Below are 57,241 nucleotides of genomic sequence, written 5' to 3'. Positions count from 1 at the left end.
CCTGCGCGAGCAGAACACACGGCATCAGTTTCATCCGATGACCCATCCGATCATGAGCGCAGAGCATCCGCCGCAGATCATCACCCATGGCGATGGCTGCTATGTCACGGATATCGACGGCACACGTCTGGTCGATGGTCTGGGCGGGTTGTGGAACGTGAATGTCGGCCATAACCGGGCGGAGGTGAAAGCCGCCATCACCGAACAGATGGACAAGATCAGCTATTATTCTTCCTTTGCAGGGACCGCCACGCCGCCCTCGATCGAGCTGTCGGCCAAGGTCTGCGAGATGGCGACGGCGGAAGATGTCTCCAAGGTGATGTTTTCCGCCAACGGGTCGGATGCGGTGGAGACCGCGCTGAAACTGGCCCGCCAGTACTGGCAGCTTGAGGGGCAACCTCAGCGGACCAAGTTCTTGTCCCTGAAACAGGGGTATCACGGTGTGCATTTCGGCGGGATGTCGGTGAACGGCAATTCCTATTACCGCAGTGCCTATGAGCCGCTGCTGGCGGGCTGCTTTCACATCGACAGCCCCTGGACCTATCGCAATCCCTATTCCGAAGATCCCGAAACGCTCTGCGCAGCAATCATCACGCAGATTGAGCGCACGATCATGTTCCAGGGCGCGCATACCATTGCTGCCTTTATCGCGGAACCGGTGCAGGGGGCAGGGGGCGTCATCGTACCGCCCGCGTCATTCTGGCCGGCGCTGCGTGCGCTTTGCGACAAATACGAAATCCTGCTGATTTCCGACGAGGTGGTCACCGGCTTTGGCCGTTCCGGTTCGATGTTCGGGGCGCGGGGCTGGGGCGTGAAGCCCGATATCATGTGTCTGGCCAAGGGGATCTCATCGGGCTACGTGCCTTTGGGTGCCACGACCCTAAACAAGCGGGTGGCGGATGCCTGGTACAAGGAATTCAGCCCGGAAGGCATGATCATGCACGGGTTCACCTCTTCCGGTCATCCGGTTGCCTGTGCCGCCGCGCTGGCCTGTCTGGACATTGTCGAGAAAGAGGATCTGCCGGGCAATGCGGCCCGCATGGGCAAGCGGCTGATCGAGGGTTTGCGGCCCCTGGCAGAGACATCTTCAATCGTTGGTGAAGTGCGCGGCAAGGGCCTGATGGTGGGGCTTGATTTCGTATCCGACAAGGAGGCGCGCACGCCGATGGACCCCGGCACCGGGGTGGTCGAACGCATCGCGACATTCGCGCGCGAAGAGGGCGCGATGGTCCGCCCTGCGGGCAATGTCATCATCCTGTCGCCGCCGCTGGTCATCGAAGAGGCGGAGATCGACATCATCACAGAGGCGCTGACCAAGGCCTGCGCCCGCTTTGAGGCAGAGAAATGACTGCGATGGCCCGGCCATCCTGACAATCCTTCTCCCCGATCCCGGCCCGTGTTCCTATCGGGTCGGGAACGGGGGTGAGGCAAGAAACCGAAGTCGAAGACCAGGAAGAAAAACTCCCAGGATCGGGAGAAACAAACAACAGGGAAACCAGAACATGAACAAATTTGTACAAATCAGCCTTGCCGCTCTTGTATCGGCGCTGCCCATTGCCGCTGCGGCGGAATACCCCGAAAAGCCGGTGGAATTCATCGTGCCCTGGCCGCCCGGTGATCTTGAAGACATCCTGACCCGGATGATCGCGGATGGGTTGCAGAAGAAATACGATGTGCCTGCGGCCGTGGTGAACAAGCCCGGTGGTGGCGGTGGCCCGTTTCCCGGCGCGGTCGAAGTGGCGCTGGCCCCGGCGGATGGTTACACCATCGGGTCTTTCGTGATCGACGTTCCGATGGTGGGGCCCTATATCGGCATCCCGCCGCTGGAGGGCAACCCGTTTGAACCGGTGGGCATTTTCCTCAGCTATCCCTTTGTCCTGGCGGCATCTGGTGATGCGCCCTATTCCACGATGGAAGAACTGGCCGCCTACGCCCGTGAAAACGATGTGACGCTGGGCCATTTCGGCGATGTCACCAGCCCGGCACGCCATACTCTGGCAATGGCCAAGGCGCTGGATTTTTCCTATTCGGCGGACACCGCTTTCGATGCGCTGGATTGCAACACGCTGGCCTCCGGCGATGTGGATGTGATCAACACCACGCTGCAGCTGATCCGGCCCTGCCTGGATGAGCTGAAGATCCTGATGAGCGTCACGAATGCGCGCATCCCGCTGTTGCCCGAGGTGCCGACCGCTGCCGAAATCTATCCCGAACTGGGGTTCTCGACCTGGAACGGCCTGTTCGTGCACGAGGATACCCCGCAGGAGGTGCGTGATGTCATCGCCGGGGTGGCGCAGGAAGTGCTGGCGTCGGATGCTGCCAAGAAGGTGGCGGAAGACACCGGGGCCGAAATCTATTGGCTTGGGTTCGATGCCTCCAATGAGCAGATGGAAAAAGACGCGGCCACGATGCAGCGGATCGCGGATTTCCTCGGAGAGTAAGGCAAGCGGGGCCGGCACTGAGGTGTCGGCCCGATCATATTGCGGAGACATGCAATGCAGCGGGTTCTGAATTTCCTCGCCCTGTTTCGTCGCGAGCGCAAGCCGGGTGACCTGATCTTTGCGGCCGGCTTTCTTGTTCTTGCGCTGGCCTGTCTGGTGGCGGTGCCCTGGCAGGCGCAGTTTCTGGGCAAGAAATCTCTGGTGGAGGAACCGGGGTTCTGGCCGACGGTTGGTGTTGTCATGATGGTGGTTTTCGGGGCCATCCACTTTGTCTGCACCTGGAATGCGCCCCGGCTGCCGGGGCGGTTGAAAGAGGTCATCGTCTGGGCGCGATCCCTCGAATTCGTGGTCTGGTTCATTGTCTATGTCACCGCCGTGCCGGTGATCGGTTACCTGCCTGCGACGCTGCTGTTCGCGCTGCTTTTGACATTTCGGGCCGGATACCGGTCCCTGCAGATGCTGGGCGCGGCGGCGGGGCTGGCGCTGGTGACGGTGCTTGTCTTCAAGACCGGGCTGGGCGTGAAGCTGCCTGCCGGTGCGGTCTATCAGTATCTGCCGGACGGCATCCGGTCTTTCGTCATGGTCAACTTCTAGGAGCGCGTCATGGAGACGATTATTCAAGCCGTTGAGCTGATGTTCAGCTGGCCGGTTCTTGTGGCACTTCTGATCGGGTCGATCGGCGGCGTTGTGATCGGCGCCATTCCCGGTGTCGGGCCGGCGGTGGCGATTGCCATCCTGTTGCCCGCGACATTCTCGATGGAACCGCTTGTCGGCCTGACGTTGCTGCTGGGGATCTATGGCTCGTCCATGTATGGCGGTTCGCTGCCCGCGATCCTGATCAACACGCCGGGCACGGCGGTGAATGCGCTGACCACCTATGACGGCTACCCGATGACCAAGCGGGGCGAGGCGCTGCGCGCGCTTGGGCTGGCATATGGCGCGTCCTTTTTCGGGGCGGTCCTGTCGATCCTCATTCTGATCCTGCTGTCGCCGGTGCTGGCCAAGGTCGCGCCGATGTTCGGCTCGCGCGAGATTTTCCTGGCGGCGCTCCTGGGCATCATTCTGGTGATCATCGCGCACAAGGGGCAGATGGCGGCGGCCGGGATGCTCGCCGGTCTTGGCATCCTGTTGCAATCGGTCGGGATGGAGCCGGTCAATTATACCATGCGCTATACCTTCGGCCTGGACTGGCTGACCTCGGGGCTGGATCTGATTGTTGTCGTGCTTGGGCTCTTTGCCCTCAGCCAGGCCTTTCAACTGATTGTCGAACCTGACAGCGCGCCGGATGCGCAGCCTGTGTCTGGGTCCATGTTCAGGGCCATGTGCGAGATCTGGAAATACCGGCGCACGGCGGCGACGGGTGGCGGGTTTGGCGTTCTGATGGGGATCATTCCGGGGGTGGGCGAATTTACCGCGCAATTCCTCAGCTACACCGCCGCGCGCAAACGGTCCAAGACGCCGGAAATGTTCGGGCGCGGCAGCCCGGAGGGGCTGGTTGCCTCTGAATCCGCGAACAACGCGGTGCCTGCTGCCGCGATGATCCCGCTGCTGGCCCTCGGCATTCCGGGCGAGGCGCTGACGGCGATGATGCTGTCGGTCTTCTATGTGCACAATGTCGTGCCGGGGCCGGGGCTGTTCCAGAACCAGCTCGACTTTGTCTACGCCCTCTATCTGTCGCTGCTGCTGCTCAATGTGATCGTGATCCTCTGGATGGTGGTGTCGTCCAATCTGCTGATCCGGATCATCCGCATCCCCACGCGCTTTCTGGGGATGGCGATCCTGGTGCTCAGCTTTGTCGGCGTCTATTCGCTGCGCAATTCCGCGATGGACTGCATGATTGCGGCGGGGTTCGGGGTGTTCGGCCTGATCCTGAAACGTCTGAACCTGCCCACGGTGCCGATCATCCTCGGCATGGTTCTGGGCGGGATCATGGAGGTCAAACTGCGCGCCTCGATGGGTCGCATCGACTCTCTGCTTGATTTCGTCAACCGCCCGATTGCGGCCCTGCTGGTGCTCGCCATCATTGTCATCGTTGGCCAAAGCATCCGGACCTCGATCCGTGATCTGCGCGCGCGGCACGAAGAATCCAACAAACCCCACCAGAACAAGGCCTGAAACAGGCCCATCACGAGGAGATATTTCATGCGTATCGGAATTCCGGATCAGGCCCCCAGTGGCATCAGCTCCGATGTGACAGCCTTTCTCAAGGCCCCGAAGATGCTGATCAACGGGCAAAGCGTTGGCGGTGAGGCGCCCGGCTTTGATGTCTTCAACCCGGCGGACGGATCGGTTCTGGCACAGGTTCCGACGGCATCGGAAGCCGATGTGGACCGCGCCGTGCTGGCCGCCAGGGCGGCGATGGCAGGCGCCTGGGGCGGGATGCCGGGTTCGGAGCGGACAAGGCTGATGCTGAGGCTTGCCGATCTGATCGAGGAGAACGGCGAGGAACTGGCACAGCTTGAAACGCTGGAAAACGGCAAGTCGATCATGCTGTCGCGTCTGGTCGAAGTGGCGTCCTCGGCTGAATATCTGCGGTACATGGCCGGTTGGGCCACCAAGATCCGGGGCGAGACCTTTGACGTCTCAATCGCCGTGCCGCCGGGGACGCGTTACACCGCCTATACCCGCAAGGAGCCGGTTGGCGTTGTCGCGGCGATCACCCCGTGGAACTTCCCGCTGAACATGTGTGTGTGGAAAGTGGCCCCGGCGCTGGCGGCAGGCTGTACCGTGGTGCTGAAACCGGCGGAGGAGACGCCGCTGACCTCGCTGCGCTTTGCGGAACTGGCGCGGGAGGCGGGCTTTCCCGATGGGGTGGTCAACGTCATCACCGGGGATGGGGCCACGGGCGCCGCGCTGGTGCAGCATCCCGGTGTGGACAAGATCACCTTTACCGGGTCGACCGAGGTCGGCAAGAAGATCGGCACCAAGGCGATGGAGACCGTCAAGCCGGTGACGCTGGAACTGGGCGGCAAGGCCCCGATGGTGTTCTTTGACGATATGGACCTGAACCTGCTGGGGCCCGCGACAGGCATCGGCATGTTCTTCAACTCGGGCCAGACCTGCTGTGCCGGGGCGCGCATCTATGTGCAGAAGGGCATCTATGAGGAAGCTGTGGCGACGCTCAAGGCGATTACATCGTCGCTGCCAATCGGGGATGGGATGAACCCGGCCAACCAGATCAACCCGGTGGTGTCGGCCAAACATTTTGATCATGTGAAGGGGATGATTGCCCGGGGTATCGCTGACGGGGCAACGCCCCTGCTGGACATCGCCGCACCGGGGCAGGGGTACTACGTGGCACCACAGCTTTTTGCGGATGCGCGTTCAGATACCGCGATCATGCAGGACGAGGTCTTTGGCCCGGTGGCGACAATCACCCCCTTCGAGACCGAAGAAGAGGCCATCGCGATGGCCAATGACACCCGCTACGGGCTTGGCGCGTCGCTGTGGACTCGCGACATCAACCGGGTGATGAAGCTGGTGCCGCAGGTGCAGGCCGGGACGGTCTGGGTCAACAGCCACAACATCCCCGATCAGAACATGCCTTTTGGCGGGTTCAAGCAATCAGGCATCGGGCGGGAGCACGGAACAGGCGCCCTGGACAACTACCTTGAGACCAAATCGGTCTGTGTCGCCTATAGCTGAGGCGGCTCAGGCCCCGTTCACAATGGGTGGGCGGGGCCTGCGGCACCCATGATCTGACAACATGCTGACTGCGGCGTATCACAATCGGCGCGGTTTTCCTGAGCGGCCTTTCAGAGGTCGTGAACGCGGATTTTCTTCAGCATCGCCTGCATCACTTCAACACAGACGGCCAGCTGCGCCGGGTCAATGCCGTCGGTCATGTGATGATAGTTCGCGTTGACCAGCGGCGCCGTTTCCCTGAGCTTTTTGCGGCCCTTGGCGGTCAGTGAAACGCGGCGCACACGCTGGTCGGATGCGTCGATTTCGCGCTGCGCCAGGCCGGCTGTGACAAGCTGCTCGACCAGCCTGCTGACAGTGGATTGTTCTGTCACCGACAGCACGGAGACTTCGTTTACCGTAAGTTGCTTATACGCGGCGAGGCAGGCCATGATCCGCATCGTCGCACCCTGGATGCCAATGTTCTTGAGGTCTGCATCCTGTTTGACCTGCCAGCGGTTGGTCAGCCGCGTCATGAGATAGGGCAGGTATTGCGACAGTTGTTCCGGCGTTTTGAAGGGAAAGCCGAGGTCATCACTTTTCTTAGTCATTGTCTGTCGGAGCCTTGCCGCCTGGTTTCTTGATGATCGATTTCAGCATGGCGGTGGTTTCCGCAAGGTTCTTGGCGTCGAGATGCAGGAAACATTTTGCCAGGACGTCGGCGTGAACGGCCGCTGCTTCCTCGAACCGCTGGCGACCTGCGGGTGTCAGCACGGCGACAAAGGAGCGCCTGTCATCAGCCGACATGGATTTGTCCACCAGTTCGTCCTTGCGCAGCCTGTTGACCAGGCCGGAGACATTGCCGTTGCTGACCTTGAGCCTGGCCGAAAGTTCGCCCATGCTCAGACCGTCGGGGTAGCGGGCCAATTGTGCAAGCACATCGAATTTCGAAACGCTGATGCCCGTCTGCTCCTTGAGCTGCCGGTTCACTTCGGGATAGACGAAATTATAGACATCCAGCACGCTGAGCCAGAGCCGGGTGTCGTCCTTGCGGTGTTTTGAACTATCCTGAGCCGGGTCACGGGCCATCATCGATCTATCTGCATTTCCATATTTTTACATACTAGGCATTATCCGAGAATACATATTGGTTCAATGCACCTCTCAGGTCGGCTGGTATGTCGATGGATGAATGCGTGTCCAGGCAGGTGGTCACGGTTGTAAAGAGCCCGCGTAGGGCCTCTGTCTCGCCAAGCATCGCGTTCAGTTCCAGCGCGTAAGACTTGCTGCCGATCCTGGAGACCCGGATGAAATATTCGACTTCCTCGCCCATTTTGACCGGCGAGAAGAATTCGGCATGGGCGTTGACATAACCCAGCCCGGTGCGGCGGGGGCCGAGGAAATCATAATAGGAAAGGCCAAGGCAGTCGGAAAACCATGCTTCGATGGCGTGGTTGAACACGTTGAAGAATTCGGGCGTATAGACAATGCCCGCAGGGTCGCATTGGCCGTGGCGGAATATGTGCTTGTAGCTCCAGCCGGGAAACGGGATATCCGCACGATCCAGAGGACGGGGAAACGGCGCGGGTTTGTCGATCTTGTTCATGTGCTCGAAAAACTTTCAATTGTCATGATCGTGCCGTCCAGATCCTTGCTGGACGGATCCTTGATCGCAGAAGTCAAAAGACGTTGCGCCCATTCCGCTGCGTCATCGCGGGCCGCGATGGACTTTGTGGTCTGCATGACCTTGTCGAACTTGGAATGCCCCCGGACATGGGTGTCTGAATAGCCCTTGATCAGGCGGCGGAAGGTGAGCATCGCGATGCCGAGATCATAGTTGCGCGCCAGCGCCTGCGAGGCATCGGCCAGCCAGGCATCGCGGTGGGCGACTTCTGATTTGTGGCGCAGGGATTTGCGGCGTATCACCTTGAGCGCACCGACAAAATGCAGCGGCAGGAACCCGGTCAGGCGGTAGGTGTGCACGCGGCGGCCCTTGTTGATGCGGCGGTCCAGCCAGGCATAGAGGGATTTGCGCGATTTCAGCCAGGTGGCCAGCCCGGCGGGCAGGGTTGATGCGGCTTCTTCCATGCGGGGGTGCATGAATTCGGTGGTGTTGAGGACCTGACCGTCCTGCAGGCCGACTTCATCTGCCACGCGCTGGCGCCGTGCGCTTTGCGTCTTGATGCGGGCGACGCGGATGACGTCGTCATATGCCATCGCATTGGCAAGGTATTTGGCAGCGGTTGCGGTGAAGGCAAAGCCGTGTTCGGCGCCATTTGCCGCGCTGTCCGACTTGGTGAGATCGCGCAGGATATCGAGATATTCAGCGCCATAGGCGGCATCCTGAAAATCGACGACCTTTTGCAGACCCAGATAGGCCATGGCATGGGCCTGTTCGGGAAGTTCCGCACGCAGACGGGTGAGCAGGGCGTTGGCCCGTTTGTCGCGCAAGCTGTCAGGCAGTGCGGCAACGGGGGTGGCGGTGTCTGCCGCATCGGTCGGTTCCGGGTCTGTGCCGTTTGTGGTCCGGTCATAGGCGGCGTCAAAGGCGCGGATGCTGGCCTCGATGCCCTTGCCGCCCTTGCGGATCACATCGTAATAGGCCTCCCGCTCAAAAGGCAGGGTGCCTGACGCGGCAAGGCTGCCGAACATGGCGGAGGAGATGACAGAGCCGTTCCTGACTGCCATCGCGTTCATGTCGAAGACGATTTCCTGTTTGGCGACCACGCCGATGGCATCACTGACAGCGCTGCTGTCCGCGATGCTGTCGCCGGGGGCCATCTTTTCGCTGATCGCAAGCGACCGGTGGCTGGAGGCAATCAGGGTGGTCCGGTCGGGTGTCACGATCCCGCGCAGGATCGAGCGGCCGGCTTCCATGAATTCCGATGCGATCACCACATCGACATCGCCGGGCGTGGGCATCTGCGCCAGCACCGGTTTTTGTCCACCCGCGCCGGGACGCATCATCTCGACGTAATAGATGGTGGCCCCGGTTCGCTGGGCCACACCGGGCACGGAGGTGGATTGCGCCACCCAGCCGTGGGCTTCTGCAAGCGCCACGATCCAGCCGGTCAGAACGCCGCCGCCCTGACCGCCCATCGCGACAATGGCGATGGAAATCGGCCGCTCTGTTGCGGGGCCAGCGGGCTTCAGGCCCAGTTTGACGGTGTCATCTTTCATCTGTCTATGCCTCAAAGCTGACCGCGCGCTTTTCGCGGCGGTCTTGCAGGTAGCGGATCACGGAGCCGGAGAACCTGGCCCGGAACCTGTCCCAGCCAGTCGGGTTATGGGTGACCTCGGCGCGGAAGAAGGAGGGGCAGAGCACGGCGGCATCCGCAACCTCGCCGCAGTTGCCGCAGGCCACGCAGGTGTCGTCGATGGAGGCGACCGGATCGTCGCGCAGCGGATCGTCCAGTTCCTTGATCGACAGCGAGGGGCAGCCTGACAGCCGCATGCAGGCGTGATCGCCGGTGCAGACATCTTCGTCGACGCCGAATTTCTCTTTGATCACCCGCTGGCCGCCCTTGATCGCCTTGGCGACCTTCGGCTTTTCGCGGCGCTGTTTGTTCAGCATGCATTCTGACGACGCCACGATGATCTTGGGCCCTTCGGCATCGGTGGTCAGCGCCTCGTTCAGCACATCGCGCATCCTGGTCACGTCATAGGTGTGGTCCACCTGACGGACCCATTTGGCACCGATCCCCTTGACCGCATCCACGATGGAATTGTTGGTGTTGCGGCGCTTGTTCAGCGCGCGGGACGACAGGATGTCCTGACCGCCGGTGGCCGAGGAATAGAAGTTGTCGACGATGACAAAGACGCCGTCGTGCTTGTTGAACACCGCATTGCCGATGCCGCTGGTCAGCCCGTTGTGCCAGAACCCGCCGTCGCCCATGATCGAGATCGAGCGTTTGGCCCCCTTGACGTTGAAGGCCGCCGCCGAAGCCGGGCCAAGGCCAAAGCCCATGGTGGTGGCACCCAGATTGAAGGGCGGCAGGATCGAGAAGAGGTGACAGCCGATGTCCGCCGAGACATGGTGTGTGCCGGTTTCCTCGAACACCATTTTCATGGCGGCAAAGATCGGCCGTTCGGGGCAGCCGGTACAAAGGCCCGGCGGTCGCGCCGGGACAACCTCGCCCAGCCGTTCGATCACCGGGTTGGTCAGGATCGGGACGGGATCGGGCACCGGGGCGCGGTTGCCAAGCTGTTTTGGCTCATGATCCTCAAGGAAACGGCCGATCCCTTCGGTCAGGACGGCGGCGGTATAATCGCCACCCATCGGCAGGTAATCCTTGCCATGCACCTCTGTCGGGCTTTTCGTGCGGGCCAGAACCGTCGAGATGGATTGTTCGATATATTCGGGCTGGCCTTCCTCGATCATAAGGACGGCATCCAGACCTTCGCAGAATGCGTCGACTTCGGATTTGATGGTCGGGTAGGCCACGTTCATCACGTAGATCGGCACGCGCGAATTGCCGTAGGCATCACAGAGCCCGAGGAACTGCAGCGCGCGGATGGTGCTGTTGTACATGCCACCGACGACGATGAGCCCGGTCTTGCCGGTCTTATCCTTGCCGGTGGGGCCGAAGAATTCGTTCAGCTTCTGGTCGCGGATAAAGTCGATGGCGGCGGGCATGCGCACCTTGATCTTTTCGACTTCATGCTCATAGGCGGCGGGCGGCAGAACGATGCGGCCCAGATCGCGTTCGGGATTGTTCATCGCGTCGCGCAGGGTGAATTCGGGGCGCTTGTTGTCCTTGCATTCAAATTCGCCCGTCATGTGACAGGACCGCACCCGCACCTGCAGCATCACCGGGGTGTTGGAGGCTTCCGACAGCTGGAAACCCTTTTCGATCAGATTGACCATGCAGGCCTGATCGGGGCGCGGGTCCAGCAGCCACATCTGCGATTTCATCGCAAAGGCATGGGTGCGCTCCTGCATGATGGAGGAGCCTTCGCCGTAGTCTTCGCCGACGATCACCATCGCGCCGCCGGTGACGCCGCCGGATGCAAGGTTTGACAGGGCGTCGGAGGCGACATTGGTGCCGACGGTGGATTTCCACGCCACTGCACCGCGCAGGGGATACATGACGGAAGCCGAGAGCATCGCGCCTGCGGTTGCTTCGCTGGCCGAGCTTTGAAAGACCACGCCGAGGTCGTCGAGGATGTCATTGGCATCTGCCAGCACGTCCATCAGGTGCGAAATCGGCGATCCCTGATAACCGCCGACATAGGCGACACCGGATTGCAGCAAGGCCTTTGTGATCGCCAGAATGCCCTCACCGCGGAACAGGTCGCCCTCTCCAAGCTTCAGGTCTTCGACTTCTTTCGCAAAGGATCGTTCAGCCATCATCGTCTCTCCAAAAAAAGTATGGTAATGAATAGATTTATATGTAAAATAAGTCAACGATCAGTTTTCTACTTCGAGCGAATAAATCGAATATGAGGAAAAAAACAATTCAGAATCATGTGGATAACGCCAGAGGTGCCAAGATGACCTCGTCAGCTGCGGCGTTGTCCTTCATGATCGATTCACGGAGTCAGGTGAGTCGTGCCACTTGCCCGCTCAGACGGGCGGCGCGCAGGCAGACGGGCCCGGACACGAACATCCTTGATGCCGATTCCCGCGCCCTTGCGCATGTCGGCGCAATCCAATCTGGAAGGTGAAGACGAAATGTTGCCATTGAATGACTTTCCGAAGTTCACGGCTGCGGCGGTTCAGGCGAGCCCTGTGTTTCTGGACGCGGCGCGGACGGTGGAAAAGGCCGTTAGCCTGATCGGCGAGGCGGCCGGTAACGGCGCGCGGCTTGTGGTGTTTCCGGAGGTGTTCATCCCCGGATACCCCTATTGGAACTGGATCACCGATCCGGTGACGGGCAGCGCGTGGTTCGAGAAACTTGTGCGGGCCTCGGTCTTTGCCGATGGTCCCGAAATGGCGAAGGTTCAGGCCGCCGCCAGGGCTAACAATTGCTATGTGGTGATGGGGCTGAACGAGCGCAGCCCCGTGTCGCTGGGCGCGCTTTACAATACCTTGCTGTTCATCGGGCCGGATGGCGCGATCCTGGGCAAGCACCGCAAGCTGGTGCCCACCTGGGCGGAGAAACTGACCTGGACGGGCGGGGACGGGTCCAGCCTCAGGGTCTATGACACGGAAATTGGCCCGTTGGGCGGGCTCGCCTGTGGCGAGAACACCAATACGCTGGCGCGGTTCACCCTGCTGGCGCAGGGCGAGCTTGTACACACCGCCAGCTATATCTCGCTGCCGGTGGCACCGAAGGATTACGACATGGCCGAGGCAATCAAGCTGCGCAGCATGTCGCACAGTTTTGAAGGCAAGGTCTTTACGGTGACTGCCACTTCGACGGTCTCGGACGAGATCATCACGGCGATGGAAGAGATCCGCCCGGATGCCCGCGATATGCTGGAGCGCAAATCCAGCGCCTATTCGGGGATCATCGGCCCTGACGGGCGCGAGGTTGTCCCCGGCCTGATCGACGACGAAGGCATCGTCTATGCCGAGATCGACCTGGGAAAATGCATCCAGCCCAAGCAGATGCATGACATCACCGGCCATTATAACCGGTTCGATATTTTCGACCTGCGGGTCAACCAGGTGCCGCAGGCTGCCGTCAATCTGAAAACCGGCCCGGCCCCCGCGCCGGACCTGAACGCTGTGCCGATGCCGGACGACAGCGAAGAATCCTAATCCAATCAAGACTGGAGGAAACCATGACTGATACTGCCGATAAAGACGACGTTCTGGGCCGCGCACGGGTGCGCGACACGCCGGAACTGGAGGCCTATTACGAGGATCTGGCAAAGCAGGACACCGGCGCGCTTTGGACCGTTGCCAATTCGATCGAGCCCTGGGAGCCGACGCCGACGTCCGATCCCGTGTTGTGGCGCTGGGACGACCTGCGTCCGCAGGTTCTGCGCGCGATTGATCTGGTGCGCCCCGAGGATGCGGGCCGGCGTGTTGTCTATCTGCGCAACCCCAAGCGGCGCGAGGTCAGCGCCGCCTGCGGCTGGCTGTTCTCGGGCATCCAGACGATGAAAGCGGGCGAACGCGCAGGCGCCCACCGCCACGCGGCCTCGGCCTTGCGGTTCATCATGGAAGGCACCGGCGCCTATACGATTGTCGAGGGCCACAAGATGAGCCTTGGCGCGAAGGATTTTGTGCTGACGCCCAACGGCACATGGCATGAGCACGGGATCGAGGAAGACGGCAGTACCTGCCTGTGGCAGGACGGGCTGGACATTCCGCTGACCAACGCGCTTGAGGCGAACTTCTACGAGGTGCATCCAGAGGATTATCAGGCCAGCAACCTGCCGCTGGACGACAGTCCGGCGACCTATGGTTCCCCCGCGCTGATGCCAGAGCTGGACAAATGGGACCAGCCCTATTCGCCGCTGCTGAAATTCCGCTGGGACCAGACCTATGAGGCGTTGCAGAACTACGCCAAGGTGACTGACGGGTCGCCCTATGACGGGGTGATCATGCGCTATATCAACCCCAAGACCGGGGCGGATCCGATGCTGACCATGGGTGCCAACATGCAGCTGTTGCGCCCGTCCGAGCACACCAAGGCGCACCGCCATACCGGCAACATCATCTATCAGGTGGCCAAGGGCGAAGGCTATTCCGTGATCAACGGAAAGCGGTTCGACTGGAAGGAAAAGGACATCTTCTGCGTGCCGCCCTGGATGTGGCACGAGCATTGCAACACGCAAAGCGGCGATGATGCCTGCCTGTTCTCGTTCCACGATCTGCCGACCATGCGAAAGCTCGGCTTCTACGCGGAACAGGCTTTGGAAGACAACGGCGGCCATCAGGTCGTCAACGGATAAATACAGGATACCAAAATGAAACTAGTTACCTATCGCGACGGCGTCGCAGCCGAAGGGCGTCTTGGCGTCGTGCAGGACGGCCTTGTCATCGACGTTGAATATCTGGGCGAGGCGGTCGGCGCGGCGCTGCCCGCTGACATGCTGACATTGATCGACCTCGGCCCCGATGCGCTTCGGGCGATCAAGCAGGCCCTGTCGGATACGGCAGATGCGCGGCCCGCAGGGATTGCGGTGCCGGAGGAAAACGTGCGCCTGCTGGCGCCGATCCCGCGTCCGCGCAAGAACATCTTTGGCATCGGTCTGAACTATGTCGAACATGTCGCGGAAAGCGCCAAGTCGCTGGACACCTCCAAGGACCTGCCCAAGGAACCGGTGGTCTTTTCCAAGCCGCCGACCAGCGTGATCGCAACCGGTGAGCCGATCCAGCACAATGCGTCGATGACGCAGATGCTGGATTGGGAGGTGGAGCTGGCCGTGATCATCGGCAAGCGCGCGACGCGGATTTCTAAGGATGACGCGATGAGCCATGTGTTTGGCTATTCGGTGATCAACGATGTTTCGGCCCGCGACAACCGGCGCGCGGGGCAGTGGATTTTCTCGAAAGGGCAGGACAGCTATTGCCCCTTTGGCCCCGCGATCGTGACCGCTGACGATATTGCGGACCCGCATGACCTGACGCTTTGGCTGAAAAAGAACGGCGAGGAAAAGCAGCGGTCGAACACCAAGCATCTGTTGTTCGATATCCCGACGCTGATTGCCGATATCTCTTCCGGCATCACGCTGGAGCCCGGCGATATCATCGCCACCGGCACCCCGGCAGGCGTGGGTGCGGGGCGCGATCCGCAGGAATGGATGTGGCCCGGTGACGTGATCGAATGCGGCGTCGATGGCATCGGCGTGCTGCGCAATCCGGTTGTGAAGATCGGGGACTGACATGGAAAACATGCATCAGACCCTGAAGATCGGGCAGATCGTTCCGTCGTCTAACCTGACGATGGAACGCGAGATCCCGGCGATGCTGCGGTCGCGTGAAACGCTCTATCCTGAGCGGTTTTCCTTCCACTCCAGCCGGATGCGGATGAAGAAGGTCACCAAGGAAGAGTTGGCCGCGATGGACAAGGACAGCGACCGTTGTGCGCTGGAGCTGAGCGACGCCGCGGTCGATGTGATGGGCTATGCCTGTCTGGTTGCGATCATGTCGATGGGGCGGGGATATCACCGCGAAAGCCAGAAGCGCCTGCATCAGGTGACCGTGGACAACGGCCATCCCGCGCCGGTTGTCAGCTCTGCCGGAGCGCTGGTCGACGGGCTGCACCTGATGGGGGCCAAGCGGGTCTCCATCGTGACGCCGTACATGCGCCCGCTGACCGATATGGTCGCGGATTACATCACGGCGGAAGGGATCGAGGTGACCGACAGTATCGCGCTTGAGATTCCCGACAACCTTGAGGTCGCCGCGCAGGATCCGATGAACCTGACCGAGATCTACAAGCGTGCGAACCTAAAGAACATCGACGCGCTGGTGCTGTCGGCCTGCGTGCAGATGCCATCGTTGGCCGCGATTCAGAAGGTCGAGGATGAATGCGGGATTCCCGTGGTGTCGGCCGCCGTGGCGACAACCCATCAGATGCTGACAAAGCTGAACCTCAAGCCGCATGTGCCGGGTTGTGGGGCGTTGTTGTCAGGCAAATACCTGTAAACTGACAGGATCGAACGCGGCCTGACCTGTACCCGGGCCGGGCCGCGTTCCACATTGACATTATTGGTCGAGAGGGGCCGCAGGCGAGCAAGGGTCAGCGTTTTACCTTGTAGCCCGTGGTTTCCAGATCCCACATGTCCGGCACAATTCCTTCCTCGCGCAGCACGACCTTCTTGACCTTGCCGTTCTCGGTCAGGGGCATGGCCTGCATCTGCCGGACGTAGCGCGGCACCGCGAAATGGGCCAGGCGTGTTTCCAGATATTGGATCAGGTCCAGCGGGGGCAGGGTCTGCCCTTCCTTCAGCTGGATTGCCGTTGCAACTTCGTCTTCGCCCAGTTCCGATGGCACCGGATAGACCGCGCAGGCCTCTATCGCGTCATGAGTCATGATGGCCTGTTCAACCTCCCATGACGATACATTCTCGCCCCGGCGGCGGATCGCATCCTTCATCCGGTCGATGAAGCTGAAATAGCCATCGGGGTTGCGCACCACCCGGTCACCGGTGTGGAACCACAGGTTGGCCCAGGCCTCGACCGTCTTTTCCGGCATGCCGAAATATCCTGAAGCAAAGGAATGCGGCTCTGTCGGGCGCAGCAGCAGTTCGCCCGCCGTGCCGTCGGGGACCGGCATGTCGTGTTCGTCGGCGACCATGGCATGGGCCCCCTTGGCGAGCTTGCCCATGCTGCCGGGACGGGGAGAGGGGTAGGGGTTGTAGAAGAGGAAATTGCTTTCGGTGGAGGCATAGCCGTCGACCAGCGGAATGCCGAAACGGTGAAAGAACTTCTCTTGATCCCGGGCGGGAACACCGCCACCCAGGGCGGTGCGGATGACATGTTTGCGGTCCCCGGGCCGCTCAGGCTGGGCCATCAGGATCGCGGCCATTGCCCCCAGAAGATAGGTCACGGTGGCACGGCATTCCACCGCGGATGTCCAATAGCCGGAGGCCGAGAATTTCGGCAGCAGCACATATTCGCAGCCCATCAGCAGCGCCTGGTAAAAGGCGTTGAGCGCGTTGGTGTGGAACACCGGAAGGGCGGTCATCAGCACATCGCCTTCGCGCACGCCCAGTGCGCGGGCCGAATAGATGCCCCACCAGAAGAATTGCGCCTGCGGGCAGCAGACGCCCTTTGACGGGCCGGTGGTGCCCGAGGTGTAGAGGATTGCGGCGGTATCGCCCGGCTGCACGGCAATGGTGTCCGCCGCGTGCGCTGTTGAACCGCTGGTCTGAATGCCGTCTGCCGTGACGGGCCAGAGCAGCGGGGGCAGCTGCGCATCCGCGCCCAGATCGTCGTAGGCGTGCTGAAACTGCTCTTCCACGATCAGCAGCTTGGGCCCGGCGTTTGCCAGAACATGGGCAAGCTGTGCGCCGCGAAAGGCGGTGTTGACGGAGGTGGCGATGGCCCCGATCCAGGTGGCCCCCAGGTAGGCCTGCAGGAATTCGGCGCGGTTGCTGCAGTGGATCAGCACGCGGTCGCCCGCGCTGATCCCCGCCGCACCCAGCCGCGCGCCCCAATCGCGGGCGACCTCGGCGGTGCGGGCAAACGTCCAGCTGACGCCGCCGCAGGTTACGAAAGGCCGGTCGCCGTAGCGGTCGGCCTGACGTTGCAGCATTGTCCCCAGTGTCCGGTCCTGTGGCGCAAATTCGTCCACGACGTCGTCGTAACGGTCATGGCAGGCGGGATGCGTGACGGGCGGTGTGTCTGCAGACATGGATTGCAGTCCTACTTGATCAGGTTGGGAAGCCATGTGGCGACCGACGGCACGAAGATCAGAAGCGCAAGCACCGCCAGTTCGATCAGGATGAAGGGCAGTGCCGAATTGATGATCTGGCCGATCGTGATCCCTTCCGGCGCGACGCCCCGCATGACGAAGAGCAGCAGGCCGAAGGGTGGCGTCAGCAGCCCGATCTCCATCGTGATCAGGATCAGGACCATGAGCCAGATCGGATCAATGTCATAGATCGCCTGAAGCGAGGTTTGCCCCAGCAGGAAGAACGGCAGGGTGAGCAGCAACATGCTGACCTGATCCATGAAGGCCCCGAGAAAGAGCAGGATGAGGATCATGAACAGCACCACCGAGAGCGCCGAAAGATCGAGTGCGGTCAGGGCCTGGAGCAGCCCCTGAGTGGCACCCGAGACGGCCATCGCCTGGGTAAACACCAGCGACCCGGCGATGATGAAGATGATCATGGTGTTGACCTTGGCCGTTTCCATCAGCGCCTTGCCAACCTCGGCCCAGCCGAAATCGGCGCCTTCGATGCCGGTGATCGTGATCGTGCTTTTGAACAGCCGGAAGAACAGGCAGGCACCGAATGCAGCGAGGCAGCCCATTGCGGCGGCTTCGGTCGGCGAAGCAAAGTTCGTCAGGATGCTGCCGACCACAACAATGAAGATACTGAACAGCGGGAGGATGTAGATGATCGTCGGCAAGAGACGGTTCACCATGCGCAGCGAGCGGCCCTGGTATGTCCAGGACCACAGGGTGCGGCGCCGGCTGTTGACCGTGATGGTCAGAGGTTTGTCCAGATAGCTGGTATCGGTTTCGAAGGGGGGTGCCAGATCAGGGTTGATGGTGCATCGGATGATCACATAGGCAAAGAAGCTCATCGCCATCAGAAAGCCGGGGATGATGCCGGCGACCAGAAGCAGGGCCACGGATTTCTGCGAGATACTTGCCAGCAGCACCGCCAGCGACGAGGGCGGGATCAGCATGGCAATGCCCCCCACCGCCATGATCGGGCCCATCGCGATGGCAGGTTTGTAGCCGCGCCTGAGCATGTCCGGCAAAAGGACCTTACCCAGGATTGCGGTGTTGGCCACGGTCGATCCGGAGAGGGAGGAAAACACCGTTCCGCCGACGATGGACACGATGGCCAGCCGGCCCGGCACCCGCGAGATCATGCGCTCGATTGCGCCGATGGCCTTGAAGGCGACCCCTGTCTCAAGCAGGATTTCCCCCATCAACAGGAACAGGGCGATGGTCGCGAGGGAATAGGATATCGCCTCGTGAAATTCCATCGGCATGCTCTGAAGCGACAGGGAGGCAATCGTCCAGTCCCCCATTGTCGCAAGACCACCGATGAACAGGGCGGTGCCGATGATGTTCGCGGCCATGAAGGCAAAGGCAACCGGCAGGCCGAGGAACAGAAAGAAGCAGACGATCCCGAGCAGCAGGACAAGGGCAGAATACCATTCCATCATCAGAATCCTATGTCTGTAGAGATTTTATGGTCGGACATTCCCGCACGTCGAAACCGGAACAGGAATTCGATGGCGAGCATGAGGAATGACAGTGTGAAGACGGCAAGAACAATCCAGTTGGGGATTTGCAGGTCCTTGTCCGGCAGCGAGCCGAAGGCATAGCTGCTGAGCGTGCCGTTGGCCCCGAAATAGGCCATGCAGAGGCATAGCAGCGAGCCGAAGAGGTCAATTGCACGTTCCACCCTGGCGCCGAGCCAGGCTGGAATTGCGGTCAGGATGATGTCGACGCGCACATGGGCCCCTTTGTAGAGCACCCAGGCCGACGACAGGAACACCCCTGCGTAAAGCCCGTATTCAGCGCCTTCGTTCAACCATTCCAGACCGCGCAGGCCCAGTTTGCGCAAGAAAAAATCGAGGGGGACGAGGATTGCGAAAACGCCGATCGACCCGGCCACGCAGATGGCGACAAACAGGTTGAATTTCTCAAAGACGGTTTCGAATCTGTCGATAAGCGAAGGCATGACGTTCTCCGGCTCGTGTTGCAGGCGGCAAGCCCGGCAGACCATCAGGCGACGGTCTGCCGGAATTTGCGTTTGGTTGGTTTATTGGGCTGCTGTGAAAAGCTCTTTCAGCTTTGGCCCGGTCTCGGGGTTCTGCTCGATGAATTCGTCCCAGGCGGTTTCACGCGCCATGCTGACCCATTTGTCGGCTTCTTCGCCCTCAAGTGTGATGGTTTCGATGCCGTTTTCCTCGAACACCTTGAGCATCTCTGCATCCAGCTGCTTGGCATAGTCGCTGGTGCCTTCCATCTTGTTCTCCCAACCGATCACCACGTCGTTGATGACGGCGCGGGCCTCGTCGCTGAGCGCATTCCATTTGGTCATGTTTGCAACCGTATGGATGGAGGCGCGGTAGACGCCGGGTTCGACACGATATTTCGTGACCGGATACCAGGACGGAGAGATGCCGCGCACCGACCAGCCGTAGCCGTCAACCGCGCCGCTTTCCATCAGGGTATAAACCTCGGGCATGGAGGACCGCTGTACCGAGGCGCCCAGTGCCTTGAAGAAGGCCGTGTAGACAGGCGACACCCGCAGGTTCAGACCGGTCAGGTCGGCCTTGTCGATGGCCTTGCCCTCGGCGAGGAACAGGTTGAACGCGCCGTCATCATGATGGCGGCCGACGAACTGAACGTTCTTCTTGTTCGAGATCTCCTGGAAATAGTCGATCGCGCCGTTCTCGCGCAGTTCGGCAAAGGTCTTCTCCTGAAGCCGGAGCGCGGGCGCTTCGGGAATGATATTGCCAAAGAAGGCCTCGGGACAGCCGGCAATGTCATAGGCCCCCTGGGCCATGCGTTCGACAACCTGGAACGGGCTGCCGATGGCGGGCGCGCCGCCCAGAAGGTCGATCTGAACGATCCCTTTGCCCTTTTCGTTGATCTCGGTCACGAGATTTTCGAAGGGCACGCCGGGAGGGGCACCGATTGGAAAGCAGCTCACACCGCGCAGAGTAACCTCCTCAGCGGCCAGTGGCGTGGCAAGAATTGTGCCCGTCGCGATGATCGCGGCGAGGCCTTTCAGAAATACTGTCTTGGTCTTCATCATTTTTTCTCCCCTTGAGTGATGAATTTGAAATGCCGTCTGCGCTGCCCTGCGGTCTTCAACATGAAATCATGCTGTCCGGACCCGGCTTTTTTGCATTCTTCGGGCGAATCCTTGTTAACCGATAATGACGGCATCAAAGTATTTTACAAGTAAAAATATTTCTCAGCATATTATATGGCGGCGGGAATTATCCTGACAGACCCGGGCGACATGGCCATTTACCTGCAATTTGCGCCGACGATTTCCGGGTCACTTCGCCCAGGCCATCGCCCGGCCGAAGGTATCCGGGCGGAAAGACACGCCGATGCGGTCGCCCATTCCCGCGCCATCGTCCAGAAAGGCGATCATCGAGGGTCCGCAGTCGAGGATCACCAGGCCGATCCTGATCGGCAGGCGGTCCTGAAAATAGGGGTTGGTGGTGGCCCGGATCGTTGTTTCGCTGGCGATCCGACCCTGCGGCGGGGCATCAGCCAGCGGCAGATCGGTCGACAGGCAGGACGGACAGACATCATGTGCGGGATAGAGGAACTGCGCGCAATCCGCGCATCTTTGCAATGCGAACCGCCCCTCTGTGGCAATCGCATCATAGAATGCGCCGCTGGCGGATGGCGGGTAGGGCGGCAGGTTCTGATCTGAGGGGCGGTCGGTCATGCGCCCTCCCCCGACAGAATGACCGCGCAGGAGGACAGACCCCTGGTATAGGTCATCATCCCGAAGCCGGACGCCAGGGCAAGGTTTGCGCCCTTGACCTGTGTGTCGCCTGCCGTTCCCAGAACCTGGCGCACCGCTTCGGTCAACCCGACATAGGACCCCCCTGCGCCGGCCTGTCCGCAGGACAGCTGGCCGCCGGAGGTATTGTGGGGGAAGTCGCCTTCGATCCGCAGGTCATGGCTGCGGACAAATTCCGCCCCTTCACCCTTCCTGCAAAAGCCCAGATCTTCCATCTGCATCATGCAGATCACCGGATAATCGTCATAGGTCTGCACCACGTCGATGTCATCGGGTCCGACACCGGCCATGCTGTAGAGTTCGCCCACGTCCTCCACCCAGCCGCCGGAGGTCTGCATGGGATCAATCGATCGTGCGTTGTGGCGTTCGATACTGCTGCGCAGTCTGGCACCGGCAATGCCGCAGGCCCGGGCCGTGTCCTGCCGCATGACCAGCACCGCCTCGGCCCCGGCGCAGGGCATCACGCAGTCGAACAGATGGATCGGATCGGCGATCGGCCGTGCATTCATGTATTGGTCGAGCGTCAGTGGCTCTTTCATCAATGCATTTGGGTTCTTCAGGGCATTGGACCGCTGCGCCACGGCAATGCGTCCCAGATCCTCGCGGCTTACATTGAATGTCTCCATGTAATTGCGGGCGATCAGGGCAAAGCTGGCATTGGTGCCGCCCGCGCCATAGGGATAGACCGCATCCTGCGAGAACCGTGAAAAATTGGCCAAGGTATTGCCGAATGACCCGCGCTGGTTGGTGTCGGCACCGATGCAGGCCACGACATCGCAGTCACCGGATTGGACGGCGCGTGCGGCACGTCGGACCCCGGTGATCCCGCTGGCACCGCCAAGGGGTACATGGTCCAGCCACCGGACGCTGAGCCCCAGATGTTCGGCCAGGCCAATCGCGGTGTCGGGCGCTGTGGTGAAACTGGACAGGCAGAAACCGTCGATGTCGCGCGCTTCAATGCCCGATCCGTCCACCAGGGCCCGCAAGGCCCGTCCGATCCACCAATGCGCGGATTGTTCGCTGTACCTGACGTAGGGAAGACTGACGGGCGTCGTGATCACCACGTCGTCATAGGCGCGACGGTCGATACTGAACTTTCCCATACGGTTGGTCATATCTCTCTTTGCGGATCGTCGCCCGGTTCGGAAGGATCTCCAAAAAGGCGTCTTGCCGGATTTCCGAAGATACCGGCTGAATTTATTTTATATATAAAATAAATTGCTGTCAACGTGCCGGAGGGGTGATCTGATTGAACCTGGCAGGGGGCCGGTGGCATCAACGCTGGCCGAAAGCGCACAAAAATCAACCTGATCTGAAATGGACCGCCATTTTTTGCATCATTAGCCTTTTGACTACATATGCTTTGGGAAAGGCCATACAGATGTTGAATTCAATCAGAAATGGATGCCGCGAAGGACCCTCCGACGCCCCTGGACCCCGCGCAAGAGCTGTAGCCGCAGCAGAGGGCGTGACCCGTGCCCGCTTTCTCCGCCTCCTAGGTGCAGGGTTTCTGGCCAGTGGTGCGGGGCTGTCTGCAAATGACCTCTTTGCACAGACCACGGGCGATACTGCGCCGGTCACCGAGTTGGAGAAAGTCTATGACGCCTGGCAGGAAAGATTCAATGCAGGCGACCTTGAAGGTCTGGTTGCGCTTTATGCTGAGGATGTCACCTATATCAATCCGGACGGTGCAACGCTTCACGGCAAGGCGGCGACAAGGGGTGATTACGAGGCGCTTCTGGCGCTGAAACCCAGGATCGAGATCGGCAACCGCATCCATGTCCTCCATCAGGACATCGCGCTGTCAACCAATCACTGGAAGCTTGAGCTTACCGATCCGGAAGGGAAAGTGCAGAACCTCACCGGCGGCGGCATCGAAGTGCTGCGTGATTACGGCGCTGCCGGATGGCAATTCATCATTGACGATGCGTCGCGGTCGGCCTCATAAATCTCGCCCGGCCATCGCTGCTTCAGGCGTCAGGGATGGCCGGAATGCCTGCCAAGCGCACAGGCCAGGTCAGGAGGGCTGCCCGCCAAGACTTGCGCCGCCACAGACATACAGCACCTGACCGGTGACAAAGCTGGCATTTGTATCCAGAAAGAACCCGGCCGCGTTGGCGATGTCTTCGGGTGTGCCGATGCGCCGGACCGGCACGCCATTGGCGATTTTTTCCTGCAACTCGCCGTCCCTGGGCACGATGCCCCAGAAATTCTCGGTCAGGACCGGGCCGGGGGCGATGGCGTTGACCGTGATACCGCTGGGGGCCAGTTCAAGCGCCCAGGTGCGCATCAAACCATGCACTCCGGCCTTTGTCGCGGCATAGGCGGAGCGGGTCGGCATCCCCATCGAGGCGCGGGAAGTGATGAACAGGATGCGCCCGAACCCACGTTCCGTCATGCCCGGCAGGACAGCCTGTGTCAGCGCCATGGGGGCGGCCAGATGCAATTGCGCCAATGTCAGAACGTCATTCGGATTTGCATCGGACAACAGGGCGGGCAGGATCGCACCTGCGTTGTGGACCACGGCATCAATCGCATGATCGGCGGCAATCTCTGCTGCCACCTTGGCGGTGGCCGCCGCATTGGTCAGATCGACCGTATAGCCATACAGATTTTCCTGCCCGGCAGCGGGCATTTCCAACCCCAGCGACACGACCCTTTCGCCCCGCGCGCGCAGCAGATCGCCGATTGCGGCGCCGATGCCGGAGTTTCCCCCGGTGATCAGAGTTGTCTTCACGCGGCTTCTCCTTCGACGAGGGCGACCACGCGCAAGGGGCTGCCCGAACCGCGCTCGATCTTGAGCGGGCATGCCACGATGATCGCGCCGAAGGTCGGCAGCTTGTCCAGGTTGGTCAGGCATTGCAGGCCGAACCTGCCGTTGCCATGCAGGATCGAATGGGCGGGCAGGGGCGGATTGAATGTGCTTGCCTGTCCGGCATCGGTGCCGACCGTCTCGACCGCCAGGCCGACGCATTTGCGGTCGTGAACCAGAAACTCGACAGCGCCTGCATCCGGCCCGGGCGAATGCGCGCCGTCTTCGAGCAGATTCAGATACTCCGGCGTGCCGACCCGTTTGTACCAATCCGTGCGCAAGGCGATCCAGTGGTCCGGCGGGATGGTGCCGTGTTCCGTTTCCCAGTTTTCGAGGAAATCGCGTGTCAGGACAAAATCCGCGTCTGCCTCGGATTCCGCCGAGATGTCGATCACCACGGCAGGTGCAACAAATTCCTGCGCCGGGATGGCGTCAACCGTGTTCGATGGCAGATCCTTGCCCGTCACCCAATGCGCGGGGGCATCGAAATGGGTGCCGGTGTGTTCGTTCATCGAAATGTTGTTCCAGTACCAGGCCGGCCCGTCCGCGTCGTAGCGTGAGAGTTTTTCCATGCGGAACGGGGCGCATTGGCCGAACTCGGCCGGCAGCACGATGACCGGGAAATCCGGGCTGAGCGTGTTGGTCAGGTCGATGACGCGCACCTGGCCAGACGCCAGGGCCACCGCAAGATCCGCAAGTACGGTTTTGCTCATTTGTTTTCCTCACGAATTGTCAGAAGCGGATCGTCCTGCCAGCGGGTCAGCACATCCTTTGCGACCTCGTCGGCACAGATGGTTTCCTGCCCCTGCTGAAGGGCGGTCACGACTGCGCGCGCGATCTGGGCGGGTGCGGTTTTGGGGGGCGGCACGTTCTGATGCCAGCCGTCATCCACCGGGCCTGTCAGGACAGAGATGACACGAATGCCGGTCCGGGCCATCTCACCCCGAAGGCTTGCGAGAAGGGAAAGCCGCGCGGCGGCAGCGGCGGAGGACCCGGCAAAGCCTGCCCGGCCGGTCAGCCCGTGGATGGAGGCGATATCGACAAAGGCCGCGGCGGAGCGATCGCCATCGTCCGAGCGCCCCGAAAGGGCAGGGGCGAACCCCTGCGCCAGCCGCATTAGGCCCGTCACTTCCAGATCCAGCCCGGATTGCAGATCGTTCAGATTGCCGCCGAAACCGACGCCACCCTGGCGGGCGAACTGCGCCGTGTTCACCACGATGTCCACGCGTCCGCCCAACTGCCCCGCCAGCGCCTCAATGCTGCGGGTATCGGTCAGGCTCAGCCGGACAGGTTCGATCCCTGGGGTGGCCTCGATCCGGTCCTGACCGGGATAACGCATCAGGGGGTCGGCGTTGCCGAGGAAGACCGTCTTTGCGCCCGCCTTGAGCAGGGCTTCGGCCACTGCCTGTCCGGTTTCCGTCCGGCCATCGGTCACCAGAATGCGCCGATATTTAGGGTCGGCGGTAAAGACCCGCAATTGGGGATCGTCAGCCATATGTGGCGTCTCCTTTTCCGGCATGGCAAAGAGTGCCGGATTGCCGGATCTGTCAAGCTTCAGTTCCATTCTGACGCGGTCACCCTGACCCACATCCCCATGCAGATGCACGGTTGCCATCGGCCCCGCATCCAGCCGGGCCGAACCGACGCGCCAGGGAAGATGGTCCTTGAAGAAGAGGTCGATGGAACTGCGTATCGTGGTCTCCGCCTCGATCACTGCGCCGTCGGGCTGATCCTGCCAGCGCAATTCGCCCCAGCAGAACGGGCAGCGGTCACGCTGCGGATAGGTTGCCCGCGCGCAATCGTCACAGACCTGCAGCACAAAGCGCCCCAGACCGGCGCGCGCCGCCATCGCCGTGGCCGCGCGGCTGCGCAGGGCAGGAGGGACATGGCCCGCACGGGTGACGACCAGCGGGTCCTTGCGTTTTGGCGGTGTCAGCGGATCACTCATCGCAGCACCTCCTGCTCAAGAACGGCGGCACCGGTGCAGATGCCGCGATCATAATTCACCAGACCAAAGCCCGAGATCAGCGCGCGTCTGGCGTCGGGCACCTGATCGCCCAGGGGCGTCTGCAGGATCTGTCGCAACCCTTCGGTGACGTTCTGAAATCCGCCGGCGGCGCCGGCCTGACCCGCAGAGAGTTGCCCGCCGTTGGTATTGAGCGGCAGAGTACCAGAAATCGTGAAATCGTTGTCTGCGATGAACCGGGAAAGCTCCGGCTTTTCGCAAAACCCCAGATCGGCCAGTTGCATGGCCACGATCACCGGATAATCGTCATAAAGCTGGACCATATCCATATCCTGTGGCCCACAACCCGCCGCCGACCACAGATCGTCAATGTCGCGCGCCCAACCGCCGCGCGTCTGCACCGGGTCTTCGGGAAAGGCATTGTGCCGCTCGATCGTCGCGACCAGCCGCGCGGTGGACAGGCCCAGGTCCCGCGCTTTTTCGGGTGTAGTCACGATAAAGGCCTCGGCCCCGGCGCAGGGCATGACACAATCGAACAGATGGATCGGGTCGGAGATGGGCCGCGCCTGCATGTATTGCTCGTGGGTCAGAGGCTTTTTCATCAGCGCGAAGGGGTTGGACAGCGCATTGTCCCTTTGCGCGACGCAGAGCTTGGCAAAATCATCGCGCGAGACGCCGTATTCCCGCATGAAGTTATCGGCGATCAGCGCAAAGGTCGCATTGGGTCCGCCGAAGCCATAGGGATAGGTGGCATCCTGCGAAAAGCGCGAAAAGCCCTGCAAGGTCTGGCGGAAGCTGTCGATCTGGTTGGTGTCGGCGGCAACACAGGCCACGATGTCGGCATCGCCCATCTGAACCGCGCGGGCCGCGCGCCGCAGGGCCATGACGCCGCTGGCACCGCCGGTGGGGATGTGATCCATCCAGCGCGGGCTGAGCCCCAGATGCTGCACCATGCCGACAACCGTGTCCGGCCCGGCCGAGAAACTGGCAAAACAGAAGCCGTCGAAATCTTCTGGCCCCAGCCCGGTCTGGCGCGACAGGGCGGCCAGGGCGCTGCCGGTCCACCAATGCGCGGTCTTGTCGGAATACCGCGTATAGGGAACGGTGACCGGCGCGCAGACGACAACGCCGTCATAGGGCTTTTGCCGGGCCATCAGCTTGTGCGTTTCTTCAGGTGTCTGGTGTCGATGAAACCATCGGTTTCAAAGGTCTTCACCAACAGGTCTTTCAACTGACCCCGGAGGATTTTCTGCGTGGCGGTCAGCGGCAGATCCTCGACAAAGGCGATCCAGCCGGGGGCCTTGTAGTATGCCATCTGATCCAGCGCCCAGGTCACGATCTCTTCGGCCTTGGCGTTGTTGCCTTCGGCGGCGTCCAGAATGATGAACACGGCCACTTCGTCGCCGCGTACATCGTCGGGGGCGGCAGCGGCGGCGCAGGAGGCGATCTCGGGATGACGGTTCAGGATCGATTCCACTTCCACCGCCGAGATGTTCTCGCCCGAGCGGCGGATCACGTTCTTCTTGCGGTCGACGAAGTGCAGCGATCCGTCTTTGTCCTGCTGCACCACGTCACCGGTATGGAGCCAGCCGCCTTCCCAAAGCTCGTCGGTTGCTTCGCGGTTTTTCAGATAGCCCGAGAAGAAGCCGTAGTGCGGATTGTCCCCGGCGCGGCGCACGAGCATTTCGCCGGGTGCGCCTGGTGCCACGTCCTTGCCTGCATCGTCGACGACGCGAACTTCAACCTCCTTGGCGGGCCGCCCAAAGCAGGCGGTTCCCGTCTTGCGCGGTTCCTCATTGGCGCAGATGACCCCACCCGATCCGGTCTCGGTACAGGCCCAGGCCTCGATCAGGGGGAAACCGTAGCGTTCTTCGAAAGGGTCATGCAGCTTGGCGTCCACGCCTGCGCCAAATCCGAAACGGACATCGTGATTGCGGTCGTCTTCGGAAGGGTCGGCGCGCATCAGCATGGGCGGCATCACGCCCAGATAATGCACCACCGTCGCGCCGCTTTTGCGGACCGAAGCCCACCAGCTGCGCGGATGGAAACGGTCCAACATGATCAGGCAGCCGCCCACCGTGATCATGGCCATCACCGAAACGGCCATCGCGTTCATGTGGAAAACGGGCAGGGGGGTCAGCATCCGCTCCTCGCCCTGACGCAGGCTGATGTGGCCACCGGCACCGGCGTACCAGTCACCGGAATAGAGGTAATATTCGTTGGACAGGATGCAGCCCTTGGGCTTGCCCGTGGTCCCGGAGGTATAGAGCAAGGCACATTCCGTCGCCGTGTTCGGCGCCGCCTCTGCCGCGGCGGGCCGGATGGCCTTTGGCAACGCGCCTTCGGGTGCTGTGACAAGGGTGGGAATGCCGGCGTTTTCCACGGCGGTCTTCATCTCTTCCAGCCGGTCGGAGAGGACGATCGCCAGGATCATTTCGGAGTGTTCTGCCAGGTATTCCAGTTCCGCCAGCCGCAAGTCCGGGTTGATCGGCACGACAGAGGCACCAATCGCGTTCAGCGCCAGCCAGATCTCCAGAAACACGGGACGGTTTTCCAACAGCAGCCCGACGCGATGGCCCGCGCCATATCCGGCATCCATGAAACGGTTGCGCCAGTCCTCCACTCTTTGCGCCATCTCGTCATAGCTGATGTCGCCCTGCGGGATGCCATAGACCTGTGCCGTTTCCTCCAGCACATGCAGAAAGGGGGCATCGCCCTGCATCGCAGCGGTGCTCTTGAATCGGGTGTAAACTGTTTCGGTGTTCATGCCTGCCTCAGATAAAGAGCTGGATGTTGCTGAATGGCGCATCGAAGTTGATCAGATCAATGCGTTTCAGCTTGATCTGCAATGCCCCGTCCACCTCGACCAACTCGTGACTGACCCAGCCGGAATAGCGTTCCAGCAGGTCACCCCGCGTTTCGGTATATATGAATGAAGTGCGCAGTCTATGCACGCCCCCGTCTTCGCCCATCGAGAGGATGCGCGGCCGTTCCATCAGGTGATGGCAGCGGCTTTTGGGTTTCTGGCTGAAGGTGCGCTCACCTGCCAGACGCTCAACCCGGACGGTCAGCAGCAACCGGTCCTCATACATCAGCGAGGGCTGAAGGATCGGATCTTCCTGCTGCCATTCAAGCGGCATCCAGTAGCGTCCGTCCTTGTGAAACAGCGCCAGCCAGTCGTCCCAGCGCATCTGGTCAATCGTGGCGGCCTCGTCATAGACAAAATCGATCAGGTCATCGCGGTTCATTCTGCGGCCTCCACGGCTTGGTCCATGTTCTGAACCATGAACTTGCGCCAGGCATAGAACTGGTTGCGCATCTGGCGTTCGGATGTGCCGTTGACGACTTCCGTTGTCTCTTCGGCCTCATCATCCTCCCAGAGGCGGCGCAGGTTGACCCATTCGTTGCCGTTGGAGTGCAGACCTTCCTGCGCGCGTTCGTACATCTCCAGATCGTCGTGACCGACAATCGACGTCGGCGCGTTGATGAAGCGGTTATACATCAGGCCGCGCTCATAGAGTTTGTCGGGGGCACCCTTCAGCTTGAACACCCAGCTTTCCACCAGGGTCTTGTCGACCCCGAGCGGGATGAAGTTGCGCAGGATGCCGACCGGCCCCTTCACCATGATGTTGGGAAAATAGATCGTGTTGTGACGGATATCGCCCAGGATCTCCTGGGCGCGTTCCTTGCCATAGGCCTCGATCATCATGTCCTGATAGCCGTCCACATCCTCGTAGTCCTGGTGGATCGAGCCTGACACGCCGGTGTGGCCGTGGCCATTTGGCCAGACGCGAATGCCCGCCCCTTCATAGAACTCATAAGGGCTCATGAAAGGTGCATAAAGCTGCACGGCCATGGGGGTTTCGGTGAAGTTGTCCTTCTCGCGTTCCCAGACGCTGACCGCCGTCCCGGCAGAGCTTTCATGCGCGACCATCGGATGGCAGGTGTCAGTCTGGTTCTCGACCAGCATCTTCCAGTTGCAGGTGTGCATGTAGCGGATCGGCTGGCTGATCACCTCAAGTTCACCCTCGGGCGAGCGGTCGGCCATGTTGTCGATCGTGGACAGGGATTCGCCAAAGAACTCTTCGAAGCTGAGGCCTTCTTTCGCCAGACGCACGAAGATCAGGCCGCGGTAGATTTTCACGTTCTCGATCCGCGTCAGGCCCTTGGCCGCCTGATCCGCGTCAAATCCGGTGCCTTCGTAGCCCTTCTTCAGCGGGATCGCCAAAAGCGAACCATCGGTCTTGAACGACCAGGCGTGGTAAGGGCAGCGAAAGAATTTGCCGGTGTTGCCGCAAGGCTCTGAGGCAATCTTGACGCCCTTGTGCGGGCAGCGGTTGTGCAGCACATAGACCTGCCCGTCCCGGTGCCGGGATGCCAGAACCGGCTGGTTTCCGATCTTGGAGGTGATGAAGTCGCCGGTGTTCTTCAGCTGGCTTTCATGCCCGATGTAGATCCAGGAATTGGGAAAGAGCTGCTCCATTTCCAACTCGAAGATTTCCGCGTTCACGTAGACGTCGCGGTGAACGGCGTGGCCTTTGACCAAATCGGCGATGGCTTGGGAATTTCCGCGATAACGGTCCATGGCAGTCTCCAGTAAAGATCAGATATCAATGACAAGTTTGGGCGTTTTCGAGCGCGATACGCAGATCTGCATGACGTTGTTCGCCGCCTTTTCGCTGTCGGTCAGGATGACATCCCGGTGGTCGGGGATTCCGTCGATCACATCACATTGGCAGATCCCGCAGTCGCCGCGCTGGCAGTCGTAAAGCGGGTCGAGACCTGCTTCTTCCAGCGCCTCGATGATCGTCTTGTCGGACGGGACATGCACGATCTGGCCGGTGCTGTGGATTTCGACGTCGAATGCCGTGTCCTCCGCCGTATTGGCTGCAGCCGAAAACAGCTCGTAATGCACCCGCTCGACGGGCCAGCCCAGATCGGAGGCGACGGATTTGACCGCCTCGATCATGCCGGCCGGTCCGCAGAAGTAGACATGGGCACCATCGGGGGCCTGTCCGAGAATTTCGTTCAGATCCATCTTGCTGGGCTGATCGTCATAATGCAGATGCAGCCGGTCGCCGCAGATTTCCTGCATTTCATTCACGAAGGCGAGCGTCCCTTCGGAACGCCCGGCATAATGGGCCTCGAATGCGCGCCCTTTCGCGGCGAGTTCCGCCGCCATGGACAGGATCGGCGTGATGCCGATGCCGCCCGCGATCAGTACGGCGGGTTCAGCATGGTCGCCCAGTTCAAAATGATTGGTCGGGTTCGAGATCTGAACCCTGTCACCGGGCTTGAGCTCATGCATGAAGATCGACCCGCCCGTGCTTTGCGCCTCGCGCAGCACGCCAAGCGCCAGATGTCCGGGTTGCAGGCCCGGCAGCCGCAGCAGGGAGTACGAACGGTCACCGCCGTCGCGCAGGCTGACGCGAACATGTGCGCCCGCGGTCCACACCATGGGGATCGGCGCCGACGGCTTCACTTCGATCCGTTTTACATCTTTGGTCTCGCTCGAAACGGCGATGACTTCGTAGCCTATGGACGGCATGACGCCCCCTTAATCCCACTCTATGCTTTTGCATAGTTTTATATATAAAATAAAAAACCGTCAAGGGGTTGATTGTTGAACAGGGCACGGGATGCGTCGCGGTGGCATGCGGCCGGGCCAACCCCCTTGGTCGCCATCGGTTCATCATCATTAAATACCACCCGATGCCTGCATTCCACATCGGGATGTCAGGCACCGCAAGGAGAAAATGCGCTGTCGATCTGCAATTAACGGATGAGGGTTGCATTCAGGGTCGATCCGGAAACCCTCGAATGTTTCAATCCTAAAATCTACGCTGCGCTCAGACATCTTGTAGCGAAGCCTGCGGTGGTCGGATAAGCTCTGGACATGACATTCACCCTATCGAACATCCAGGACGACCCTGCCATGCAACTTCTGTTGCCGTCCTGGGTGACGTCCCGCCGCAGTGAATCGCTTGAGGATATGGCGTTCTTGTCCGGCAGCGCGCTGAGCTGTCTGCATCAGGTCATCAAGCAGAGTGATGTGCCGCAGGCGTTGTTGCGGGATCGCCTGGCGTTGCAGGCGGCGGAGGCCTGTATCCTGTTTTCCGGACGGCCCGAAAGGGCAGGGGAGTTGCGGGATGCCATCCACCTGCTGCGTCCCGGTGACCTGCCGGGCCCCGCAGGAGAAACCTATCTTGCCTGGCGGCGTGCGGCGGAACGACCCCTCTCTGTCAAGGCGCTGCACCGTGCCTTGCCCGAGGTGGAGGCCACACGAATCGCGGCCTGGCTGAGTGCCGGAAAGGAACGTGGCGCAGGGCAGGCGGGGCCCATCACGCGCGTGGCAAAGGTTCTGGAAGCCGTTCTGACGGAAATGCCGCGGGCTGAGGTGCCTGCATTGATCCTGGCAGATGCGGCCCTGGCGCAGGCGCTGGGATGGGATCACATCCTGCCCCTGTTCGCGTCGGGTCTGGTGCGTGTTGACCTGACCAGACGTGGCGATGCATTGCGGCTGGCCTGCCACGGCGCGGTGACCACCGCGACCCCGCAGGCCCTGCGCATGGCAGCAGATCTGTCGCGACGGGCGGCGCGGTTGAAGACGGTTGCGCCCAAATTGCGGGCCAAGACAGCGCCTGCCGCGGTCGAGGTCTTTCTGAGCCGGGATGCCGTTGCACCCTCGGCCCTGCCGATGCCGGACCGGGCCGCCCGCCGCTTCTGCGACAGGCTCGTCGATCTGGGTGCGGTGCGCGAGCTGACCGGGCGCGACACCTTTCGCCTTTACGGGGTGTAGGCGTGGCCGTTGTCCGACCTGAACCAGAGCTTGACCGCGAATTGGCCGACCTGCCGCCGGAGCTGCGCTGGCGGGAATGGATGCTGCGGATCGAGGCCGTGCTGTTTGCCAGCGCCACCCCGGTGCCAAGGCAGGATCTGGCGCGGGTGGTCGGGCAGGATGCCTCCGTCGATCTGCTGATCGGGGATCTTGCCGCGGACCTTGAGGGGCGCGCCTTCGAACTGGCGCAGGTGGCCGATGGCTGGGTGCTGCGGTCGCGGACGGCCTTTGCCCCGGCGATCCGGGCTGCGGCCGATCTGGACGATCAGCTGCTGGACCTCAGCGAATTCGATATCGCGGTGCTGGCCGCCATTGCCTATTACCAGCCCGCCACGCGCGACATGCTGAAAGACATTTTCGGCAAGGAGATCAGCCGCGATCTGATCGGGCGGCTGCATGCGCGGGGGCTGATCGGGACCGGGCCGCGCAGCCCCAGCCGGGGTGCGCCCTTTACTTTTGTCACCACGGAACACTTCCTGCTGGCCTTCGGGCTGGAAAGCCTGCGCGATCTGCCGGACCGGGAGGAATTGCAGGATGCGGGCCTGACGCAGGGGTGAAAGCGGCGGTGGTATCTCGCGGCTGATCGCTACGTCTGGCCGACATCCCCGGATGTGAACATCTCTCTGAATTGATCGCGCAGGATGTTCTTTTGAACCTTGCCCATCGTGTTGCGCGGCAGTTCGTCCATGATGACCAGTTCGCGGGGGTGCTTGAAACGGGCAAGAGACCGGCGAAGACTGTCCATGATAGCCTGCCTGTCCGGCGCGGCACCCGGGGCGGGAACAATCACGCCAAGCACGGTTTCGCCGAAATCGGGATGCGGCACGCCGATTACTGCGCTTTCCAGCACGCCAGGCTGATCATCGAGCAGCTGTTCGATTTCCTTTGGGTAGACGTTGAATCCGCCGGAAATGATCAGGTCCTTGTTGCGGCCGACGATATGGACATATCCGTCCCGGTCGACCTTGCCCAGATCACCGGTGATAAAGAAACCATCCGCGCGCAGTTCCTCTGCCGTTTTTTCCGGCATCTGCCAATACCCCTTGAAGACGTTGGGGCCGCGCACCTCGATCTGTCCGATTTCACCTTCGGGCAGGGTCGTGCCGGTCTGGGGGTCGGTGATCTTCAGCTCGATCCCCGGCAATGGATGACCCACCGTTCCGGCACGACGTTCGCCATCGTAGGGGTTCGATGTGTTCATGTTGGTTTCTGTCATGCCATAGCGTTCAAGGATGCGATGGCCGGTGAGGGCTTCGAACCTTGCATGGGTCTCGGCCAGCAGGGGGGCCGAACCTGAAATGAACAGGCGCATATGCGCGGCCAGATCATGGGTGAAACGGGCGTCCCCCAGCAGGCGGGTATAGAAGGTCGGAACACCCATCATGGTGGTTGCGCGGGGCATCCAGGCGATCATCTGGTCCAGATCGAATTTCGGCAGAAAGATCATGCTGCCGCCAGCGGCCAGCGTGATGTTGGTGGCAACAAACAATCCATGGGTGTGAAAGATCGGCAGGGCATGCAGCAGAACGTCGCTTGCCGTGAACCGCCATTCTTCCATGAGGGTCCAGGTGTTCGACAGCAGGTTGTTCTGGGTCAGCATTGCGCCCTTGGAACGCCCGGTTGTCCCGGAGGTGTAAAGGAATGCCGCGAGGTCGTCGCCCTGCCGCGCCACCGTGGCAAAGACCGTATCCATCTCGCGCGCCCGATCCATCAGACTGCCGCTGCCATCGCCGTTCAGGGTTTCGATCCTTGATCCCAGCGTGGTGGCGATCGGGGCGAGGTTTTCCGCATTGCTGCCGTCACAGACAATCAGCGACGCGCCGCTGTTTTCGATGAAATACTGCAATTCGTCGACAGTATATGCCGTGTTCAGCGGCAGAAAGATCAGCCCCGCCTGTGCGCAGGCGGCATAGAGCGCCAGAGCTTCCGGCGATTTCTCGATCTGGGCGGCGACGCGGTCGCCGGGCTTCAGCCCGATTTCCCTGGTCACATGTGCAATGCGGGAACTGGTTTCGAGGAACTGCTGATGACTGATTGTCTGACCGTCCGGAAGATGCAGGAACGGCGTCACCTTTCCCGCATGGATGCCAAAGAGACGATCATAGAGTGGATTGGCCATCAGGTTACCTTTTCCTTTGGTTGGAAACGCGGTTTGCCTCACCATGGATCGGGCGTTCTGTTTGTGGCGATGGCTGGCGGGTGGTTACACTATCCGTGCCCGTCGCGGCAACCCGCTGCTTGCCTCCGTCCCGTTGAGCGCTTTGCCTTGCGCGCCAAGGGCGAATGATCAAGATTGCGGCGACGCTTTGAAGGACAACCATGACAGCTGACGCCAATACCCGTGACATTGCCATCATCGGTGCCGGTCTGATCGGGACAGCATGGGCCGCGCTGTTTGCACATCATGGGTTCAGGGTGCGGCTTTGGGATCCTCACGCGGCGGCGCTGGACAAGGCCGTGGGTCACATCCCCGGGTTGCTGGCACAGCTTGCGCAGATCACGGAGGCGAAAGGCGGGGCCGAAAGGATCACCCGCTGCGACAGGCTTGATGATGCCGTCGCAGGTGCGACGCTGATCCAGGAGAACGCGCCAGAGAACATTCCGCTGAAGCACGCGCTTCTGGCCGAGATCGAAGAGGCCATGGCGGTGGAGGCCATCATCGCCTCCTCGACCTCGGCCTTGACCTGGTCGGAACTTGCACCGGGTTTGCGTGAGCCGGCGCGGCTGATTACGGCGCATCCGTTCAACCCGCCGCACCTGGTCCAGCTGGTTGAACTCTTTGGTGCCGATGACGCGCGTCTCGACAGGGCCGAGGCGATTTACCGTGCTGCCGACCGCATGCCGGTCAGGCTGCGGAAGGATGCCACCGGACATATTGCCAACAGGCTCGCCTCTGCCCTGTGGCGCGAGGCTGTCTTCATGGTGCAGGAAGGTATCGCGGATGTCGAAGCCATAGATGCGGCGCTTGTCAACGGACCTGGCCTGCGCTGGTCCGTGCTGGGCGCACATATGGCGTATCATCTTGGTGGCGGCGCGCAGGGCATGGCCGGATATCTGGCGCATCTCGGACCCAGCCAGGAGCGCCGCTGGGCCGCGCTGGGGGCACCGGTTCTCAGCCCTGAGGTCTGCGCGGCGCTGATCGAAGGCGTGGAAACTGCCGCAGGGGGGCGCAGCATTGCCGAGCTGGAGCAGGACCGCGATGCGGCGCTGATCGCCCTTCTGCGTGCCAGGGCAATGAAGGACTGAGGGTCAGCCGATCACCTGCGGATCACGCGGCAACTGGGTGAGGGACCGGGCGCCGTCTTCGGTGACCAGCACGTCATCCTCGATACGGACACCCAGCACGCCGGGGCGATAAAGGCCCGGTTCGATGGTGATGACCATACCCGCCTCCAGCGGTGCATGGTTGCCCCGCATCAGTTGCGGCGCTTCGTGGATGTCGAGCCCCAGTCCGTGACCGAGCTTGTGCCGGATATCCGCCGCGAAACCCGCGTCCCTCAGCGCCTGTTGCACGGCTGTGTCCAGATCATGCGGGGTCACGCCGGGTGCTGTCATGTGGCGGCCCAGGCGGTTTGCTTCTTGCACGGCCTCATAGAATGCGCGGTGTTCCTGCGGGATTTCCTCGCAGAAATAGGTGCGGGTGATGTCCGCGCTGTAACCGTTCAGGGTTGCGCCGAAGTCGAAAAGCAAGGTGTCACCGCGTTTCAGCCGGCGGTCGGATGACGGCACACCATGGCAATCCGCCGCCGCCGGACCGGCCAGCACGATCAGGTCGAATGCGGCCCCATCTGCCCCTCTTTCCAGCATGTTGATCAGCAGCCTGGAGCGGATTTCCGTCTCTGTCAGCCCCGCACCGATCTGCTTCAGGGTCGCGACCAGCGCATCTTCACTGATCTGCACCGCCTTTTCGATGGCGGCGATTTCCGAGGCGTCCTTGTTCAGCCGCAGCGGCAGCAACATGTCTGTCCCGTCTTCCGGTGCCGTGCCAAAGGCGCGGGCAAGGGCCGACGCCTCGAAATGGCGCATGCGGCCGCCCTCTACCGCGAGGCGGGTCAGCCCGGTTTGCCGCGCAAGCTGGGCCAGCGCATCGGCATAGCCGTCGGCATCCTGCCAGAAGACGGTCCGGGCCTGCGGCATCCGGGCGGTCCACATGTCCTTTTCCAGCGCGGGAATTGCGGCGTGAACCTCGCCTGACGCCGTGACGATCAGGATCGTGGGCCGTTCCATCAGGCCCAGCCGCACGCCGGTCAGGTAGAAAAAGTTCGGACCCGGCACCATCGCAATGGCCGGACAGTCATGGCGTTGCAAAATGGCGGCGAGTTTGTGAATCCGGGCGTCAAAGTTCATCGGGGCTTCCGTGGATCAGGATGTTCGGTGCGATGCGCCCGAACCTCGCGTATCTTGAAACGGATGCCAAGCCCTGCAACGGGATTGCTTGCGTCGCGCCCGAACGCGGGGGTTCAGGGACAGCGCGGCGGAGGTCCGGCATGCGGTCTGTTTGATGTGAGATGCCAGACCGGGCGGGGCGCTTGTGGCGGCCCGCCCCGGTGGATCAGTCGAGCGGCAGGCCGACGTAGTTTTCTGCAATGGCGCGTGATGCGGCCTCTGAGCTGCGAAGATAATCGAACTCGGCCCGCTGCATGCGTTTTTCGAATTCCGAATTCTCGGGGAACTGGTGCATCAGCGTGGACAGCTGCCAGGAGAACCGTTCGACCTTCCAGACCCGCCGCAGCACGGTTTCGGAGTAGCTGTCGATGAGACTGTCGTTGTTGTCCTTGTAATGTGCCACCAGCGCACGGTGCAGGATGCGAACATCGGCAGCGGCAAGGTTCAGGCCCTTGGCCCCGGTCGGCGGTACGATATGGGCGGAATCGCCAGCCAGGAACAGATTGCCATAGCGCATCGGTTCGGCCACGAAAGACCGCAGCGGCGCGATGCTTTTCTCGAATGACGGGCCGGTTTGCAGGTTGGCTGCAGTTTCCGGGCCAAGGCGCGTGGCGAATTCCTCCCAGAAGCGGTCATCGGACCATTGCGCCACATCGTCGTTCACATCGCATTGAATGTAGTACCGGCTCCGGGTGTTGGACCGCATGGAGGCCAGCGCAAAGCCGCGTTCGTGGTTGGCATAGATCAGTTCATGCGCGAGGGGCGGCTTTTCCACCAGGATGCCGAGCCAGCCAAAGGGATAGACCCGCTCGAACGTTTTCAGCACGTCAGCCGGGATCGCCTGGCGGGAGACACCATGAAATCCGTCACAGCCTGCGATATAGTCACATTCGACAACAATTTTTGCGCCGTCATGGGTGAAATGGACGGAAGGTCGGTCAGACTTGAGGTCGGTCGGCACCACGTCATCGACATTGAAAAAGAACTGTTGCCCCTCGGCCGTGCGTTTGTCGAACAGGTCCTTGGTCATTTCGGTCTGGCCATAGACCATCACCGTCTTGCCCGTCAGCCCGGCAAGGTCAATCCGGTGCCGGTCGCCGTCAAAGGCCAGCTCAAACCCGTCGTGCGGCAGCCCTTCGCGGTGCAGGCGCTCGGCGGCACCGGCTTCTTCCAGAGCCTGGACTGTCCCTTGTTCCAGCACGCCGGCGCGGATGCGCCCTTCGATATAGACGCGGTCCTTTCGGTCGAGCACGACAGTGTCGATCCCGGCATTGGCCAGCAGCTGCGACAACAACAATCCGGCGGGACCGGAGCCAATGATACAGACGGATGTTTTGATGGTACGGGTCATCGCGCGGCCTTTGTTGTTTCATCAAAAAGCCGATCAGGCGCGGCCTTATCCGGGCAATCATAACGCAAATTGCAGGGCGCCGAATGGACAGCAGCAACCAATTTTTGTACTATCCGATCAAAGTGGCGCTGATAGGGGCGGAAAAGCTCCGGAAAAGGTAGTTTCCTTGCCAGATACCGTTCCGACATATGAACTTTATGGTGAATATCTGGCGGGTACCCGCGCGGATCCGGTGCATCATGAGACCATCGTAGAACGCAGTATGAAACATGACTGGAACATCCGGCTGCACCGCCACTCTAGGCTTGCGCAGGTTTTCCTGTTCCAGACGCCGGGTGTGTTCACGCGCCTTGGCGATATGGATTTTCGCAGCGCCGGGCCGGTGATCCTGGTGGTCCCGCCGGGTCTGGCGCATGGGTTCCGGTTTCCCCCGGACATCGAAGGCGATGTGATCAGCCTGCGACTGGCCCTGTTGGATGACGACAATATCGCGCGAATCCGGCGGTTTGCCGATACCGGTGGTGCGGTGCTGCCCGAACCGGATGCCCCCCATTTCGCGGTGATAGACATGCTGATGGGCCAGTTGCGCGAGGCCCTGCGCAACTTCGGGACCGGGCGCGCGGTCTTGCTTGAAACACTGATCCGTCTGATGCTGATCTATCTTGAGAGCGACCGGAGCGAGGCGCGTCCTTTAGGGACATTGCCTGCGCGGCAGGAACAGACATTGCATGAAAAGCAGGCGCAGGCATTTTGTGCGGCGGTCGAGGAACATTTTGCGAGTGCGATGACGCTTGGCGCCTATGCCCGCGAAATCGGAGTCTCGACCGCACATCTCAATCGCCTGTGCCGCCGCATCCTTGGCGCTACCCCCAATTCAGTGATCCGCCAGCGCCGTCTGGTCGAGGCAAAGCATCTGCTGGAATTCACCCGTCATTCCATGGCTGACATCGCCGCGCGCGCAGGCTTTGCCGATGCCGGCTATTTCAGCCGCACCTTCAAGTCGGACACCGGGCTGACGCCGGGCATGTACCGGAGGCAACAGGACAACGGATAGCCGAAGTTCCACTGCCAAGCGCTGTGCGGGGGCGGCAGATGGCGGCCGCCGCGCGCCCTCCGCAGTTCGGGGTTGCCAATCAGACCTGACTGGAAAACACTGTCGGAATAGAAAAATATCGGGAGTTCATAATGACCAAGACGCTTACACTGATGTCCACGGCATTGCTTTTGTCCACAACCGCGCTGGCCCAGGCCGAGACGCTGAGATGGGCGCGGTCCGGCGATGCGCTGACCCTCGACCCCCATGCCCAGAACGAAGGGCCGACACATACGATCCGGCACCAGATTTACGAGCCGCTGCTCATCCGCGACACCACCGGCGCGTTCGAGCCTGCCCTGGCCACCGAATGGGCGCCCAAGGAGGACGATCCGAACGTCTGGGTCTTCAAGCTGCGCGAAGGGGTCAAGTTCCACGACGGCGCTGATTTCACGGCTGAGGATGTCGTGTTCAGCTTTAATCGCGCCATGACCGAGAATTCGGACATGAAAGAGCTGATCAACTCCATCACCGAGGTCCGCGCAGTGGACGATTACACGGTCGAGATGGTCACGGATGGGCCGAACCCGATCCTGCCGTCCAACCTGACCAACCTGTTCGTCATGGACAAGGACTGGACCGAGGCGAACAACACCGTTGATGTGCAGGACTTCGAGGGCGGCGAACTGACCTATGCCACCACCAACACCAACGGCACCGGCCCCTACAAGCTGGTAAGCCGGGAGCAGGACGTAAAGACGGTCATGTCACTGAACGAGGACTACTGGGGCAAGGACCAGTTCCCGCTGGAAGTGACGGAAATTGTCTATACGCCGATCCAGAACGCCGCGACCCGCGTTGCCGCCCTGTTGTCGGGTGAGGTGGATTTCCTTCAGGATATGCCGGTGCAGGATCTTGAGCGCGTCAACAGCGCCGACGGCCTCGTGGTCAAGCAGGCCCCGCAGAACCGGGTGATCTTCTTTGGCATGAACATGGGCGCGGACGATATCGAGGCCGACAACGTCGAAGGCAAGAACCCGCTGGCCGACGTGCGCGTGCGCAAGGCGATGTCGATGGCAATCAACCGCGACGCCATCCAGCAGGTGGTGATGCGCGGGCAATCCCAGCCCGCCGGCATGATCGCACCGCCCTTCGTCAACGGCTGGACCGAGGAAATGGACGCGGAATCCAAGACCGACATCGAAGGTGCCAAGGCATTGATGGAAGAGGCCGGCTATGCCGACGGTTTCTCGATCCGTCTCGATTGCCCGAATGACCGCTATGTCAACGACGAGGCGATTTGCCAGGCTGCTGTCGGCATGCTGGGCCAGATCGGCGTGCGCGTTAATCTGGATGCCAAGCCCAAGGCGCAGCACTTCCCGCTGATCACCGACGGCAAGACCGACTTTTACATGTTGGGCTGGGGTGTGCCGACCTACGATTCCGAATATATCTTCAACTTCCTGGTGCACGGGCGTGAAGGGGATATCGGCACCTGGAACGGCACCGGCTATGACAACGACGATCTGGATGCCAAGATCAAGAGCCTCGCCTCCAACACCGATCTGGAAGCCCGGAATGCCGACATCGCCGAGATCTGGCGGGTTGTGCAGGACGAGACGCTCTATATCCCGATCCACCACCAGGTATTGAACTGGGGCATGACGGAGGGTGTCGGGATCGAGGTCGATCCCGAGGACCAGCCCAAGGTCAAGTATTTCACGATGAACTGAATCTAGCGTTTCTCGAAACGCTATAGCGTGACAAACGACAAGGGGGCGGTGCCGGGGTGCCGCCCCTTTTTTGTGCCCCTGTCTTTTGACACCGGGCGGGCGGGACTTGTCCCATGACACCTTTGTGAGCCCGGCAGGTTCCGATTGCTTCTGTCGTCGCAGTCGTTAGCCTGACTGTTGCCATCCATGCCCGAAAGGAACCCGCCATGCTGAGACTGACCACGGCGCTTGCGCTTTGCCTGGGCATGACTGCCCCCGCCATGGCCAAGGAATTCACCTGGGCCGAAACCACCGATCCGCAGACGATGGACCCCCATGCGGTCAATTCCGCTGCGGTGCTGGGTTTTCTCAACAACGTCTATGAGGGCCTTGTGCGCCGCAACAAGGAGATGGAGATCGAGCCTGCCCTGGCCACCTCATGGGAGCCCATCGGCGCGGGCGATGGCTGGCGCTTTCACCTGCGGGAGGGTGTCAAGTTTCACGATGGCAGTGATTTCACGGCTGAGGACGTTTTGTTTTCCTACGAACGCGCCAGTTCCGAACAGGCTGATACCTCAAGCTGGTTCGCGCCGGTGTCCGAGGTCAGGGTCGTCGATGATTATACCGTCGACATCATGACCACCTCGCCCAATCCGATCTTTCCCGACAGCATCGCCAACTGGATGATCCTCGACAGTGGCTGGGCAGCAGCGCATGATACGGGCCGCCCCGACAAGGAAAACGGCAACTTCGCGACGCTGAACACCAATGGCACCGGCGCCTTCCGTGTCACTGCGCGCGAACCGGGTCTGCGTACCGTGCTGGAACCCTTCGTCGGCTGGTGGGACGAGGCTGCGCATAACATCACCCGGGCGGAACTGACGCCGATCCAGAACCCGGCGACCGCCGTGGCGGCGCTTTTGTCGGGGGACATCGACTTTATCAACCCGGTGCCGATCCAGGATACTGAAAGGCTGAAGCAGAACCCGGATGTGAAAGTGATCCAGGGGATCGAGGCGCGGGTCATGATGCTGGGCTTCCCGCATGAGGCCGACAGGCTGAAATTCTCGACCGAAACGACGGATAAGAACCCCTTTGGCGATGTGCGGGTGCGCCAGGCGGTGGCCCATGCCATCAACGTGCCAGCCATCCTGCAAACCATCATGCGCGGCAATGCCGAGGAGGCCAGCCAATTGGTCAGCGCGGCGATGCGCGGCTATAGCGATGAACTGGCGCCCCGGCCGGTCTACAACCCCGATCAGGCCCGCGCATTGCTGTCCGAGGCTGGCTACCCCGACGGCTTTTCCTTTGGGCTGAAATGCACCAACGACCGCTACCTGAACGACGAATCCGTCTGCCAGGCGGTCACCGGGATGCTGGCGCAGGTGGGGTTGCGGGCAACATTGGATGCGATGCCGGTACAGAACTACTGGCCCGAATTGCGTGCCGACAATTATGACATGTTCCTGCTGGGCTGGTCCCCGGGCACCTTCGACGCCGAACATCCGATCCGGTTCTTGGTTGCCACGCCGGACGAAGAAGCCAAACTGGGGTCATGGAACTTTGGCGGCTATTCCAGCGCGCGGGTGGACGCATTGCTGCCGCTGATCCAGTCCGAGATTGACGAGCCGAAACGGCAGGCGATGCTGGACGAGGTCGCGGGGATCCTGCAGGAAGAAATGGCCTATGTGCCGCTATATGTTCAGCCGCTGATCTGGGGTGCGCAGGCGAATGTCGAGCTGACCCAGCGGCCTGACAACTTCTTTATCCTGCGCTGGGTGACAGTGAACTGAACAGGCAGGGCCGGAATGTCGTCTTGCCAGACAGAGCGGGGTTGCGTATTCCGGCAAATTCCCGGCTTCCGCCGTGTAATCCTTGACCTCCGGCTTTACAGATAGTCCACTCGATCAATGCTTGCTTTCATCATCCAACGTATCGCGCAATCCGCCCTCGTCCTGTTGGTCGTGGGGTTGGTGGCCTTTTCGATGTTCAGCTTCGTCGGGGACCCCATCGACAACATGCTGGGTCAGGAGCGCACCCAGGCCGACATCGACCGGTTGCGCGGCCAGCTGGGTCTCGACCAGCCGTTCCCGGTGCAATACGTCAAGTTTCTCGGCAACGCCGTGCAAGGCAACTTTGGCATCAGCTACCGGCAGGGGCGGCCCGTGGCCGACATCCTGCTTGAACGCGCCCCGGCCACATTGGAACTGGCGGCAGTCTCGGGCTTTCTCGCCATTTTCATGGGCATCGGGCTGGGCGTCTTCACCGCCATCCGCAGAGAGGGGTTTGCCGCCAATGCGATCATGTCGCTGTCGCTGATCGGGGTCTCCCTGCCGACCTTCCTGATCGGGATATTGCTGATCTACCTGTTCTCCGTCGAACTGGGCTGGCTGCCCAGCTTCGGGCGCGGCGAAACGGTGCGGGTGGGTGGCTGGACCACCGGGTTCCTCACCGAATCCGGGCTCAAGGCGCTGATCCTGCCCTCGATCACGCTGGGCCTTTACCAGATGACACTGATCATGCGCCTGGTGCGCTCCGAGATGCTGGAGGTGCTGCGCCAGGACTATATCCGTTTTGCCCGTGCGCGGGGGCTGCGGGAGCGGGCGGTGAACTTTCGCCACGCGCTGAAGAACACGTTGGTGCCGGTGATCACGGTCACCGGCCTGCAGCTGGGCAGCATCATCGCCTTTGCCATCATCACCGAGACCGTTTTCCAGTGGCCGGGCGTCGGCCTGCTGTTCATCAACGCGATCCAGTTCGTCGATATCCCGGTGATGGCCGCATATCTGATGCTGATTTCCGTCATGTTTGTGGGCATCAACCTGATTGTGGACCTGCTGTATTTCTCCATTGATCCCCGCCTGCGGGCGGACCGGACAAAGGCGCATTGAGATGACGGACAGGCAAGTACCCCCCGATATGCCCATCGTGGTCAAAGACCCGTCGCGGCTGAGCATCGCCCTGCAAAGCGATTTTTTCTACACGTTCAAACGCTCACCCGTGGCGATCATCAGCTTTGCCGTGGTGGTGATCATGGTGCTTGCCGCCATTTTTGCCCCGCTGGTGGCACCTTACAATCCATTCGATCCGGCATCGCTGAACCTGATGAACGGCTTTTCCCGGCCAATGACGCCGAATGCCTTTACCGGCGATACATTCTGGCTGGGCACGGATGATCAGGGCCGCGACGTGTTTTCGACGATCCTTTACGGGATGCGCATTTCGCTTTTTGTCGGGGCCGCAGCGGTGCTGTTTGCCATGATCCTCGGCATCACGCTTGGCCTGCTGGCGGGTTATGTCGGCGGCTGGACAGAGACAATCATCATGCGCATTGCGGATGTGCAGCTTACCTTTCCGGCGATCCTGGTCGCGATGCTGATCTTTGGCATCGCCAAGGGGGTCACCCCGGTGGAGAACCGCGACCAGATGGCGATCTGGGTGCTGATCATCGCCATCGGCCTGTCCGATTGGGTGCAGTTTGCCCGCGTGGTGCGGGGCGCCACGCTGGTGGAGAAGAACAAGGAATACGTGCAGGCCGCCCGGCTTATCGGGCGGCGGTCGCCCGCGATCATGGTGCGACACATCCTGCCGAACGTGCTCTCGCCGGTGCTGGTGATCGCCACGATCTCATTGGCGTTGGCGATCATCGCCGAGGCGACGCTCAGCTTTCTGGGCGTTGGCGCGCCGCCCACGCAACCTTCGCTCGGCACGCTCATTCGCATCGGACAAGGCTTCCTGTTCTCCGGTGAATGGTGGATCCTGTTGTTCCCGGCGGTCACATTGCTGGCGCTGGCGCTGTCGGTGAACCTGCTGGGCGACTGGCTGCGCGACGCGCTGAACCCGAGGTTGCGGTGATGAGCAAACCCATTCTTTCCATCCGCGACCTCACGGTCGAAATTCCCACCCGCCACGGGATCCTGAGGCCCGTGGACGGGATCAGCTATGACATCGGCCGGGGCGAGGTGTTGGGCATCGTCGGTGAATCCGGCGCGGGGAAATCCATGGCGGGCAATGCGGTGATCGGCCTGCTGTCGCCGCCCGCGCGCATCGCCAAAGGGGAGATCCACGTGGGCGGCACCCGGATCGATCACCTCAAGGGGGACGCCATGCGCCGCCTGCGGGGCAAGGAAATCGGGATGGTGTTTCAGGACCCGCTGACCTCGCTCAACCCGCTTTTGCGCATCGGCGATCAGTTGACGGAAACCATCCTGGCCCACCTAGACGTGTCGCGCAGCGAAGCGGAAAAACGCGCCGTCGCGGCACTGGATGAAGTCGGCATTCCCGGCGCGCGGGAGCGGATCAATTCCTATCCCCATGAATTCTCCGGCGGGATGCGGCAAAGGGTGGTGATCGCCCTGGCGCTTTGTGCGGAGCCGTCGCTGATCATCGCGGATGAGCCGACAACCGCGCTGGATGTGTCGGTGCAGGCGCAGATCATCGCGCTGTTGAAATCGCTTTGCCGCGAACGGGGCACGGCCGTCATGCTGATCACCCACGACATGGGTGTCATAGCCGAGGCGGCGGACCGCGTGGCGGTGATGTATGCGGGCAAGCTGGCCGAGCTTGGCCCGGTGCGCGACGTGCTGACCACGCCGCGCCACCCCTATACCGACGGGCTGATGGGGTCGACGCCGCTGGCCTCGCGCGGGAAGGCACGGTTGCACCAGATCCCCGGTGCGATGCCCCGGCTGGATGCGCTGCCGACGGGCTGCGCCTTTCATCCCCGCTGCCCCTATGCACAGGACAAATGCAGCGCCGATCCTGGCCCGGATCTGGCCGACGGCAATGGCGCCGCATGCTGGTTTCCGCTGCCCCATGACGCAAAGGTGGCATGATGGCACTGGTATCGGTTGCAAATCTGACCCGTATCTTCGACGTATCCAAACCCTGGCTCAACCGGCTGGTGGAGCGTCGAAAGAAGGCGTTTCTGACCGCCGTCAGCGATGTCAGCTTCGACATCGAGGAACGCAGCGTCTATGCGCTGGTGGGCGAAAGCGGCTCGGGGAAATCGACCATCGGCAAGATCCTCGTGGGTCTGCTGCCGCCCACCGAAGGGTCGGTCAAGATCCGCGATGTGGACCTGGCCCGCGAACGCGATGCCGCCCGCGTGGATGCGGTGCGCGCCGATATCCAGATGATCTTTCAGGACCCATATGCCTCGCTCAATCCGCGCTGGCGGGTGCGCGACATCATCGTCGAACCCGTCGCGGCGCGCGGGGGCGAGACCAGGGGCATGGCGGAAAAGCTGCTGGAGCAGGTGGGGCTTTCGGCCCGGGACGCGGGCAAGTTTCCGCATGAGTTTTCCGGCGGGCAACGCCAGCGCATCTGTATCGCCCGGGCGCTGGCGTCAGAGCCCAGGCTGATTGTCTGTGATGAGCCGACCTCGGCGCTCGACGTGTCGGTGCAGGCGCAGGTGTTGAACCTGATGAGCGATCTCAAGGACGATCTGGGGCTGACATATCTGTTCATCAGTCACGACCTGACCGTGGTGCAGCATATCTCCGACAAGGTCGGGGTGCTCTATCTGGGCCGATTGGTGGAAGAGGCGGCACCGGACGAACTGTTCGACGACCCCAAACATCCCTATACCCAGATGCTGCTGGAGGCCGCGCCCAAACTGGGTGAATTCGGACGCGAGGTTGATCCGCCCAAGGGAGAGATCCCCGATCCGATCAACCCGCCGCCGGGCTGCGCCTATCACCCGCGCTGCCCGCTGGCAGAGGACATCTGTCGCAAGGAACGGCCCGAAATGCGCGCCCTGCGCGGCGCGCGGGTTGCCTGCCACATGGCCGAGTAGGAGCCTGACCCTAAAGGGTCAGTACCATTTCGCCATCGGCGGCAGGCTCATCAGCACGGCGTCAGGGTCGTGCCCGGTTTCCAGCCCGAACTTCGTGCCCCGGTCATAGACAAGGTTATATTCCGCATAGAGCCCGCGGTGGCGCAGTTGCGTGTCCTTGTCCGCGTCGTCCCACGGGGTTTCGCGCCGCTTGTCCGCCAGCGGCAGGAAGGCGGGCAGGAAAGCGGCACCCACGTCCTGTGTCAGCTTGAAATCCGCGTCCCAGTCGCCGGTGTTGCGATCATCATAGAAGATGCCGCCAACTCCGCGCGCGCGTTTACGGTGCGGGATGTAGAAATATTCATCCGCCCAGGCTTTCAGCTCGTCATAAAGAGCGGGGCCATGCGGGTCACAGGCGCGCTTCATCTCGGCGTGGAAATGGGCGGTGTCCTCGGCATATTCGATACAGGGGTTCAGGTCGGCGCCGCCGCCGAACCACCAGGCATGCGGGGTCCAGAACATGCGGGTGTTCATGTGGACGGCGGGGGCATGTGGGTTTTGCATATGCGCCACCAGGCTGATGCCAGAGGCCCAGAAGCGTGGATCCTCCTTCATCCCCGGCAGGCCCTTGCGCGCCGCCATCGCCGTCTGCGCCCGCTCGCCCAGGGTGCCGAAGACGGTCGAAATGTTGACACCAACCTTTTCGAACACGCGGCCCCCGCGCATCACGCTCATTTCACCGCCGCCTGCGTCCGATCCGTCATCGGCAGTGCGGGTGGTGGCGCGGACTTCGAATTGTCCGGCAGGGGTCGGGCCGGGCTGCCGCGCTTCCAACCCGTTGAAGGCGGTCACGATGTCATCGCGCAACTGGCGGAACCAGGCTGCAGCCTGGGTTTTCTCCGCCTGGAAATTCTCTGTCATGAATGTGGCACCTGAACTGTTTGCGCCAACGTAACATCGGTGCGATGGCGGATAAAACCATTACCACCCGGCACCAGGGCGCGAAAGGGCCTGCAGGGGCTGGCATCTTGTCGCAGCTTTCCCTGCCTGATCCTCAAACCCGGCATTTCAAACGCTTAGCGCAGGCGTCTCCCCTGTTGAGGGGAGTGAATGAGGCGGGGAATTTGCCAAAAACGGACAAGGCCGCAGGATTTCGCGTGGCTTCTTGGATGCGGGGGCCAACAGCGGCACGCCGCCGGGGGATTGGGTGTGAATTTCTTTCATGGTTTGATATTGAGCTTTCCCGGAACGTCATGCGCTTGCCGGTCATGACTTTGGCAGCATTGACCCGGATCCTGAGGCGGGCAGGGGTCTTTTGTGCCTTTTGCCTTGTGCTTTGCGGCGCGCCGGCCCGCGCCCAGCAATCGCCGGATGAAACCTGGCTGGCAGCGGTGCGCCTTGTGCAGGCGGGTCAGCACGCGCAGGCGTTGCCGCTGGTGGAACGGCTGGTCTCGGCACAGCCGCGCAACAAGAAATACCGCTTTGAACTGGCGCTGGCGCTGTTCCGGCTGGGTCGCGACGGGCGGGCAAAGTTCCACCTTGAACAATTGCGTGGTGCGAACCTGACGCCGCAGGAAAGGCAGATCGTCACGCGGATGATCGGCGCGATTGAGGCGAGGCAGGTCTGGTCGGGGTATTTCAGTTTCAACCTGCGGCCGGAATCGAACGGGACCAAGCAGACGGAGGACCGTGTGCTTGTGATCGGGGGTCTGCCGCTGACCCTGGACGATACAGCAATCGGCAAGGCCACGGTCAGCACCATCGTGACCACGGGGTTCAGCTATGGCCCGACAATCGGCGAGGGGTTGAAGGCGCGGTTCTCGCTGGATGCCTATCTCAAGTATAATCCGGAAGTTGCCTTGCGGGATTATCAGGTGACCGGGCGGGCGGGTCTGGCCTTCACCACGCCGCAAGGACGCTATTGGGATGGCGGTATCCTGATGGGCACGCGGCGTTCTGCGGACCGGCCCTATTCGGAGACATTCGGACTTTATCTCAACCACGCGCGGCGGATCGGAAACGCGGGAACGTTGCGGCTGGGGGGCGAGCTGTCGCGGTCCTTTCGCAAGCGGGGGCTGGCGGATATCGACCGGACTTTCCTGTCAGTCGGATATGCCCATGCCATCGGGGGCAACGCGCAACTGTCCTTCACCGGCTTTGTCGAAAACAACGCGTCCGACCAACTGACCACCGACGGCCTGCGGCGCGGGCTGAGCGTAAGCGGGCTTTATGCCTTTGACGGCGGGTTGATGACCAGCCTGACCCTGCGCGGGGAGACCGATGACCGCACCGGCGTCAGCCGGCTGTTCGGTGCCGCGCGCAGCGATCGCAAGATTGCGGTCGACCTGCGGGTCTATCACAGGGATTTTCGCATTGGCAGATTTGCCCCCGAGGTTCAGTTCGGGATCGAGAGGAACCGCTCGAACATCCCGCTGGCGGATTACACGAACCGGTATCTTTCGCTTGGCCTGACCCGTCGTTTCTAGGGTCACAAAGATGTTGTTTTTTTATTTAATTAACATAACGATAGTTCGAAATCGTCCCCCGTTCCGCCCATTCTACCAGACCGGGAAAAACCGAACTCGTCTTTGCAATGCCCCTTAGCGTGTGAGCACAAAACATGTCCAGGTTCCTGTATCGTCTGTCCCCCACCGCAATCATGCTGACAGCAGCGATGATTGCCCTGATCCTGACCAGCTCTGCGGTGCTGTTGTCCATCGACCGACCCTACCTTGACCTTCCGCAGGGGGCGACGCCGACAGTCGTGGGCGATGTGGTGCTGGAGGAAACAGATCTGATCAGCGAGCCGGATTTCCTGGGCACCTATCCCCGGATGACGGCATTTTTCGCCCGGCAGGACCTGATCGCGGCGCAGCTGACCAAGCCGGACGTATCCGTCACTTACACTCTTCCCGATGGTGCGACGGAAACCGGGATGTTCACCCCGCGTCCGCGACAGATCGGTGATCTGCCGTTTCCTTTCTGGTTCCAGCAAGGGGTCGGCATTCTCGCGCTGTTGGTGGCGGGTTGGGTGATGTCGCTGCGGCGCGAGGACTGGGGTGCAAGGATGTTCGCCCTGACCGGGCTTTTCGTGCCGGTATTCGCCATTGCGGCATCGGTCTATTCGACCCGTCAGATCGCCTTGCCGGGTGACGTCTTCAAGATGCTGTCGCAAACCAACCATTTCGGGGCGGGATCCTTTGGTATCGCGCTGGTCGGGCTGTTCCTGATGTACCCAAAGCCGCTGTTCCATCCACGCTGGCTGTTGCTGCCCCTGGTGGTCTTCGGCACCGGGATCCTGCTGGATCTGATGTATGTCGGCACCGACATCTGGCTGAATCTGGTGGTGCCAACCCAGACCCTGGTGGCACTTGTTCTTGGCGTGGTGCAATGGTGGCGCGCGCGGCGTGATCCGCTCAGCCGGGCAGGGCTGCGCTGGTTCTTCCTGTTTTCGCTGGTGGGCGTTTCGCTGTTCGTGTCGCTGTCGGTATTGCCGCCGGCGCTTGGCATTGCGGACGGCGGTTTCATTCCACAAGCCTATGCCTTTGGCTTTTTCAACCTGATGCACATCGGACTGGCCCTGGGAATCATCCGCTGGCGGGTCTTCGAACTGGATCGTTATGCCTATTACGTCTGGGTCTGGCTTGCCGGTGCGGTGCTGATTTTTGCCACTGACCTGGTGCTGCTGCTGTGGCTGCGCGAACAACCCTGGGCGTCGCTCTCGCTGGCACTGCTGATCGGGGGGTTCCTCTATTTCCCGCTGCGTCAGTTGCTGCTGGTGCGGCTTTTCGGAACAAGGGTGCCACAGGCCTCCGGCATGATCCCGGAGGTGATTGATGTGGCGCTGGCACCCACCCAGCGGTTGCAGAACGAACGCTGGGACGCGCTCCTGCAGGAGACCTTTTCCCCCGCCGCGCAGATCGAGGTGCTGGAGAATGCGCCGGAGACAGTGTGTATCGCCGAGAATGGCGTGGCGCTGCTTCTGCCCGCGCTGACGGGTGTTGCCGGGCGCAGAATGCGCTATGCGTCCGGTGGCAGGCGGTTGTTCAGCTCCGCGGATGTGGCGGCCGCGGCGACGCTTGTCCGCATGCATGGCGTGGTGCGCGAAAGCCATCTTGCCTATGAACGCGGTGTCAGTGTCGAACGGGACCGGATCAGCCGCGATGTGCATGACAATATTGGCGCGCAGTTGCTCAGCGCGCTGCATGCCGCCGAAGGGTCGCGCAAGGACGGGCTGCTGCGCGATACGCTGACCGATTTGCGCCAGATCATCAGCGACGGTTTCCGGTCGAATTACAAATTGTCCGATACCACTGCCGACGTCAGGGCAGAGATGGCCGACAGGCTCGAGGTGCATGGCATCACCCTGAACTGGCCGGCCGCCTCGCTTGAGGATTTGTCCCAGGTTTCGGAAACGCAGGTGCCGTTCCTGATGGTCAATACCCTGCGGTCGCTGACCCGTGAGATCACCAGCAACATCATCAAACATGCCAGCGCAACGGAAGTGACGGTAAATCTCACCTTATCAGAGGATATGTTGCGCCTGGAATTTCTCGATAATGGGCACGGATTTGAGACGGAGGACGTTGATCGCGGGGCAGGGCTGGACAACATGGAAGAGCGGGTCAGGACCATTGGTGGCACGATCCAGTTCCGGCGCCTGCCAAAGGGTATGCGCATCAATGTCAGCCTGCCACTCGATGTCTATACCCGTTCGGAAATGGCACAGGCTGCAATGTGATAGAAAAGATACTGATCGTCGAAGATGTGGCACAAAGCCGGGCATTCATGACAGCTATCCTGTCGGGAATTTTTTCCGACGCGGAGATACTGGAAGCGGCGGACATGCGCACAGCCTTCTTTCTGTGTGAACGGCATCAGTTCAACCTCGCGCTGGTGGATCTGCAGCTGCCGGACGGTGACGGCTATGGCGTGTTGCGCAAGCTGGATCAAACGCAGGATGATGTGACGGCCATCGTGACAACGGCCATGGGCAGCGACAGCGCGATCGTGGCCGCATTGTCAGCGGGGGCAGATGGTTATCTTCTGAAAAGCGATCCGCCCGATTTGATCGCAAGCCATCTGCGGCAGATACCTGACGGCACGCCGCCTCTTTCACCAGCGATTGCCCGGCGCGTCATGGATCATTTTCGCCAGACAGGGCCGAGCGTGGATGACAACGCGACGCTGACCCGGCGCGAAGCGGAAGTACTTTCGCTGGTCGGCCGCGGGTTGCGGGTTTCGGACGTGGCAGGCGCGCTTGAACTCGCGCCCAGTACGGTGTCGAGCCACATCAAGTCGATCTATCGCAAGCTCAACATTTCAAGCCGGGCCGAAGCCGCCTATCAGGCGGCCCGCCTGGGTCTGCTGACCGGGGACAGGCCGCGATAGTCAGGTATTTCATACCGCGTGGCTGCCAATCCCTCGATAAATAATCTCAAATCTTCGACATCAGGCCCAGGGTGCGACAGGTTGCGATGCCGATGCGGATATGTTTTTCAGATGCCTCCTGCGCTGTGGCGGCGTCACCTGCAGCAATGGCATTTGCGACCGACATGTACCCTTGGGCTGCCAGCGCGCGATGCTTCGGGCTGGCCATCATGTGGGCCCGCAGTTGCGCGAGCCTGTCGTGATAGAGCAGTACCGATTGCGCCATCACCCGGTTGTCGCAGAGTGATGTGAGGATTTCGAAGAACCGGTAGATCGCCGCGTTGAAGCGGTGAGGCGTTGCATCATCCGCCGTTTCGCTGGCCTCTGTGATACAGGCGACCAGCCGGTCGGCACCTTTCCTGTCGCTTGTCATCGCGGATTTGGCCGCGACTGTTGGTTCCAGCAGCAGGCGCAGTTCGAACAGATGACCGACCTCTGTCTGGTCGAGTTCAGACAGTTTGAAACCGCGGGTGGTCGTGTCCAGCAGCCCTTCATGGACCATCAGCTGCAGCGCTTCGCGGACCGGGGTGCGTGAAATATTCATGTCGCGCGCCAGTGTCGCGTCGACCAGCCGGTCCTGTGGCGTCAGATCTCCCTGGCGCACGCGGTCGCGCAGAATACGGTAGACCTGATCCTTGAGGGCCAGCGGGCGGTCGAATTGGGGTGTCGGCATCTGCGGTTCCTGATGGTGGTGTGGTCCCGAGCATGGCGCAAATAGAGGTTGCAGGAAAGTTAAAAGTGAATACAGTATTCTGAATATCGAAACCACCATATCAGCGGCCAGGGATGGCAGCCGACAATTTTTAAGGTCCAAGCGTGGACAGAGCAAAGGACGCTAAATGCCGAAATCCGAAATCCTGGCCGAAGTGCTTTTGCCCACGCAGGAACTGCGCGATGATCTGCCTTTTTTCACCAAGACACTGGGGATGAGGCTTGAGAACATCTTTCCCGCAGACGATCCTGCCGTCGCCAGCTTTTCGGGTCATGGTCTGCGGGTGCGGATTGAAAAGGGGGCCGATGTGCCGCCGGGGCGGTTGCGCATCCTGACCGACGCGCCGGAGGACTTCGCCGAAGGACAGCGCCAGCTGACCGCGCCAAATGGCACGGTGATCGACGTGGTGCCCCTGTCACCTGTGGTCGAGCAACCCGTAACGCAGCATGAATTCGCCGTGCGCCGCCTGCGGGACGAGGCCCCCTGGGTCATCGGCCGCGCCGGGATGCATTACCGCGACCTGATCCCGACGCGGCTGGGCGGGTCGATCATCGCCAGCCATATCCGCATCCCCGACGGCGGTCCGGTTCCCGACATGGTGCATTACCACACCGTCGGGTTTCAGCTGATCTTTTGCTACAAGGGGTGGGTTGATGTGCTCTATGAGGATCAGGGGGACGTGATCCGCTTGCACGCAGGCGATTGCGTGACACAGCCGCCGGGCATCCGGCACCGGGTCATGCATGCCTCCGCCGAGATCGAAGTGATCGAGATCGGCGTGCCAGCGGAACATGTCACCACCATCGACCACGACTTTACCCTGCCCAACGGCAAGGGCGATCCGGCACGCGAATGGGACGGGCAGCGGTTTGTGCACCACGTCAAGGAAGGCGCGCGCTGGCATCCCTTCCGAATGCCGGGGTTCACGATGCGTGATACCGGGATCGCCGAAGGAACCAGGGGTGTCGCGGGCATTCAGGTGGTGCGCCCAGACGGTGGCACGACAGTGCCCGCAAAACATGACGCCGACATCCATTTCACCTTTGTCATGGAAGGCACCATGACGCTGAGCGCCGAAGGCCAGGAAGACCGCGACCTGCAGCCCGGAGATGCCTTTGTGATCCCGCCGGGCATGGTGTCGCAATACCGCGAGTGTTCGGAAGATCTGGAGCTGCTCGAAGTTGCGCTGCGCGGTGATTTCAACACAACACTGCTTTGATTGGCAGGGCGGGGCAAGAAAAACATCGCCGGCACCGTTGACTTCTGCGGTGCAGAAAATATGTTCGCCATATAATAAGCTAACCTTAGTATATTGCGAGTGCCTCCATGGCTCCGAAAATTGACCCCGATTCACCGGGATTCCTGGTCAGCACCACTGCCCGCCTGATGCGGCTTGCATTCGAGCGTGAGATTGAGCGCGCGCAGATCGGTGTGACTGCCGCAGAGGCGCGGGTTCTGGCGCATATGTCGGTCTGCGGCGGCATGCGCCAGCATCACCTGGCCGAGAGGTTGGGATGCGCCCCGATGAGTGTCACCGCTTTTCTGGACCGGCTGGAACGCGCGGGCCTGATCGAACGCTGCGCGGACCCCAAGGACCGGCGCGCCAAGATTGCCCGTCTGACACCGGAGGCGGGGCAGATACTGGAACAGATACAGATCGCCGGGGAACGGTCGCGGAAGATCGCCTTTGCCGGGGTGAAGGCGGAGGATTTCGCGGCCTTCAAATCTGTGTGCCTGCAAGTGCGCAGCAACCTGGAAGAGCCGCGCAGTCTGCGCGATACGCAGATGGTGTCGGAATGACCGCCGCGCCGATCATGAGCGAGAGGCGTGTCAGCTTCATTGGGGCCTCCCTGGTGGCCATCGGACCGGTTTCGATGGCGCTGTACACGCCGGCAATGACCGAACTGGTGGCCGCTTTCGGAACCTCCGAATCCGTGATCAAGCTGACGCTGACACTCTATTTCGGGGGGTTTGCCTGTGCGCAGCTGGTTGCAGGGCCCTTGTCCGATGCGCTGGGGCGCAGGCCGGTCACAATTGCGTTTCTGCTGCTTTATTGTGCCGCCAGCGTGCTGGCGATGCTGGCACCCACGGTCGAGATGCTGATCCTTGCCCGGTTCGCACAGGGCGTCGGTGCGTCAGTGGGTGTCGCGATATCGCGTGCTCTGGTACGCGATCTGTTCACGGATGAAAAATCCTCGCGGATCATGAATCTGATCGGGATTATCCTGGCACTTGGGCCCGCGCTGGCCCCGACCCTGGGTGGGCTGATGCTGCTGGTGTTTGGCTGGCGGTCCTTGTTCGTGGTGATGACCCTGATCGGCCTGGGCGCGATCATGGCGGTGCTCTTGTGGATGAAGGAAACCGTTGAACGGGATCTGTCGCGCCTGAACCTCCGCGCATTGGGGCGCAGCTACCGGATGCTGCTTGGCAACCGCCAGTTCCTGACCGCCGCCGGTGTGATTGGTGGCGCATTGGGAGCAATCTATGCGCAGGCGACTTTCCTGCCCTTCATCCTGATCGACAAGGTCGGGTTGACACCGCAGCAGTTTGGCCTGGCGATGCTGGCCCAATCGGGCAGCTTTTTTACGGCATCACTGATCATGCGCGCCTTGATGAACAGATTCAGCGCCAAACGGCTGGTCCCGATTGGCCTTGCCCTGATTGCCCTTGGCAGCCTGGGGACCATGAGCCTGCTGATCTGGCCACCCAGTTTCCTGCATGTGATGATCCCGGTTGCAATCTATGCCTTTGGCATCGCATTCGTGATGCCCGACATGTCGACAGTCGCGCTGGCCCCGTTCCGGCGCGAGGCGGGCGCGGCGGCAGCGATGCTGGGCTTTATCCAGATGGGCTCTGGCCTCTTTGTGGGAACGTTGGGGGCGCTCCTTGGGAATGCGGTACTTGCGATGGGGCTGCTGATCCCGGCGATGGGGGCAACGGCCTGCTTTGCCTATTTCCTGCATCGGCGTACCAATGTGATCATGCATGCCAGATCCACGCCCCCGCCCGGCGGTGCCGGACCGATGGGCCCCAGAACGACCCCGGTCACCGGGCCGGACCGCTAGGCTCTGGATCCATCATGCTTTGCTGCATTGAAGCAGCCCGCCAATTAAATCATAACACATCCATAAAGTACCCGACTGGACCTGATACCATGCCTTCGATCCATATTCTTCGGCTGTTGACGCCCCTGTTCGTGATGCTGGCCCTGGCCGGTTTTCCCCTGGCCGCGCAACAGCAGGGCAGGCCGCCCCCCACCGTCACGGTGCAGACCGTTCAGCCACAGGACCTGACCCTGACCACCACATTGCCGGGGCGTGTCGTGGCCTCCGGCATGGCGGAGGTGCGCCCGCAAGTCGCCGGGATTGTGACGGACCGGCTGTTCCAGGAAGGCGGACGCGTCGAAGCGGGTGATGTGCTTTATACCATCGACCCGGCAAGCTATCAGGCGGCAGTGGCACAGGCTGAGGCCGCCGTTGCACAGGCCCAGGCGCAGCTGAACGCGGCGCAAAAGGAAGAAGTCCGCCAGCAGGAGCTCGCCTCGCGCAATGTGTCCAGCACCGCGGCGCTTGATGCGGCAATTGCGGCGCGGGATTCCGCCCTGGCCGGGTTGCAGGCCGCCCGCGCGCAGCTGAATGCGACGCAGATCGAATTGGACAGGACAAAGATCAAGGCCCGCCTGTCGGGAGAGATCGGCCGGTCGCTGACCAGTCAGGGCGCATTGGTGACGGCCAGTCAGGCCAGCCCGCTGGCTGTGATCCGCAACATAGATACCGTCTATGTCGATGTGACCCAATCCGCCGCAGAAATCATCGAATGGCGGCGTGGCAATGCCGGGGCGCGGATGGGAGACAGCATGGCCGAGGTCAGTCTGACCCTGGCTGACGGCAGTGTTTATGACCAGAAGGGCAGGCTGACTGCGGCGGAGCCGGATGTGAACGAACAGACGGGCGTCGTGGTTCTGCGCATGTCTTTCGACAACCCCGACAAGCTGTTGTTGCCGGGCATGTATGTCCAGGTGGAAATGCCGACACGCATCGCAAAGGCGGTTTTCCTGGTGCCGCAAGAGGCCGTGAGCCGCA

51 protein-coding genes (2 of these 51 cut by a window edge) are annotated in these 57,241 nt (G+C 61.4%); 27 read left to right on the top strand and 24 right to left on the bottom strand.

What is annotated here, in order from left to right:
- The 5 genes from PVW51_RS10600 to PVW51_RS10580 form a co-directional block, all read left to right on the top strand.
- Positions 1-1,348: the 3' portion of an aminotransferase class III-fold pyridoxal phosphate-dependent enzyme gene (locus PVW51_RS10600; protein WP_274575006.1), read on the top strand. 20 nt of this gene lie to the left of the window's left edge; only the last 1,348 of its 1,368 coding nucleotides appear in the window; the start codon falls outside the window, past its left edge; it ends in the stop codon at positions 1,346-1,348.
- Between the two features lie 154 nt (positions 1,349-1,502).
- Positions 1,503-2,441 (top strand): tripartite tricarboxylate transporter substrate binding protein, encoded by a 939-nt coding sequence (locus tag PVW51_RS10595; protein WP_274575004.1) that lies wholly within the window; start codon positions 1,503-1,505, stop codon positions 2,439-2,441.
- Between the two features lie 54 nt (positions 2,442-2,495).
- Positions 2,496-3,035 (top strand): tripartite tricarboxylate transporter TctB family protein, encoded by a 540-nt coding sequence (locus PVW51_RS10590; protein ID WP_274575003.1) that lies wholly within the window; start codon positions 2,496-2,498, stop codon positions 3,033-3,035.
- Positions 3,036-3,044: 9 nt separating this feature from the next.
- Complete coding sequence (locus tag PVW51_RS10585) at positions 3,045-4,556, top strand: tripartite tricarboxylate transporter permease (protein ID WP_274575002.1); 1,512 nt, start codon at positions 3,045-3,047, stop codon at positions 4,554-4,556.
- A gap of 27 nt (positions 4,557-4,583) precedes the next feature.
- The gene (locus tag PVW51_RS10580) at positions 4,584-6,086 is read left to right on the top strand and encodes an aldehyde dehydrogenase family protein (protein WP_274575001.1); all 1,503 of its coding nucleotides are present in this window, start codon (positions 4,584-4,586) and stop codon (positions 6,084-6,086) included.
- A 110-nt stretch (positions 6,087-6,196) separates the two neighbouring features.
- On the opposite strand, the gene PVW51_RS10575 is transcribed toward PVW51_RS10580, so the two are convergent.
- Genes PVW51_RS10575 through PVW51_RS10555 form a run of 5 tightly spaced genes read right to left on the bottom strand, consistent with a single transcriptional unit; the run spans position 6,197 to position 11,412 of the window.
- Positions 6,197-6,673: a MarR family winged helix-turn-helix transcriptional regulator gene (locus tag PVW51_RS10575; RefSeq protein ID WP_269365320.1), complete on the bottom strand. Its 477-nt coding sequence runs from the start codon at positions 6,671-6,673 to the stop codon at positions 6,197-6,199.
- Positions 6,666-7,151 carry a MarR family winged helix-turn-helix transcriptional regulator gene (locus PVW51_RS10570; protein ID WP_269365322.1) on the bottom strand — a complete coding sequence of 162 codons (486 nt, stop codon included), beginning with the start codon at positions 7,149-7,151 and terminating at the stop codon, positions 6,666-6,668. Before PVW51_RS10570 ends, PVW51_RS10575 begins: the two co-directional genes overlap by 8 nt.
- A 34-nt stretch (positions 7,152-7,185) precedes the next feature.
- The gene (locus tag PVW51_RS10565; RefSeq protein ID WP_274574998.1) at positions 7,186-7,668 is read right to left on the bottom strand and encodes an acyl-CoA thioesterase; all 483 of its coding nucleotides are present in this window, start codon (positions 7,666-7,668) and stop codon (positions 7,186-7,188) included.
- The gene (locus tag PVW51_RS10560) at positions 7,665-9,242 is read right to left on the bottom strand and encodes an indolepyruvate oxidoreductase subunit beta family protein (RefSeq protein ID WP_274574996.1); all 1,578 of its coding nucleotides are present in this window, start codon (positions 9,240-9,242) and stop codon (positions 7,665-7,667) included. Before PVW51_RS10560 ends, PVW51_RS10565 begins: the two co-directional genes overlap by 4 nt.
- Before the next feature lie 4 nt (positions 9,243-9,246).
- A complete protein-coding gene (locus tag PVW51_RS10555) occupies positions 9,247-11,412 on the bottom strand; it encodes an indolepyruvate ferredoxin oxidoreductase subunit alpha (protein WP_274574995.1) in 2,166 nt (721 codons plus the stop codon).
- A 264-nt stretch (positions 11,413-11,676) separates the two neighbouring features.
- Between PVW51_RS10555 and PVW51_RS10550 the strand changes: the two genes are divergently transcribed.
- Genes PVW51_RS10550 through PVW51_RS10535 form a run of 4 tightly spaced genes read left to right on the top strand, consistent with a single transcriptional unit; the run spans position 11,677 to position 15,609 of the window.
- Positions 11,677-12,768: a carbon-nitrogen hydrolase family protein gene (locus PVW51_RS10550; RefSeq protein WP_274574994.1), complete on the top strand. Its 1,092-nt coding sequence runs from the start codon at positions 11,677-11,679 to the stop codon at positions 12,766-12,768.
- Between the two features lie 23 nt (positions 12,769-12,791).
- On the top strand, positions 12,792-13,910 hold the full coding sequence (locus PVW51_RS10545; RefSeq protein ID WP_274574993.1) for a cupin domain-containing protein: 1,119 nt from the start codon (positions 12,792-12,794) through the stop codon (positions 13,908-13,910).
- Between the two features lie 15 nt (positions 13,911-13,925).
- Entirely contained in the window at positions 13,926-14,843 is a 918-nt protein-coding gene (locus PVW51_RS10540) for a fumarylacetoacetate hydrolase family protein (RefSeq protein WP_274574992.1), read from the top strand.
- 10 nt (positions 14,844-14,853) lie between these two features.
- Entirely contained in the window at positions 14,854-15,609 is a 756-nt protein-coding gene (locus PVW51_RS10535) for a maleate cis-trans isomerase family protein (RefSeq protein ID WP_274575016.1), read from the top strand.
- Between the two features lie 94 nt (positions 15,610-15,703).
- On the opposite strand, the gene PVW51_RS10530 is transcribed toward PVW51_RS10535, so the two are convergent.
- The 6 genes from PVW51_RS10530 to PVW51_RS10505 all read right to left on the bottom strand — a co-directional run bounded on the left by PVW51_RS10530 (position 15,704) and on the right by PVW51_RS10505 (position 22,258).
- Positions 15,704-17,320, bottom strand: coding sequence for an ATP-dependent acyl-CoA ligase (locus PVW51_RS10530; RefSeq protein ID WP_274574991.1), 1,617 nt, complete (start codon positions 17,318-17,320; stop codon positions 15,704-15,706).
- A gap of 11 nt (positions 17,321-17,331) precedes the next feature.
- Complete coding sequence (locus PVW51_RS10525) at positions 17,332-18,807, bottom strand: TRAP transporter large permease (protein ID WP_114272918.1); 1,476 nt, start codon at positions 18,805-18,807, stop codon at positions 17,332-17,334.
- A 2-nt stretch (positions 18,808-18,809) separates the two neighbouring features.
- Positions 18,810-19,331 (bottom strand): TRAP transporter small permease, encoded by a 522-nt coding sequence (locus PVW51_RS10520; RefSeq protein ID WP_269365336.1) that lies wholly within the window; start codon positions 19,329-19,331, stop codon positions 18,810-18,812.
- An 81-nt stretch (positions 19,332-19,412) separates the two neighbouring features.
- A complete protein-coding gene (gene dctP / locus PVW51_RS10515) occupies positions 19,413-20,411 on the bottom strand; it encodes a TRAP transporter substrate-binding protein DctP (RefSeq protein ID WP_269365338.1) in 999 nt (332 codons plus the stop codon).
- A gap of 252 nt (positions 20,412-20,663) precedes the next feature.
- Positions 20,664-21,065, bottom strand: a complete 402-nt coding sequence (locus PVW51_RS10510; protein ID WP_274574989.1) for a Zn-ribbon domain-containing OB-fold protein — start codon at positions 21,063-21,065, stop codon at positions 20,664-20,666.
- Entirely contained in the window at positions 21,062-22,258 is a 1,197-nt protein-coding gene (locus PVW51_RS10505; protein WP_274574988.1) for a thiolase family protein, read from the bottom strand. The genes PVW51_RS10510 and PVW51_RS10505 overlap by 4 nt, the downstream gene beginning before the upstream one ends.
- A 353-nt stretch (positions 22,259-22,611) precedes the next feature.
- On the opposite strand from PVW51_RS10505, the gene PVW51_RS10500 reads away from it, so the two are divergent.
- Entirely contained in the window at positions 22,612-23,091 is a 480-nt protein-coding gene (locus PVW51_RS10500) for a YybH family protein (protein ID WP_274574987.1), read from the top strand.
- 69 nt (positions 23,092-23,160) lie between these two features.
- Here the strand turns inward: PVW51_RS10500 and PVW51_RS10495 are convergent, their stop codons facing one another.
- From PVW51_RS10495 to PVW51_RS10460, 8 genes are read right to left on the bottom strand one after another with little or no spacing between them, the layout of a single operon-like run.
- Positions 23,161-23,880 carry an SDR family NAD(P)-dependent oxidoreductase gene (locus PVW51_RS10495; protein WP_274574986.1) on the bottom strand — a complete coding sequence of 240 codons (720 nt, stop codon included), beginning with the start codon at positions 23,878-23,880 and terminating at the stop codon, positions 23,161-23,163.
- Positions 23,877-24,668, bottom strand: coding sequence for a cyclase family protein (locus PVW51_RS10490; protein ID WP_274574985.1), 792 nt, complete (start codon positions 24,666-24,668; stop codon positions 23,877-23,879). Before PVW51_RS10490 ends, PVW51_RS10495 begins: the two co-directional genes overlap by 4 nt.
- The gene (locus PVW51_RS10485) at positions 24,665-25,903 is read right to left on the bottom strand and encodes an SDR family NAD(P)-dependent oxidoreductase (RefSeq protein WP_274574983.1); all 1,239 of its coding nucleotides are present in this window, start codon (positions 25,901-25,903) and stop codon (positions 24,665-24,667) included. Before PVW51_RS10485 ends, PVW51_RS10490 begins: the two co-directional genes overlap by 4 nt.
- A complete protein-coding gene (locus PVW51_RS10480; RefSeq protein WP_274574980.1) occupies positions 25,900-27,075 on the bottom strand; it encodes a thiolase family protein in 1,176 nt (391 codons plus the stop codon). Before PVW51_RS10480 ends, PVW51_RS10485 begins: the two co-directional genes overlap by 4 nt.
- On the bottom strand, positions 27,075-28,688 hold the full coding sequence (locus PVW51_RS10475) for an AMP-binding protein (protein WP_274574979.1): 1,614 nt from the start codon (positions 28,686-28,688) through the stop codon (positions 27,075-27,077). Before PVW51_RS10475 ends, PVW51_RS10480 begins: the two co-directional genes overlap by 1 nt.
- 7 nt (positions 28,689-28,695) lie before the next feature.
- Positions 28,696-29,169, bottom strand: coding sequence for an aromatic-ring-hydroxylating dioxygenase subunit beta (locus PVW51_RS10470; protein ID WP_114272927.1), 474 nt, complete (start codon positions 29,167-29,169; stop codon positions 28,696-28,698).
- A complete protein-coding gene (locus PVW51_RS10465) occupies positions 29,166-30,506 on the bottom strand; it encodes an aromatic ring-hydroxylating dioxygenase subunit alpha (RefSeq protein WP_274574978.1) in 1,341 nt (446 codons plus the stop codon). The genes PVW51_RS10470 and PVW51_RS10465 overlap by 4 nt, the downstream gene beginning before the upstream one ends.
- 18 nt (positions 30,507-30,524) lie before the next feature.
- Positions 30,525-31,469, bottom strand: a complete 945-nt coding sequence (locus tag PVW51_RS10460) for a PDR/VanB family oxidoreductase (RefSeq protein WP_274574977.1) — start codon at positions 31,467-31,469, stop codon at positions 30,525-30,527.
- A 348-nt stretch (positions 31,470-31,817) separates the two neighbouring features.
- On the opposite strand from PVW51_RS10460, the gene PVW51_RS10455 reads away from it, so the two are divergent.
- Together PVW51_RS10455 and scpB are read left to right on the top strand one after the other, a co-directional pair.
- Entirely contained in the window at positions 31,818-32,720 is a 903-nt protein-coding gene (locus tag PVW51_RS10455; protein ID WP_274574976.1) for a DUF1403 family protein, read from the top strand.
- 2 nt (positions 32,721-32,722) lie between these two features.
- The gene (gene scpB, locus PVW51_RS10450; RefSeq protein WP_274574975.1) at positions 32,723-33,316 is read left to right on the top strand and encodes an SMC-Scp complex subunit ScpB; all 594 of its coding nucleotides are present in this window, start codon (positions 32,723-32,725) and stop codon (positions 33,314-33,316) included.
- A 29-nt stretch (positions 33,317-33,345) separates the two neighbouring features.
- Here scpB and PVW51_RS10445 read toward each other — a convergent pair whose 3' ends face one another.
- Positions 33,346-34,878 (bottom strand): malonate--CoA ligase, encoded by a 1,533-nt coding sequence (locus tag PVW51_RS10445; protein ID WP_274574973.1) that lies wholly within the window; start codon positions 34,876-34,878, stop codon positions 33,346-33,348.
- A 200-nt stretch (positions 34,879-35,078) separates the two neighbouring features.
- Here PVW51_RS10445 and PVW51_RS10440 point away from each other — a divergent pair, with 200 nt between their 5' ends.
- Positions 35,079-36,005 carry a 3-hydroxyacyl-CoA dehydrogenase NAD-binding domain-containing protein gene (locus PVW51_RS10440; protein ID WP_274574972.1) on the top strand — a complete coding sequence of 309 codons (927 nt, stop codon included), beginning with the start codon at positions 35,079-35,081 and terminating at the stop codon, positions 36,003-36,005.
- Positions 36,006-36,008: 3 nt separating this feature from the next.
- Here PVW51_RS10440 and PVW51_RS10435 read toward each other — a convergent pair whose 3' ends face one another.
- Together PVW51_RS10435 and pobA are read right to left on the bottom strand one after the other, a co-directional pair.
- A complete protein-coding gene (locus tag PVW51_RS10435; RefSeq protein WP_274574971.1) occupies positions 36,009-37,106 on the bottom strand; it encodes a M24 family metallopeptidase in 1,098 nt (365 codons plus the stop codon).
- 205 nt (positions 37,107-37,311) lie between these two features.
- The gene (pobA, locus tag PVW51_RS10430) at positions 37,312-38,496 is read right to left on the bottom strand and encodes a 4-hydroxybenzoate 3-monooxygenase (RefSeq protein ID WP_274574970.1); all 1,185 of its coding nucleotides are present in this window, start codon (positions 38,494-38,496) and stop codon (positions 37,312-37,314) included.
- 166 nt (positions 38,497-38,662) lie between these two features.
- On the opposite strand from pobA, the gene PVW51_RS10425 reads away from it, so the two are divergent.
- The 7 genes from PVW51_RS10425 (at position 38,663) to PVW51_RS10395 (ending at position 47,038) form a co-directional block, all read left to right on the top strand.
- Complete coding sequence (locus PVW51_RS10425) at positions 38,663-39,550, top strand: helix-turn-helix domain-containing protein (RefSeq protein WP_269365367.1); 888 nt, start codon at positions 38,663-38,665, stop codon at positions 39,548-39,550.
- Between the two features lie 131 nt (positions 39,551-39,681).
- Complete coding sequence (locus PVW51_RS10420) at positions 39,682-41,262, top strand: ABC transporter substrate-binding protein (protein ID WP_274574968.1); 1,581 nt, start codon at positions 39,682-39,684, stop codon at positions 41,260-41,262.
- 206 nt (positions 41,263-41,468) lie between these two features.
- Complete coding sequence (locus tag PVW51_RS10415) at positions 41,469-43,034, top strand: ABC transporter substrate-binding protein (RefSeq protein ID WP_274574967.1); 1,566 nt, start codon at positions 41,469-41,471, stop codon at positions 43,032-43,034.
- A gap of 117 nt (positions 43,035-43,151) precedes the next feature.
- Complete coding sequence (locus PVW51_RS10410; protein ID WP_114272937.1) at positions 43,152-44,132, top strand: ABC transporter permease; 981 nt, start codon at positions 43,152-43,154, stop codon at positions 44,130-44,132.
- A gap of 1 nt (position 44,133) precedes the next feature.
- The gene (locus tag PVW51_RS10405; protein ID WP_443287880.1) at positions 44,134-45,096 is read left to right on the top strand and encodes an ABC transporter permease; all 963 of its coding nucleotides are present in this window, start codon (positions 44,134-44,136) and stop codon (positions 45,094-45,096) included.
- A complete protein-coding gene (locus PVW51_RS10400; RefSeq protein WP_274574965.1) occupies positions 45,096-46,076 on the top strand; it encodes an ABC transporter ATP-binding protein in 981 nt (326 codons plus the stop codon). The genes PVW51_RS10405 and PVW51_RS10400 overlap by 1 nt, the downstream gene beginning before the upstream one ends.
- Positions 46,076-47,038 (top strand): ABC transporter ATP-binding protein, encoded by a 963-nt coding sequence (locus PVW51_RS10395; RefSeq protein WP_274574964.1) that lies wholly within the window; start codon positions 46,076-46,078, stop codon positions 47,036-47,038. The genes PVW51_RS10400 and PVW51_RS10395 overlap by 1 nt, the downstream gene beginning before the upstream one ends.
- A gap of 18 nt (positions 47,039-47,056) precedes the next feature.
- Here the strand turns inward: PVW51_RS10395 and hemF are convergent, their stop codons facing one another.
- The gene (gene hemF / locus PVW51_RS10390) at positions 47,057-47,938 is read right to left on the bottom strand and encodes an oxygen-dependent coproporphyrinogen oxidase (protein ID WP_269365377.1); all 882 of its coding nucleotides are present in this window, start codon (positions 47,936-47,938) and stop codon (positions 47,057-47,059) included.
- A 332-nt stretch (positions 47,939-48,270) separates the two neighbouring features.
- On the opposite strand from hemF, the gene PVW51_RS10385 reads away from it, so the two are divergent.
- The 3 genes from PVW51_RS10385 (at position 48,271) to PVW51_RS10375 (ending at position 52,408) form a co-directional block, all read left to right on the top strand.
- Positions 48,271-49,503: a surface lipoprotein assembly modifier gene (locus tag PVW51_RS10385; protein ID WP_274574958.1), complete on the top strand. Its 1,233-nt coding sequence runs from the start codon at positions 48,271-48,273 to the stop codon at positions 49,501-49,503.
- Between the two features lie 134 nt (positions 49,504-49,637).
- Positions 49,638-51,758, top strand: coding sequence for an ATP-binding protein (locus tag PVW51_RS10380; protein ID WP_274574956.1), 2,121 nt, complete (start codon positions 49,638-49,640; stop codon positions 51,756-51,758).
- Positions 51,755-52,408: a response regulator transcription factor gene (locus PVW51_RS10375; RefSeq protein WP_274574953.1), complete on the top strand. Its 654-nt coding sequence runs from the start codon at positions 51,755-51,757 to the stop codon at positions 52,406-52,408. Before PVW51_RS10380 ends, PVW51_RS10375 begins: the two co-directional genes overlap by 4 nt.
- Positions 52,409-52,454: 46 nt before the next feature.
- Here PVW51_RS10375 and PVW51_RS10370 read toward each other — a convergent pair whose 3' ends face one another.
- The gene (locus PVW51_RS10370) at positions 52,455-53,120 is read right to left on the bottom strand and encodes a GntR family transcriptional regulator (RefSeq protein ID WP_274574949.1); all 666 of its coding nucleotides are present in this window, start codon (positions 53,118-53,120) and stop codon (positions 52,455-52,457) included.
- A gap of 166 nt (positions 53,121-53,286) precedes the next feature.
- Here PVW51_RS10370 and PVW51_RS10365 point away from each other — a divergent pair, with 166 nt between their 5' ends.
- From PVW51_RS10365 to PVW51_RS10350, 4 genes are all read left to right on the top strand, one after another.
- The gene (locus tag PVW51_RS10365) at positions 53,287-54,378 is read left to right on the top strand and encodes a cupin domain-containing protein (RefSeq protein WP_274574947.1); all 1,092 of its coding nucleotides are present in this window, start codon (positions 53,287-53,289) and stop codon (positions 54,376-54,378) included.
- A gap of 107 nt (positions 54,379-54,485) precedes the next feature.
- The gene (locus tag PVW51_RS10360; RefSeq protein WP_274574945.1) at positions 54,486-54,959 is read left to right on the top strand and encodes a MarR family winged helix-turn-helix transcriptional regulator; all 474 of its coding nucleotides are present in this window, start codon (positions 54,486-54,488) and stop codon (positions 54,957-54,959) included.
- The gene (locus tag PVW51_RS10355; RefSeq protein ID WP_274574943.1) at positions 54,956-56,224 is read left to right on the top strand and encodes a multidrug effflux MFS transporter; all 1,269 of its coding nucleotides are present in this window, start codon (positions 54,956-54,958) and stop codon (positions 56,222-56,224) included. The genes PVW51_RS10360 and PVW51_RS10355 overlap by 4 nt, the downstream gene beginning before the upstream one ends.
- A gap of 134 nt (positions 56,225-56,358) precedes the next feature.
- Positions 56,359-57,241, top strand: partial view of an efflux RND transporter periplasmic adaptor subunit gene (locus tag PVW51_RS10350; protein ID WP_274575014.1) — the 5' portion only. Its footprint extends 254 nt past the window's final position; 883 of the gene's 1,137 nt are visible here — the first part of the coding sequence; the start codon lies at positions 56,359-56,361; its stop codon lies beyond the right edge, outside the window.

The sequence above is a fragment of the Sulfitobacter sp. PR48 genome, assembly GCF_028807335.1.
In the GTDB taxonomy this organism is placed as follows: domain Bacteria; phylum Pseudomonadota; class Alphaproteobacteria; order Rhodobacterales; family Rhodobacteraceae; genus Sulfitobacter.
This window is presented reverse-complemented; position numbering and strand designations above follow the sequence as displayed.

Coding starts and splice junctions, on each gene's coding strand:
- PVW51_RS10595 (WP_274575004.1), top strand. CDS start 1,503: ATGAACAAATTTGTACAAATCAGCCTTGCCGCTCTTGTATCGGCGCTG.
- PVW51_RS10590 (WP_274575003.1), top strand. CDS start 2,496: ATGCAGCGGGTTCTGAATTTCCTCGCCCTGTTTCGTCGCGAGCGCAAG.
- PVW51_RS10585 (WP_274575002.1), top strand. CDS start 3,045: ATGGAGACGATTATTCAAGCCGTTGAGCTGATGTTCAGCTGGCCGGTT.
- PVW51_RS10580 (WP_274575001.1), top strand. CDS start 4,584: ATGCGTATCGGAATTCCGGATCAGGCCCCCAGTGGCATCAGCTCCGAT.
- PVW51_RS10575 (WP_269365320.1), bottom strand. CDS start 6,673: ATGACTAAGAAAAGTGATGACCTCGGCTTTCCCTTCAAAACGCCGGAA.
- PVW51_RS10570 (WP_269365322.1), bottom strand. CDS start 7,151: ATGGCCCGTGACCCGGCTCAGGATAGTTCAAAACACCGCAAGGACGAC.
- PVW51_RS10565 (WP_274574998.1), bottom strand. CDS start 7,668: ATGAACAAGATCGACAAACCCGCGCCGTTTCCCCGTCCTCTGGATCGT.
- PVW51_RS10560 (WP_274574996.1), bottom strand. CDS start 9,242: ATGAAAGATGACACCGTCAAACTGGGCCTGAAGCCCGCTGGCCCCGCA.
- PVW51_RS10555 (WP_274574995.1), bottom strand. CDS start 11,412: ATGGCTGAACGATCCTTTGCGAAAGAAGTCGAAGACCTGAAGCTTGGA.
- PVW51_RS10550 (WP_274574994.1), top strand. CDS start 11,677: ATGCCGATTCCCGCGCCCTTGCGCATGTCGGCGCAATCCAATCTGGAA.
- PVW51_RS10545 (WP_274574993.1), top strand. CDS start 12,792: ATGACTGATACTGCCGATAAAGACGACGTTCTGGGCCGCGCACGGGTG.
- PVW51_RS10540 (WP_274574992.1), top strand. CDS start 13,926: ATGAAACTAGTTACCTATCGCGACGGCGTCGCAGCCGAAGGGCGTCTT.
- PVW51_RS10535 (WP_274575016.1), top strand. CDS start 14,854: ATGCATCAGACCCTGAAGATCGGGCAGATCGTTCCGTCGTCTAACCTG.
- PVW51_RS10530 (WP_274574991.1), bottom strand. CDS start 17,320: ATGTCTGCAGACACACCGCCCGTCACGCATCCCGCCTGCCATGACCGT.
- PVW51_RS10525 (WP_114272918.1), bottom strand. CDS start 18,807: ATGGAATGGTATTCTGCCCTTGTCCTGCTGCTCGGGATCGTCTGCTTC.
- PVW51_RS10520 (WP_269365336.1), bottom strand. CDS start 19,331: ATGCCTTCGCTTATCGACAGATTCGAAACCGTCTTTGAGAAATTCAAC.
- dctP (WP_269365338.1), bottom strand. CDS start 20,411: ATGAAGACCAAGACAGTATTTCTGAAAGGCCTCGCCGCGATCATCGCG.
- PVW51_RS10510 (WP_274574989.1), bottom strand. CDS start 21,065: ATGACCGACCGCCCCTCAGATCAGAACCTGCCGCCCTACCCGCCATCC.
- PVW51_RS10505 (WP_274574988.1), bottom strand. CDS start 22,258: ATGACCAACCGTATGGGAAAGTTCAGTATCGACCGTCGCGCCTATGAC.
- PVW51_RS10490 (WP_274574985.1), bottom strand. CDS start 24,668: ATGAGCAAAACCGTACTTGCGGATCTTGCGGTGGCCCTGGCGTCTGGC.
- PVW51_RS10485 (WP_274574983.1), bottom strand. CDS start 25,903: ATGAGTGATCCGCTGACACCGCCAAAACGCAAGGACCCGCTGGTCGTC.
- PVW51_RS10480 (WP_274574980.1), bottom strand. CDS start 27,075: ATGGCCCGGCAAAAGCCCTATGACGGCGTTGTCGTCTGCGCGCCGGTC.
- PVW51_RS10475 (WP_274574979.1), bottom strand. CDS start 28,688: ATGAACACCGAAACAGTTTACACCCGATTCAAGAGCACCGCTGCGATG.
- PVW51_RS10470 (WP_114272927.1), bottom strand. CDS start 29,169: ATGAACCGCGATGACCTGATCGATTTTGTCTATGACGAGGCCGCCACG.
- PVW51_RS10465 (WP_274574978.1), bottom strand. CDS start 30,506: ATGGACCGTTATCGCGGAAATTCCCAAGCCATCGCCGATTTGGTCAAA.
- PVW51_RS10460 (WP_274574977.1), bottom strand. CDS start 31,469: ATGCCGTCCATAGGCTACGAAGTCATCGCCGTTTCGAGCGAGACCAAA.
- PVW51_RS10455 (WP_274574976.1), top strand. CDS start 31,818: ATGACATTCACCCTATCGAACATCCAGGACGACCCTGCCATGCAACTT.
- PVW51_RS10445 (WP_274574973.1), bottom strand. CDS start 34,878: ATGGCCAATCCACTCTATGATCGTCTCTTTGGCATCCATGCGGGAAAG.
- PVW51_RS10440 (WP_274574972.1), top strand. CDS start 35,079: ATGACAGCTGACGCCAATACCCGTGACATTGCCATCATCGGTGCCGGT.
- PVW51_RS10435 (WP_274574971.1), bottom strand. CDS start 37,106: ATGAACTTTGACGCCCGGATTCACAAACTCGCCGCCATTTTGCAACGC.
- pobA (WP_274574970.1), bottom strand. CDS start 38,496: ATGACCCGTACCATCAAAACATCCGTCTGTATCATTGGCTCCGGTCCC.
- PVW51_RS10420 (WP_274574968.1), top strand. CDS start 39,682: ATGACCAAGACGCTTACACTGATGTCCACGGCATTGCTTTTGTCCACA.
- PVW51_RS10415 (WP_274574967.1), top strand. CDS start 41,469: ATGCTGAGACTGACCACGGCGCTTGCGCTTTGCCTGGGCATGACTGCC.
- PVW51_RS10410 (WP_114272937.1), top strand. CDS start 43,152: ATGCTTGCTTTCATCATCCAACGTATCGCGCAATCCGCCCTCGTCCTG.
- PVW51_RS10405 (WP_443287880.1), top strand. CDS start 44,134: ATGACGGACAGGCAAGTACCCCCCGATATGCCCATCGTGGTCAAAGAC.
- PVW51_RS10400 (WP_274574965.1), top strand. CDS start 45,096: ATGAGCAAACCCATTCTTTCCATCCGCGACCTCACGGTCGAAATTCCC.
- PVW51_RS10395 (WP_274574964.1), top strand. CDS start 46,076: ATGGCACTGGTATCGGTTGCAAATCTGACCCGTATCTTCGACGTATCC.
- hemF (WP_269365377.1), bottom strand. CDS start 47,938: ATGACAGAGAATTTCCAGGCGGAGAAAACCCAGGCTGCAGCCTGGTTC.
- PVW51_RS10385 (WP_274574958.1), top strand. CDS start 48,271: ATGCGCTTGCCGGTCATGACTTTGGCAGCATTGACCCGGATCCTGAGG.
- PVW51_RS10380 (WP_274574956.1), top strand. CDS start 49,638: ATGTCCAGGTTCCTGTATCGTCTGTCCCCCACCGCAATCATGCTGACA.
- PVW51_RS10370 (WP_274574949.1), bottom strand. CDS start 53,120: ATGCCGACACCCCAATTCGACCGCCCGCTGGCCCTCAAGGATCAGGTC.
- PVW51_RS10365 (WP_274574947.1), top strand. CDS start 53,287: ATGCCGAAATCCGAAATCCTGGCCGAAGTGCTTTTGCCCACGCAGGAA.
- PVW51_RS10360 (WP_274574945.1), top strand. CDS start 54,486: ATGGCTCCGAAAATTGACCCCGATTCACCGGGATTCCTGGTCAGCACC.
- PVW51_RS10355 (WP_274574943.1), top strand. CDS start 54,956: ATGACCGCCGCGCCGATCATGAGCGAGAGGCGTGTCAGCTTCATTGGG.